Below are 57,286 nucleotides of genomic sequence, written 5' to 3' on the forward strand. Positions count from 1 at the left end.
CCCGGGAACCCCGGCGGACCACTATGTCCGATTCCCCTGTGGGCCCCGTCACCCTGGAGTATGTTGTCGAGAACAACATTCGCTCCAGCTCGACCGCCCGTAGGCGGTGGTTCCACGAAAGGCCCACGCTCATGCGTCAGGGAATCTTCGGCATCGCGGCCGTCTCGATCGCACTTCTCACCACGCTCACCGCCTGCGGCGACGACACTTCCAACTCGGGGGGCAGCGGCGCTGAGATCGGCGTCATCCTGCCCGACAGCAAGACCTCGGCGCGGTGGGAGACGGCCGACCGCAAGTACCTCCAGCAGGCGTTCGACGCCGCGGGGATCAAGGCCGACATCCAGAATGCCCAGGGCGACAAGAACTCCTTTCAAACGATCGCCGATCAGATGATCACCAACGGCGCCTCGGTGCTGATGATCACCAACCTCGACAGCGGCACCGGCAAGGCGGTCATCCAGAAGGCCAAGGCCCAGGGCGTGACCGTGATCGACTACGACCGGCTGACCCTCGGCGGCGGCGCGCCGTACTACGTGTCGTTCGACAACGTGAAAGTCGGCGAGCTGATGGGCAACGGCCTGGCGAAGTGCCTGGCCGACAAGCAGGCGGCGAAGCCGGTCGTGGCCTACCTCAACGGCGGACCGACCGATAACAACGCCGCCCTGTTCAAGAGCGGGTACGACGGTGCGCTGAAGCCGAAGTTCGCTGCTGGCGAGTACCTGAAGGGTCCGGATCAGGCCGTCCCGGAATGGGATAACACCAAGGCGGGCACCATCTTCGAGCAGATGCTCACCGGTACGCCGAACCTCGGCGGCACCGTCGCGGCCAACGACGGTCTGGCCAACGCGGCCATCGCGGTGCTGAAGAAGCAGAAGCTGAACGGGCAGATTCCGGTGACCGGTCAGGATGCCACGGTCCAGGGGCTGCAGAACGTCCTGGCGGGCGATCAGTGCATGACCGTGTACAAGGCGATCAAGCTCGAGGCCGCCGCGGGCGCGAAGCTGGCGATCGCGCTGGCCAGGGGCGAGAAGGGGGAGGCGCCGAGCACCGTCGACGATCCTGAGGCCAAGACGAAGGTGCCCGCTGTGCTGCTCGAGCCGAAGGCGATCTTCAAGAACAACGTCAACGACGTCGTCGCGGACGGTTTCGTCGACAAGGCCGAGCTGTGCACCGGTGAGTTCACCAAGCTCTGCGCGGATAACGGCGTCCGCTGATGACCGATACCCCGCTCATCGAACTGCGCGGTCTAGCGAAGAGTTTCGGCCCCGTCCATGTTCTGCACGATATCGATTTCTCCGCCTACCGCGGTGAGGTGACGGCCCTGGTCGGCGATAACGGCGCGGGCAAGTCGACCCTCGTCAAATGCATCGGCGGCACCCACGCGATCGATGCCGGTGAAGTGCTGTTCGACGGCGTGCCGGTGCAGATCGGCACGCCGCGGGATGCGGCCGCGCTGGGGATCGAGATCGTCTATCAGGATCTGGCGCTCTGCGACAACCTCGACATCGTGCAGAACATGTTCCTCGGTCGCGAGAAGAAGCACGGCATCGTGCTCGACGAATACGGCATGGAGGAGCTCGCGGGCACGACCCTGGCCGGCCTGTCGGTGCGGACGGTGACGTCCGTGCGGCAGAAGGTGGCGAGCCTGTCGGGCGGACAACGCCAGACCGTCGCCATCGCCAAGGCCGTGCTGTGGAACAGCAAGGTGGTGATTCTGGACGAGCCGACCGCGGCGCTCGGTGTCGCGCAGACCCAGCAGGTCCTCGAACTGGTGCGCCGCCTAGCCGACAAAGGTCTCGCGGTGGTGCTGATCTCGCACAATATGAACGATGTCTTCGCGGTGTCGGATCGAATCGCGGCGCTGTACCTGGGCCGGATGGCCGCACAGGTGCGGACCGCCGATGTGACGCATTCGCAGGTCGTCGAACTGATCACCGCCGGCCGCAGCGGGAGTCTCGGAATCGGGGTGCGGGCATGAGCACGGTTGTCACGGACAAGGCCGCGGCGCCGGCCGCACCGGTGACCGAGTTGGTCACCGGCTATGTCGCGCGGATTCGCAGCGGCAATATGGGTGCGCTGCCCTCGGTCATCGCGCTGGTCGTGCTGTCGGTCGTCTTCTGGATCGCGCGACCGGTGTTCATGACCCAGGGCAATATCGCGAATCTGCTCACCCAGGGCGCCGCCATCGCGGTGATCGCCATGGGGTTGATCTTCGTGCTGCTGCTCGGGGAGATCGATCTGTCGGCCGGCTTCACCAGTGGCGTGTGCGCCGCGGTGCTCGCGGTGCTGCTCACCGACAAGGGCTGGCCCTGGTATGCGGCGGTGCTCGTCTCGCTGCTCACCGGCGTCGTGATCGGGCTCGGCATCGGTGCGATCGTGGTGAAGATCGGGGTGCCGTCGTTCGTGGTGACGCTGGCCGCGTTCCTTGCCCTGCAGGGCGTGGCGCTGAAGATCATGGATAACGGCCGCAATATCTCGATTCATGACGAGACGATCCTGGCCATCGCGAACAAGAATGTGCCGCCGCTGCTGGGCTGGGTCATGTATCTGGTGCTGGTGGGCGGGTTCTCGTTCGTGCAGTACCGAAAGTTGCGGGCGCGCAACACACTCGGGCTGACCGGCGAGACGGCGCCGGTGGTCGCGTTGCGGATCGCCGCCGTGGCGCTTGTCGCGGGGATAGCGGTGCTGGTGCTCAATGACGAGCGCAGTCGCAATCCGGAGGTCAATTCGCTGCGGGGTATGCCGATCGTGGTGCCGATCATCATCGCGCTGTTGCTGTTGTGGACGTTCGTGCTCAATCGGACCTCGTTCGGTAGGCATATCTACGCGGTCGGCGGCAGCGTGGAAGCGGCACGGCGCGCGGGCATTCCGGTCGATCGGATCAAGATCAGCGCTTTCGTGTTGTGCTCGACGATGGCCGCGGTCGGTGGCTTGATCGCGGCTTCGCGCGCCAACTCGGTCGATCCGAATACCGGCGGTTCCGATGTCCTGCTCACCGCTGTCGGTGCGGCGGTGATCGGTGGAACCAGTTTGTTCGGTGGTCGTGGCCGGATGCTCGACGCGGTACTCGGGGCCGCGGTGGTCGCGGTGATCAACAACGGCATGGGCCTGATGGGCTACAGCGCGGGCACGAAATTCGTTGTGACAGGATTTGTCCTGCTGCTCGCGGCGGGGGTGGACGCGCTCTCCCGTCGGCGTTCGCTGCCAGGAAGTTGACCATCGACCGGGAAGGCTGGGCCGGATGAGGGCTGCACCCGCCCCGGACGAGATCCGAACGCGCAATCTCGCCGTCTTGCTGCGCCACGTCCATCTGAGTGGCCCGGTCTCCCGGGCGGAGCTGGCCGAGCGAATGAGCTTGAACCGCAGCACAATTCTGGCGCTGACCACCGATCTGGCCGCTGCCGGGCTGGTGAGTGAGGAACTGCCACGACAGACGGGTAGGGCCGGACGCCCCTCGCTGGTGGTGCGGCCGGAATCGGAGCGGGTGTTCGTGCTCGCGTTGGACGTCGGCGCGGACCGGCTCGCGGTGGCGCGGGTCGGTCTGGGCGGTGTGATCCTCGACCAGCGCGAAACACCGCGTGACAGTGCGGCATTCGATCCCGACGAGGTAGTCGAGTCCTTGGCGGTGCTGGCGGAGACGATGATCGGCGCGGCGGGACCCGATAGTGTCTGTGTGGGTGTCGGTCTCGCGTTCTGCGGCATGGTCCGGCAGGGCGACGGCGTGGTGCGGTACGGGCCGAACATCGGCTGGGTGGATGTGCCGGTGGGCGCGAAACTGTCGGAGCGGCTCGGTGTGCGGGTGGTGGTCGGCAACAACGCCAATCTGGGCGCGCTCGCCGAGCGTGAGCGCGGTGTCGGTGCGGGAGTGTCGGATCTGATCTACCTGCACGGTGAGGTCGGCATCGGTGGTGGCGTCATCATGGGCGGCGAACTGCTCGGTGGTGAGGGCGGCTACGGCGGGGAGGTCGGGCACATGATCGTCAATCCGGGCGGGCGGGCGTGCCGGTGTGGTTCGCGCGGTTGCCTGGAGGCGGAGGCGGGGGAGCTGGCACTGATCGCGGTGACGGGCCGGGCCGATCTCACCGGCCGGGCGGCGGTCGAGGCGATCGTCGACGCCGCCGCCCGCGGTGACGCGACCGCCCGCGACGCGCTGCACCAGGTCGGCGACTGGCTCGGGTTCGGGGTGGCCAACCTGGTCAATATCTTCAACCCGACGATGGTCGTGTTCGGTGGGGTACTGCGCGAGATCTACCTCGCCTCGGCCGCGCAGGTGCGCAGCCGGTTGGCCGTGAACGGGCTGTTGGCGGTCCGTGAGCGCGTCCGGCTGCGAACCTCCGCGCTGGCCGACGACGCCCCGCTGATCGGGGCCGCGGAACTGGCATTCGGCGACGTGCTGACCGACCCACTGCAGACACTGGCACGCGCCTACGGCAGATGATCGATCGGCGCTGGTCTCGCGGCTATCGTGAAGGAATGGCGACCACAAGGATCGGCACGCAGATCAACGCGCCGCGCTCGACTGTCTACCGCCTGATGTTGGACGCTGTCGCGATCGCGACCTGGATGCCTCCGCCGGGCGCGACGGCCGCGGTGCATCGGTTCGAGCCGAAGGAGGGCGGATCGTTCTCGGTCACCCTCAGCTATGACGAGCCGACCGAAACAGGTGAGACGCCGGTGCTGCACCACGAAGCCTTGTTCGGGAAGTTCCGCACGCTCGTGCCGAATGAGCAGGTCGTCGAGGTGCTGGAGTTCGTCACCGAGACCCCGGGGATGACAGGTGCGCAAACGGTGACCTTCACCCTGACCGATGCCGACGGCGGCACCCACCTCGACACGGTGCACGAGGGAGTTCCGGAGGGACTGAGCTCGGCTCTCAACGAGAAAACCTGGCACGACGCGTTGACGAAACTGAAGGCGCTGGCCGAGCGGGAATCGCGCGGCTGACCTTCGGCCTGCGTCGGGTTCCACCGTTCGAGCCGCTTGCGGCGCTGTTGTGCGGCATCGATATCGAGCGACCCGCTCGCCCGGACTTCGCCACAGCACGCAGTGCGAATGTGGAGTCGGGCCTTTCGAATCAGGGAAACCTTAATGGTGTTCGGGGGCGATCACGGTTGCTTGAATTCGTTCATGCACCGACCGAACACCTTTCGACCCGGCCTGCGTGGCCGCGCCACCGCCGCACTTCTCGCGATGGCAACCGTTGCGACGCTCGGCCTGACCGGCTGCGCGCGAGGCAACGACGCACCGGTCGGCACTCCAGACGCGCCACTGCCCACCGAGGTTCCACCGGGGACCACGCTCGTCGTCGCCGATCAGTCGGAACGTCTGCAGTCGGCGCTGCGACTGTCCGGAGAACTGGACAAGCTGCCGTTCAAGATCGAGTTCGCGAACTTCGTCGGCGGCCCGGCCATCCTCGAGGCCTTCCGGGCGGGCGCGGCCGACGTCGGTCAGGTCGGCGATGTGCCGCCGATCCACGCGCTGGCCGCGGGCCAGGACGTGCCGATCATCGGTTCCTATCAGACCAACCCGCAGGCCCTGAAACTCGCTGTGGCGCCGGGCCGTTCGATCAGCAAGCTCACGGATCTGAAGGGCAAGAAGATCGCCTACGCCGAGGGCACCGCCCAGCAGGCGGCGGTGTTGAAGGCGCTCACCAAGGCGGGTCTGAAGCCCACCGATGTGGAGCTGGTCCGGCTGCAGCTGGCCGAGTTCCCTGACGCGGTCCGCACCGCTCAGGTCGACGTCGCGCCACTGATCGAACCCAACGTGACCCGGTTCCTCCGCACCGAGGGCGCCTCGCTGATCCCGGACTCGGAGACCACGGGCATCTACAGCGGGCTCGCCTACCTGTACGCGCGCCGGGCGGTGGTCCAGGATCCGGCGAAGGCCGCCGCGACCCGTGCTCTGGTCGGCGCGTTCGTGCGGGCCTGGCAGTGGACCAACACCCATCGCGAGGAATGGGCCACCCGCTACTACGTCGGCAGCCAGAAGGTCAGCGCCGACGATGCCAAGCGGATCGTCGAATCGCTGGGCACATACACGTTCCCGCACCTCGACCAGCAGTTGATCGCCCGCCAGCAGACCACGATCGACGCGATCGACGCCGTGGGCGAGCTGCCGAAGAAGATCAAGGCCGTGGACGGTTTCGACCTGCGCTTCGACGCCGCGGTCACCGAGGCCGTCACTGCCAGCGGAGCCGCGTTCGCACCGGCGGTGAGCTGATGGCCACCATCGACGCGGGGGCGCTGCGCAAGCTCAGGGCCAGCACGGCCCCGGTCGAAGCACTCGCCCCGCGTGGGCGGAGTCGGCGCAAACTGGGGCCGGGCAAGCCGATCCCGTTCGGCTTCGCCCTCGGCCCGGCCCTGCTCATCGGTACCTGGGTGGTCGGGTCCGCGATCGGCGCCATCGATCCGGAGACACTGCCCGCGCCGTGGACGGTCGCGCAGACCGCGGGCGAGCTGATCGCCGACGGTCGGTTGCAGTCCAACCTGCTGACCTCGTTGCAGCGGGCCGTGATCGGCCTCGTTCTCGGCGTGACGATCGGCGTGGTGCTCGCGCTCATCGCGGGTCTGAGCCGCATCGGTGAGGCCGTGGTCGACGGTCCGGTGCAGATCAAGCGGGCGATTCCGACGCTGGCGCTGATCCCGCTGTTCATCGTCTGGTTCGGTATCGGCGAGCAGATGAAGCTGATCGTGATCACCACCAGCGTGCTCATCCCGATCTACATCAACACCCATGCCTACCTGCGCAGCGTCGACGCGCGCTATGTGGAACTCGCCGAGACGGTGGGGCTGTCGCGGTGGGGTTTCCTGCGGCGGATCGCGCTGCCGGGTTCGCTTCCGGGCTTCTTCCTCGGGCTGCGGCTGGCGGTGACCATCTCCTGGCTGGCGCTGGTGGTGGTCGAGCAGGTCAACGCGACCAGCGGCATCGGCTACCTGATGACGCAGGCACGCACGTACGGGCAGATCGACGTGATCGTCGTCGGCCTGGTGATCTACGGACTGCTCGGACTGTTCGGCGACCTCGCCGTGCGGGCAACGGAACGAAAGGCGCTGGCGTGGCGACAGACACTGGGCGACTGAGCTCCGAGGAGCGGGTCGTCGTACGCACCCGCGCGCTGACTCGCGGCTTCGGCACGCGAATCGTGTTGAACGGCATCGATGTCGAGATCCGGCGCGGTGAGTTCGTCGCGCTGCTCGGGCGCAGCGGTTCCGGCAAGAGCACTCTGCTGCGGGCACTGGCCGAACTGGATTCGGAGGTACCCGGTTCCGGTGAGCTGACGGTGCCGACGCAGCGCGCGGTGGTGTTCCAGGATTCGCGGCTGCTGCCGTGGGCGCGCGTACTCGACAATGTGGTGCTCGGGTTGACCGGGCGCGACGCGCAGCAGCGTGGCCGGTCCGCGCTGGCCGAGGTCGGGCTGGCCGGTCGGGAAAAAGCTTGGCCGCGTCAGCTTTCCGGCGGTGAGCAGCAGCGGGTAGCGCTGGCCAGGTCGCTGGTGCGTGAGCCGGAATTGCTCTTGGCCGACGAACCGTTCGGGGCCCTGGACGCGCTCACCCGGATTCGGATGCACGCCCTGTTGCAGGCGCTGTGCGAGCGGCACCGGCCCGCCGTCTTGCTGGTCACCCACGATGTGGACGAGGCCGTGCTGCTCGCCGATCGGGTGCTGGTCCTCGACGAGGGCCGGATCACGATCGACCAGCGCGTCGAGACTCCGCGCCCGCGCAGGCACGCGCATCCGGAGTTCGTCCGGCTGCGCGACACGCTGCTGGCGGGGCTCGGCGTCGACACCACAGATTCAGAGAAAGTGAAACAGGCATCATGAGCGCACCACGTCAACTGAGTCTGAACGCGTTCATCTACCCGTCCGGACACCACGAGGCGGCCTGGCGCCATCCCGACAGCAGGCCCGACCGCATCTACGACGTCTCCTATTACCAGGAGATCGGGCGTACCGCGGAGGCGGCCAAGCTCGACGCGGTGTTCTTCGCCGACGGTCCCGCCCTGCGCACCGATGTGCGCCACAATGCCGCGCCCGGCCTCGAGCCGATCACACTGCTGACCGCGATCGCCGCGGCGACAACACATCTGGGCCTGATCGCGACCGCGTCGACCACCTACTACGAGCCCTACAACCTGGCGCGGCTGTTCTCCTCGCTCGACCACATCTCCGGTGGCCGCGCGGGCTGGAACATCGTCACCACCGGAACAGATCTGGCCGCGGCCAATTTCGGGCTGGAACGGCATCCCGATCACGCCGCGCGCTATGCCCGCGCACGAGAATTCGTCGACGCGGTGGTGGGGCTGTGGGACAGCTGGGAAGACGACGCGATCGTGCTCGACCGCGCCGCCGGTGTGTACGCCGATCCGGACAAGATCCATCCGATCGATTTCGTCGGCGAACACCTCAGTGTGCGTGGGCCTTTCAACTCCGCGCGGACACCGCAGGGACGTCCGGTACTGGTGCAGGCGGGCGCCTCGAACGAGGGCCGTGCCTTCGCCGGAAAATACGCGGAGGCCATCTTCACCGCGCACCAACGGCTTTCGGACGCGCAGTCGTTCTACGCCGACATCAAGTCCAAGGCCGCCGAGTTCGGGCGCTCCGCCGACGAGGTGAAGATCCTGCCCGGCATCAGCCCGTTCATCGCCGACACCGAGGCCGCCGCGTTGCGGTTGGAGCGTGAGTTCAACGAGTTGACGGTGCCCGAATACGGGATCAAGCAGCTGGAATCGATCACCGGTACATCGCTGCGCGGGCTCGCGCTCGACGAGCCGGTGCCCGCGGAGGTGTTCGCGGGGGCGGGCGATGTCACCGACAACGCGCGCAGCAGATTGCAGGTGGTGGCGGGGATCGTCGAGCGGGAACGGCCGACGCTGCGTGGGTTGCTGCACCGGCTGGCCGGTGCGCGCGGGCACCGCGTGTTCGCGGGAACCCCCGAGCAGGTGGCCGACACCATCGAGGAATGGTTCACCCAGGGCGCGGCGGACGGCTTCAACGTGATGCCGCCGTACTACCCGGGTGGGCTCGAGGTCTTCGCCGAGACGGTGGTGCCGATCCTGCAGGAGCGCGGCCTGTTCCGCACCGAATACACCGGGACCACGTTGCGCGAGCACTTCGGCCTCGCGCGGCCGGAGAGCAAGTTCGCCCGCAGCGCCGCGCTGGCCGGATGACGGTGGGCTGTTGTAGCCGACACGGCGCGTGCCGCTCGGTGGTGGCGCGGTGACTCGACTGCGATCCATGGCGTTGGCGGTCTTCGTTCCCTCCGCCATCTATGGAATCGGTTCGGGCGCGGCGGCTCCCATGCTGCCGCTGCGTGCGCTCGAACTCGGCGCGTCGGTCGGCACCGCGGGCGTGGTCGTCGCCATGATGGGCTTCGGGCTCATTCTCGGCGATCTGCCCGCGGGCTGGCTCGTGGCCCGTACCGGGGAGCGCAAGGCCATCGCGCTCGGCTCGTTCAGTTGCGCATTCGGGCTGCTCGTGGCCATTCTCGCGCCGAATATCGCCGTGTTCGCGGTCGGGCTGCTGATCAACGGCGCCTCGGGTGCGGTGTGGGGGCTGGCCAGACAGACCTACATCGTGGCCGTGGTGCCGAGTGCTGATCGGGGACGGGCCTTTTCGACGTTGGCAGGCTGGATGCGGTTCGGGTTCTTCGCCGGACCGTTCCTCGGCGCGGCCGCGGTGCATTGGCTCGGGCCGATCGGCGGACTGTGGATCCAGCTCATCGCCATGCTCGTGGCGGGCGCGCTGGTGTTCGCCATACCCGAGACCGACGGTTCGCCGACGGTGGTCAGCGACAACACGATTCGCGGGGTAGTGGTCGAGCATCGCAGGCTGCTCAGCACCCTTGGACTCGGCGCGTTGCTCATGGGAGCGGCGCGCGCGGCCCGGCAATCGCTGCTGCCGCTGTGGGCGGTGCACATCGGCGCCGACGCGGCGACCACCAGCATCGTGTTCGGCATCGCGGGCGCGGTGGATGTGCTGATGTCCTATCCGGCCGGGATCTGGCTGGATCGGTACGGCCGCAAGGCGATCGGCGTTCCCGCCATGATCGCCTTCGCCGCCGGGTATGCCACGTTGCCGTTCGCGGGGTCGGTGGTCGGACTCACCGCCGTGGCCGTGCTGCTCGGCTTCGCCAACGGGCTGAGCAACGGTGTGATCATGACCGTCGGCGCCGATGTGGCGCCGCCCGGCCAGCGCGCGGAGTTCCTCGGCGCCTGGCGGCTCACCCACGACATCGGGATGTTCGCCGGCCCGATCGCGGTCGGCGCGATCAGCGCGGTGACGGTACTCGGCGTGGCGGCGGGGGCGCTGGCGGTGGCGGGGCTCGGCGGGGCGGCCGCGATGTATCGGTGGTTCCCCGGACGTCCGGTCGTGGCCGTGGTGGCGCAGCGAGCCCCGAGTCCGAAGGAGACCAGGGAGTCGGTGGAGAGCAACTGAGCAGCGACGGCCGGAAGCGTTCCGATTCGACTGCCCCTACAGTGGAATTATGTCGTCATTCGATCGGCATCCGTCCACCGTCGCGGACTTCGACGATGCGCGTCGGCGGAATCGGTTGCGTGAAACCCGGCTCGGACACTCCTGGAGCGGTTGGCGCCGGACCAGGCTGGTGCTGCTGCGAATTCTAGGGTTCCTGCTGGTCGCGTTGATCGTGTTCGGGCAGTACTGGATTCACGATGTGGTTCCCGAACGCGAGCGGCTGGCACAGACCTCACCGGAGTTGCTGCCCGCGAATCTGCCCGCCGACGCCCGGGATTGGGACACCGCCGTCGTCGATCTGGTCGGGCTGGGGGGAGTCAACGCGACGCCGACCGCCAAGGCACTGCCCGCGCTCAGCCGGCTCGGGGTGGTGTGGGCGGTGCGCTACGACAACGCGGGTATCGACACCAAGGTCATCGCCGACATGATCGTGCGGGCCGCGCGGTACGGCAATGTGCGCAATATCGTGCTGGTCGGGCACAGCATGGGCGGGATCATCGCGCTGGAGGTGGCGCGCCATATCCACCAGAGCAGCGACCGGCGATTGGTGGCCGTAGTACTCGACTGCACGCCGATGGATCTGGACGCGGTGCGCCCCGAGAGTCGTAGTCGCGGCGCCGATCTGGTGCGGTGGCTGGGCTGGCTACCCGGCGCGAGGGAGAGCCGGATCCTGCGCTTCGCGGTCGAGATGTCGGCTCGGCGTGAACGTTTCGCGCAGCGCGACGGGCTGTTCTTCGAGATCGACTGGCGCGCGCTGCGCGAAACGTCGGCGCAGGTGTTGCGCGACAAGATCTTCTCCGACGACGCCGCGAGCAACGGGTTGATCGAGGCGCAGTTCCTGGCGATCGTCGCCGGCGGCGGCACGGCGGATCTGCGGGCGCTCGGTAAACCGAATCCGGACAAGCGAAACCCGGCGATCGTGTTCATCCGGCCGCGCGAGGCGTCGCGCGACGAGGTGGTGGACGTGGAGTATTCGCACCGGGTGCTGATCGAGAACTCCGGCGGCGTGAACGGCACCCTGTCGGTGGTGCGGCCGAGTGGGACCGAGCACGCGAATCCGATTCAGCGACCCGCCGAGTACAACGCGGTCATCGAGGCGCAGGTACTGCCGTTCGTGCGCCGCTATCAGGAAGCCAATCGCCACGACCCGCCCTGATCGTCAGCGCACGCGGGTCCCGAGGACCGCCCGCACGCCCGCGATGAACAGCTGCAAGCCGAAGTCGAATCGCGCGGTCGGGTCGGGAGTGTCGAGCAACGGTGTGTTGTCCTCGGGCAGGGCGCCGACGGAGTCCATCTGCATGCGTGACTGCTCGTCGACGGTCTGGCCGAGCACGTAGTAGAGCAGGGTGTAGGCCGTGAGATCGGCTTCCTCCCTGGTCATCCCGGCTCGGATGACGATGCCGGCCAGGCGTTCACGCGCCTTGCTGGTGGTCAGACGCGAGGCGTAGGTGGCCGAGACCAGTTCGGCGCCGTCGCGATAGGCGAGCAGGCAGTCGCGCAGTCGGTGCGCCAGTTCGGTGAGCTGCGCGGGCCATTCGGTGGCGGCGATCGGCTCGTCCATCGGGGCGAGAATCCGGTCGGCTACCGCGCCGAGCAGGGTCTGCTTGTCTTTGACGTGCCAGTACAACGCCCCTGGCTGCACCTGCAGCGAGCCCGCGAGCCGGCGCATCGTCAGGTCGGCGAGCCCGTACTGATCGAGAATCGTGACGGCGGCATCGACCACATCCGTCTTCCGCAGTTGCACGCGCGTCCTTCCGACGATTTTGCGACCCGAGTGTCGTGGTTCACTCGTAGCCGCTACCCTATCCTGAACACCGTTCAAGTCGTACGGCCACGCCGGGTGGATCACACCCACGGCACGTGCGCGCACCCGTCGAAGGGACATCACGTCGTGACGCAGGCACCCGTCCAGACCGATATTCTGGCTATCGCCCGTGAGCAGGTGCTCGAGCGCGGCGAGGGCCTCACCGAGCAGCAGGCCGTCGAGGTGCTGCGCCTGGGCGACGACCGCCTGGAAGCGCTGCTCGAGCTGGCCCACGATGTGCGGATGAAGTGGTGCGGCCCCGAGGTGGAGGTCGAGGGCATCATCAGTCTCAAGACCGGCGGTTGCCCCGAGGACTGCCACTTCTGCTCGCAGTCGGGCCTGTTCCAGTCGCCTGTGCGCGCGGCCTGGCTCGACATTCCCAGCCTGGTCGAGGCGGCCAAGCAGACCGCGAAGACCGGCGCCACCGAGTTCTGCATCGTCGCCGCGGTGCGCGGCCCCGACGAGCGCCTGATGGCGCAGGTCGCCGCCGGTGTGGAGGCCATCCGCAACGAGGTGGACATCCAGGTCGCGTGCTCGCTGGGCATGCTCAACCAGGAACAGGTCGACCAGCTCGCCGCGATGGGCGTGCACCGCTACAACCACAACCTCGAGACCGCCAAGTCGCACTTCCCCAAGGTGGTCACCACCCACTCCTACGAGGAGCGCTTCGAAACCCTGCGGATGGTGCGCGAAGCGGGCATGGAGGTGTGCTGCGGCGGCATCCTCGGCATGGGCGAGACCATCGAGCAGCGCGCCGAGTTCGCCGCGCAGCTGGCGTCGCTGAACCCCGACGAGGTTCCGTTGAACTTCCTCAACCCGCGACCCGGCACCCCGTTCGGTGACCTGGAGGTGCTGCCCGCCGCCGACGCGCTGCGCGCGATCGCCACCTTCCGGCTCGCGATGCCGCGCACCATCCTGCGTTTCGCCGGTGGTCGCGAGATCACCCTCGGCGACCTCGGCGCCAAACAGGGCATGCTGGGCGGGATCAACGCCGTCATCGTCGGCAACTACCTCACCACGCTCGGGCGTCCCGCCGAGTCCGACCTCGATCTGCTCGGTGAGCTGAGCATGCCGATCAAGGCGCTCAACGAAACCCTGTAAAACGCTGTGTACGATCGAGTATCGACCCAGGTCGGCAGGGCTGAGGCGACCGCCGAGTCGCACTTCACGGAGGCGGTAACCGCATTGGACGAGCGCTACAACCCGTTCACCGGCAAGCGGATCGTGCCGGGGATCGACGATGTCACGCCCGCGTCGGCCACGCTCGGGCTCGAACCGCCGCGATTCTGTGAGCAGTGCGGGCGCCGGATGATCGTGCAGATCAGTCCTGACGGCTGGTGGGCCAAGTGCTCGCGCCACGGCGTCATCGAATCGGCACAGCTGGAACGCCGGTAGTGCTCGGCCGCGGGGAGCGCCCCGAGCTGTTGCGGCGCGAGGTCATCGGCGTCGGCATCGTCATGGCCGCGGTGCTGGTGGCGAGCGCGGTGGCCGGGGTGGTGTGGGGTCTGCTCGCGCCGACCGAGCGATTGCGGGTGACACAGCCGGGTCGCGCCGCGGTGCTCACCGGGGAGAGCCTGCATCTGTTCGACGCGGTCGGGATGTTCGTGTGTCTCGGCGCGGTGGTCGCGGTGTTGAGCGCGGTCGGGGCCTGGCGGGTGCGGATCACGCGTGGGCCGGCGCTCGTTCTCGGCATGCTGCTCGCCTCGGGGTTGGGTGCGGCGCTGATGATGTGGATCGGGGAATGGGTTGCGGGCGCGCGTCATCCGCGCCCCGTCGATCCGGCGATCGGTCAGCTCATCGCGCTGCCCGCCGAAGTCGGGACCGATCTCGCCCTGCTGATCCAGCCGTTCCTCGCCGGGCTCGTGCTGTTGTTCCTCGCCGCGTTGCACCCGGCCGTCGATCTGAATTCCGGCGCGGACGGGCTGCTCGGCGACCTACGCCCGGCCGACTCCACCGACGAGTCCGACACCTACCGCCTGCCCTATGGAGCCGAACAGTATCGGCGCAGCGGCGATTTCGATCCGAGTTCGCAACCGCGCGGACGATCGGCGATCTAGCGATACCATTTCCCTATAACAGCAGGTTGATACCATGCTGGTGCGGGAGAGGAGCGGTCGTGGGATTCATCGGTAGTGGTCCGGTCGTCGAGGAACTGGACGCGAAATTCTGGCGGCTCACCGAACCGCTCACCTATCAGGGTGCGGTCGAGACCTTCACGGTGCCTGCCGGATTCCGCACCGACTTCGCCTCGGTGCCGCGCGCGCTGGTCTGGCTGATCCCGCGCTACGGCGCCTACACCAGGGCGGCGATCCTGCACGACTATCTCTGCCGCACAGACGAAGTCGGCCCCGCCGACGCCGACGGGATCTTCCGGCGCAGCCTGCACGAGGCCGGGGTGTCGGTGCCGCGACGCTGGATGATGTGGACGGCGGTGCGCCTGGGCAGTCGGCTTCGTGGGGCACGCGCGGTCGATGTGCTCGGCTGGTTGCTGATCGCGGCGCCCTCCCTGGTCTTCCTGGCGATTCCGGTGCTGGTGGTGACCGCGGCGCTGCTGGTGTTCTGGGTGGTCGAGCTGGGCTTCTGGGCGTTGGGACGACTCACTCGCCGCACGGTGGCGCCGCCGCCGACGCCACAGATGAAGACCGCCTGATCGCGGATCTCATCCGGAACGGGGGAGGTGGTCCCCGCTTCGCGTGGCTACCGTTCGGCGCATGTCCGAGTCGAGCGCCGAAACCGCACCTCCGGTCGAATGGTCGATTCCGCGCGGTCTGATCGTGCTGCTGTCGCTCGGGGCGGCAGTGGTGACCATCGGGGGTCTGAAGGCCTTCTCCGGCATCGTCGGACCGGTGTTCCTCGCGCTCATGCTGACCATCGCGGTGCAACCGATCCAGACCTGGGTGCGCCGCAAAGGGTGGCCCGCGTGGCTCGGCATGGCCGCGGCACTGGTAGCGGTGATCGCGATTCTGTTCGGAATCGGTGGAGCCCTGGCGCTGTCGGCGGTCCAGTTGGCCTCGCTGCTGCCCGAATACGGCGACAAGCTCAACGAGTTGCTCGACCACGGGCGCGACTGGTTGTCGAGTGTCGGAGTGAGCTCCGACCAGATCCACAAGGCGCTCAGCGGCATCGATATGGGCAAGGCCGTCGGCATCATCGAGGAGTTGGTCGGTGGTGTGCTCGGGGTCTTCTCGAATCTGTTCTTCGTGGTGGCCCTGCTGCTGTTCATGGCCGTCGACGGGATGACGATGGACCATCGACTATCGATCGTGGCCCGCGAGCGACCCGCGATCGCACAGGCGCTCGAGGGGTTCGTCCACGGGACACGCAAATACCTCATCGTGTCCACCGTGTTCGGCGCCATCGTCGCCGTGATCGACGGTGGCGCACTGTGGTTGATGGGGGTGCCGCTGCCGATCCTGTGGGCGTTGCTGTCGTTCATCACCAACTACATCCCGAACATCGGGTTCGTCATCGGCGTCATCCCGCCCGCGCTGCTGGCCCTGCTCGACAGTGGACCCGTGCTGATGATCTGGGTGATCGTGGTCTATTCGGTGATCAACTTCGTGATCCAGTCGATCATTCAGCCCAAGTTCGTCGGCGACGCCGTCGGCCTCGGGGTCACCATCACCTTCCTGTCACTGGTGTTCTGGGCGTGGGTGATCGGTGCGCTCGGTGCGCTGCTGGCGATTCCGCTGACGTTGCTGGTGAAGGCGCTGCTGTTCGACGTGGACCCGACAACGCGCTGGGCGGATGTGTTGATCGGCGCGCCGATCGACCAGAAACCCGCACCGCGGAAGGAATCGGGCAAGCACGCGGCGGCTGATACGGCGATGGACAAGGAATAGCGCGCGCCACGGGTCGGTTCACCGGAAAACCAGTGGAATGTGGTCGGACCCGCTTCCTATCCTGGCGGCATCGTATTTTCGGGGGAGGACCTTGACCATGAAGACCACAGCCGGGCAATCCACTGAGCCGCCCGCCGAGCGACCCGATCTGGTCGCCTGGCGCCGCCGCCACGCCCTGCGCAGCTCGTCCGCTGCCACCGCGGTGCCCAGCGGGCGAACCTACCGGCGTTCGCCGAAGCACCGCGATCGCCGCCAGGACGGCTGAACAGGACTCGTCAGGAATCGGTGGAATACCGACGAATCGCGATGGGGACCGCGACCGCGAACAATGCGATCATCCAGGCGGTCGCCGCCGCGACGGGATGTTGCATCGGCCATGCGCTGCCGGCCGGGTCGGGCAGGCCGGCGCCGAGTAGCTCGCGCAGCGCCGCCACGAGACTGCTCACCGGATTCCATTCGGCGATCGCCGCGATCACCGTCGGCATCGACGACGTCGGTACGAAGACATTCGAGAACATCAAGGTGCCGAAGATCAACGGCGCGGTCTGTTGCAGCATCTGCTCGTCGCGGACTGCCGCGCCGAGCGCGATGCCGAGCCAGGACAGCGCGCAGCGGAATGCGAGCAGTAGCACCAGCGCCGCCACGATCTCGCTCGGCGTCGCATCGATCCGCCAGCCCATCAGATAGCCGGCTCCCGCCATGAGTGCGATTGCCAAGGTGCCGACGACGGTCTCGGCCAGCGCGAATCCTGCCGGTGCCGCCGCGGCCGACAACGGCAGGGCTCGGATCCGATCGGTGAATCCGCTGTGCAGGTCGGCATTCGCGGTCATCGCGGTCGATGTCAGGCCCATGGCCGCGACCAGGACGAGCACCCCCGGCACCAGGTAGGAACGGTATTCGCTCGCATCGCCGCCGCCGGCCAGCGCACCGCCGAAGACGAAGCCGAACAGGAGCATCATGCCCAGTGGCGCGGCCAGCGTGATCGCGAACAGACCAGGGGAATTGCGGTAATTCGTCAGAACCCGCCGAAACAGCACCCACGCGCCCGTGAACAGGGACACCGCACGAGTGTCGGTGGCGCTCATGCCGTGATCCGATCACGACCGGTGAGCGCGAGGAATGCGTCGTCGAGCGTGGTGACGCGGGCACCGATATCGCGGACGGCGATGCCCGCGGCGTCGAGCGCGCGCAGGACCGGCAGCAGGCCGGGAGCTTCGCCGGAGAACATGAACGACAATCCGATCGGCGAATGCTGTTGGTCCGGTCGGGGATCCGTCGGTGAGCCGCCGAATCCGTCGAGCACCGACAGCACTTCGTGGTATCGGAGTGGATCGTCGATCACGACGTCGAGACCGGCGGGTACGGTCGCCAGAATCTGTTCCGGTGTGCCGGCCGCGATCACCCGACCCGATTGCAGGATGGTGATGGCGTCAGCCAGGCGCTGCGCCTCGTCGAGATACTGGGTGGTGAGCAGCACCGTGGTGCCTTCGGCGACGAAATCCCGGACGTAGCCGTAGATCTCGTTGCGGCTGTGCGGGTCGAGACCGGTTGTGGGCTCGTCCAGAAACAGGACCGCGGGACGCACGATCATGCCCGCGATGATGTCGAGCCTGCGGCGCATGCCGCCGGAATAGGTGCTGACCACGCGATCGGCTGCCTCGGCCAGTTCGAATCGGTCGAGCAGCTCGTTCGCGTGCTTGCGCGCCTTCGCGGCGTGGAAGCCGTTGAGGCGGGCGAGCATCACGAGATTCTGACGTCCGGTCAGGCGCGGGTCGACGGCGTGGAACTGGCCGACCAAGCCGAGTTGTCGCTTCGCGTCGTTCGCTTGACGGACGGTGTCGAATCCCCGGATCGCGGCGCGGCCCGAGGTGGGGCTCGACAGGGTCGCCAGCATGCGCACAGTGGTGGTCTTGCCCGAGCCGTTCGGGCCGAGCAGCGCGTGTACCTGGCCGGGGGGTACCTGCAGGTCTACGTGGTCGACGACGGTGTTCTTGCCGTAGGTCTTGGTCAGTGCGGCCGATTCGATGGCGTGCACGGCGATCTCCCTCCATTGGGAACAGTGTTCGCAATGGAGGATACGCATCTGCTAACAGTGTTCGCAACTATTGTTCTGCGGCATGCTGGCAGGTATGACGAAGACCGGAGCCTCGCTGTGGTCGCGCGCCGCGGCGCCACGGCCGGGACCGCGCCCGGCGTACACGCTCGATCAGCTCGCCGACGCCTGTGTGCGGCGGGCCGATGCCGGCGGATTGCGCGCGGTCTCGATGCGCGGCGTGGCCGACGAACTCGGCACCGCCGCCGCGTCGTTGTATCGCTACGTCGACGGGAAGGACGACCTGATCGCGCTGATGGTGGACCGTGTCGCCGGCGAGTACGACTACCCGGAGCCGACCGGTGATGTGCGCACCGACGTGCTCACGCTGGCCGGACAATCCCGCACGCTGAACCGCCGGCACTCCTGGCTGGTGCAGGCCAAGCCGTCCGCCATGGGCCCGAACTCGGTGCGTTACCTCGATCGGATGGTCGGCGCGCTCGCACCGGCGGGGCTCGATGCGGGTGCGACCATGATGGGCGTGGCGATGCTGTCGGGCTGGGGTGCGAATTTCGGCGCGCAGGAAGCGGCGGGGCTGACGACCGGTGGCCTCGGTGCCGATCTCGCGTCGATGACCGGCGACTACCCGAATCTGCTCGCGCTGTTCGGTGCGGCGCCGACCGGGGAAGCACCGCCTGACAACGACGCGGTGTTCGCCGCGGGTATCGACGCGCTGCTGCTCGGAATTCTGCCTCGCGCGTGAAGGGTGAGCCGTGGGCGGTCTAGCTCGGCGAGGTAGTTCTCGTCAGCACCACCAGCGGTAGCGGCTTGTCGACCTTGGCCTGGTATTCGGCCAGCAAGGAGTTCTCCGCCAGTGCCCATGCCGCGAACTCGACGTAGCGCTCGCCGGTGAGTACGTCGGCCGTCGCCGCGAACTTCTCGCCGCCCAGTTCGATCGTCACCCGGGGGTCGGCCTTGGCATTGTGATACCAGGCCGGGTACCGATCCTCGATGAACGAGCTCACGTACATCAGGTCACCGCGATACAGCGCGCCGAGTGGAACCACATGCGGCTTACCGCTTTTGGCGCCCGTCGTCGTCAGCAACAGCAGGGTGGCACCCGCGTAGTCGCCCCCGACGCGACCCTGGTTCTCCCGGAACTCCGTGATCACCCCGTCGTTCCAGCCCGCCATCTCCTCCTCGGAGAACTCCTTGTTCCAGGGAGCATCCGGGTCGTCGTAGGAGGTGGTCTGCTTCGCGCCCGTCGCGTCGTTGTCCATGCTCGCAGTGTGGCACCGGCCACCGACAACTTTCGGCCGTCGACCGACTGTCACCGCTACGTGGTCTGTACGGTGATCCGGCGCGGTGTGTGCACTTCGGTCAGGTCGGGGGACGGAAGGCGGCGAACTCGTCGGTTACTCGCAGGCCTGAGTCGGTGAAGCGGTAGAGCGCCGCGGGACGGCCGCCTGCCCGGCCGGACGGGGCGGTGTCGCCGGTGGGGGTGATCACCTTGCGGCGGGTGAGGACTCGCTGGAGATTGGTGGTGTCCACGTCATATCCGAGTGCGGCGCAATAGATTTCGCGCAGGGTCGACATGGTGAAAGTGTCGGGGGCCAGGGCGTAGGCGATGTTGGTGTAGGAGAGTTTGGCGGCCAGGCGGGTGCGGGCGTGGTCGACGACGGTGCGATGGTCGAAGGACATGTCGGGCAGGTTCGAGACCGGGTGCCAGGTGGTGTCGGGCGGGAGTTCGGGTTCGGTGGTGAGGGGGACCAGGCCGAGATAGGCCGAGGCGATGCGGCGCGGGGCGGGGACGCGGTCGGGATCGCTGAACACCGACACCTGCTCGAGGTGGTGCAGATCGCGCACGTCGACCTTCTCGGCGAGTTGGCGCCGGGCGGAGGTGTCGAGGTCCTCACCGTCGCGCAGGCGGCCGCCGGGTAGTGACCAGGTGCCTTTCTGCGGATCGAGCGCGCGTTCCCACAGCAGAACCGCCAATTCCGGGTGCTTGGCGCCTCTACCTGCGGAAATGCTCGAGGGGAAGCGGCGAACCTGGAACACCGCGGTGAGCGATTCGTGGATGGTGTTACTATGGGGCACGTTTTCGATTGTAAGTCGAAAACCTGGTTTGGTGCGAATCGCGGCGATGGAGCCGCTCGCACGATGAAGGGAGCCACCATGGCGACGACGACTGCACAGCGGACGCTGATGGATTCGGTCTTCGACGGACCCACCGGTTACGCGGGTGTCGAGGCGACGCCGGAATGGGCGCAGGAGGTGCGCCGGCTGGCGCGCGAACGCAATGCGACCATCCTCGCGCACAACTATCAGCTGCCCGAGATCCAGGACGTGGCCGACCACGTCGGCGACTCGCTGGCACTGTCGCGCATCGCGGCCGAGGCCGAAGAAGGCACCATCGTGTTCTGCGGCGTGCACTTCATGGCGGAGACGGCCAAGATCCTCAGCCCGGCCAAGACCGTCCTCATTCCCGACCAGCGCGCCGGCTGCTCGCTGGCCGACTCGATCTCCGCCGACGAACTGCGCGCCTGGAAGGCCGAGCACCCCGGCGCGATGGTGGTGTCGTATGTGAACACCACCGCCGAGGTGAAGGCGCTCACCGACATCTGCTGCACCTCCTCCAACGCCGTCGACGTGGTCGAATCGATCGATCCCGACCGCGAGGTGCTGTTCCTGCCGGACCAGTTCCTCGGCGCGCACGTCAAGCGGGAGACCGGGCGCGAGAACATGCACATCTGGGCGGGCGAGTGCCACGTCCACGCGGGCATCAACGGCGACGAGCTCACCGAGCAGGCCCGCACCCACCCCGACGCCGAATTGTTCGTGCACCCGGAGTGCGGTTGCGCCACCTCGGCGCTGTATCTGGCGGGCGAGGGCGCGTTCCCGGCCGAGCGTGTGCACATCCTGTCGACCGGCGGGATGATCGACGCGGCCAAGGCGTCGCACTCCAACCAGGTACTGGTGGCGACCGAGATCGGTATGCTGCACCAGCTGCGCAAGGCGGCGCCCGGGATCGATTTCCAGGCCGTCAACGATCGCGCGTCGTGCAAGTACATGAAGATGATCACCCCGGCCGCGCTGCTGCGCTGCCTGGTCGAAGGCGCCGACGAGGTGCACGTCGACCTGGCGATGGCCGAGGCCGGTCGCGCCTCCGTGCAGCGGATGATCGCCATCGGTAACTCCGGCGGTGGCGAGTGACCGGCACCGTGCGACCGAATCGGTAACGACGATGACGGTTCCTGTTTCCTGGGAGGCCGAGGTCGACCTGGTCGTCATCGGCGGTGGCGTCGCCGGACTCACGGCGGCTCGCACGGCCTCGTTGCGTGGGCTGCGGGTGCTCATCCTCAGCAAGGGCGGTCCGACCGATACGTCGACCCAGTATGCGCAGGGCGGCATCGCGGTCGTCGCACCGCTCGGTGATTCGGTCGACTCGCACGTGCACGACACGGTCGAAGCGGGCGCGGGGTTGTGCGAGGTCGACGCGGTGCGGTCGATCGTCGAGGGTGGACAGGCGGCGGTAGCAGCGCTGACCGACCTCGGCGCCGTGTTCGACCTCGGCCGGGACGGGCAGATCTCGCGTACCCGCGAGGGCGGGCACAGCACGCGTCGCATCATCCACGCCGGTGGGGACGCGACGGGCGCCGAGGTGCAGCGCGCGCTCAACGCGGCGGGGTTGCCCGTATTGTTCGGCGCCGCCGCGCTGCGCGTGGTGACCGGCGCCGAGGGTGTGCGGGGTGTGATCGCGGTGTCGGACAACGGGTTCGGCGTGGTGCACACACCCGCTGTGCTGTTGGCGACCGGTGGTCTCGGGCAGCTCTACGCGCTGAGTACGAATCCGCCGGGGGCGACCGGGGACGGCGTGGCGCTGGCGTTGTGGGCCGGTGCCGCGGTGGCCGATCTCGAATTCGTGCAGTTCCATCCGACGGTGTTGTACACCCCCGGCGGGGTCGGCAGGCGACCGTTGATCAGCGAGGCGGTGCGCGGCGAAGGCGCGATCCTCGTCGACTCCGAGGGGACCTCGGTGACGGCGGGGCACCCACGTGGTGACCTGGCGCCTCGTGATGTGGTGTCGCGGGCGATCGCGGAGCGGATGCGCGCGCTGGGAACCGACCATGTCTTCCTCGACGCGCGCGCCATCGAAGGGTTCGCCCAGCGGTTCCCCACGATCACCGCCTCGTGCCTGGCCGCGGGCATCGATCCCGCGGCACAGCTGATTCCGGTCGCGCCCGCCGCGCACTACCAGTGCGGTGGTGTTCTCACCGACACGCACGGGCGGACCGGTGTCGCCGGGCTCTACGCGGCGGGCGAGGTCGCCAGGACCGGGCTGCACGGCGCCAATCGCTTGGCGTCCAACAGCTTGCTCGAAGGGCTCGTGGTCGGGGAGCGGGCCGGGGCGGCGGCTGCCGAGCGGGTCGGGGTTCGCGCTCGGGTCGAGGAGATCCCCTCGTGGACAGTGGAATTCGCGGAGCGATCGGTGGTGCAGCAGGCGATGACCGCGCACGCCTCCGTCGTGCGAGACGGCGCCGGACTCGCGACGGCGCGCAGGCGGATCGACGGGGCGATGTCGGCGGTGTCGTTGCTCGACTCGGCGACCGCCGACGCACCCGCCGCGGCGCGGCATTTGCGGCGCATCGAGGACGCGTCGCTCACGCTGACCGCGCGGGCGCTACTCGGCGCGGCGTCGGCGCGGACCGAGAGCCGCGGTTGTCACACGCGTTCGGAGTCGCCGGGCGTGATCGAGGACCAGCGGCACAGTACGGCGGTTCGGCTCCGGCCCGACGGCGCCCTCGAACTGTCCGCCCTGCCCGCGCGGTGCGCGGTGCCCCTCGGCGTGCGTTGACCGGCGACCTTCCCCGCCGAGCTCGCGCACGCGGGGCCGGTCGCACCCGGAAATCGCAGTAGCAATGCCGGTGGAGCGGTGACCCGCTCCATCGAATCGACCACGGCGCACTGTGCGCCCGAGAACAAGGAGTGCGGTGATGGCACTTGACGCCACCCTGGACCGTGATGAACTACTGACGCTGATCCGCAACGCCCTCGACGAGGACCTGCGCTACGGGCCCGACGTCACCACGATCGCCACGGTGGCCGAAGACGCGGTGAGCAAAGCATCGATCGTCTCCCGCCAGCACGGCACCCTCGCCGGACTGGACGTGGGGCTGCTCGTGCTCGACGAGGTGCTCGGCGCGGGCACCTACGAGATCACCGCGCGGGTCGCCGACGGCGCCCGGGTGGAGCCGGGGACCTCGGTGCTGAGCATCGTCGCCCCCACCCGCGGCCTGCTCACGGCCGAACGGACCATGCTCAACCTGGTCTGCCACCTGTCCGGTATCGCCACCGCCACCGCCGCCTGGGTCGACGCCGTCGCGGGCACCGGGTGCGAGATCCGCGACAGCCGCAAGACGCTGCCCGGCCTGCGCGCCCTGCAGAAGTACGCGGTCCGCGTCGGCGGCGGCGTCAACCACCGCATGGGCCTCGGCGATGCCGCCCTCATCAAGGACAACCACGTCGTGGCCGCGGGGTCGGTCGTGAACGCCCTGCGCGCCGTCCGCGCGCTGGCACCGGACATCGCCTGTGAGGTCGAGGTCGACAGCCTCGAACAACTCGACGCGGTCCTGGCCGAGAACGTCGAGCTCGTCCTGCTGGACAACTTCCCGCTCTGGCAGACCCAGGCCGCCGTCCAACGCCGCGCCGCGACGGCCCCCGCCACGAAACTCGAGTCCTCCGGTGGACTGTCCCTCGAACAGGCCGCCGAATACGCGAGCACCGGCGTCGACTACCTCGCCATCGGCGCGCTCACCCATTCGGTCCGCGTACTCGATCTGGGCCTGGACATGTGAGGTCGGGTGGCAGGGACCCGGAGATCGGAGACATGCGCGAAGCCCGCACGCCGAGGATGAGGGCTCGGCATGCGGGCTTCGTGGTGAGGATTCCTCAGAGACCCAGGTTGATGGCGACACTCAAGAAGTCGCCGCCGAATGCGTAGAAGTTGTTGAACAGCTGAGTGAATCCTTCGAGCATGATGGGTGATCCTGTCGTTCGGTGTTCCGGTGGAGATGCGCTCCGTTCGGCGCAACACAACAGTGGCATCCCCGGTCCATCCGGTGTCTGTTCCGAATCAGCATTTCAGCAGCTAGATGGCCGAAAATCGACCTTCCGTTCCGGACGGATCACGGCTCGCAGGCGCTGGTGAACTCGGTGTTCCACTGCGGAATTTCGGCATCGATCTCGGTCCCGCGGCTCGCGGTGCAGACCCGCTCGGCCGCCGCGGCGGCGTCGGTGTGCCACCACCGCAGCACCGCGTCCTCGCCGCCCGCGCCGAGCATGCCCCTCGGGTTGAAGGCCACCCGCCAGCGCACGATCCCGGGCGGGGCGAGGGAGCCGCCGACGGCCTGGGGCGCGCGGGGATTCTCGACCGACCAGAGCCGGACAGCCTGATCGTCGGAGCCGGTGGCCAACAGGTGCGAGGTCGGATCGAAACTCACCGAGCGAATGGTGCTCGCGTGCCCACCGATCTCGGCCATGGCGTCGAGATGGTCCCCGGAGACGCGCAGGATGCGCACGATCTGGTCGTCGCCCGCGGTGGCCAGCAGGGCGCCGTCGGCGCTGATCGACAGCGCGTTCACCGAGCCGCCGTTCTCGGCGACCACGGTCGATCGGGTGGCGCCGTCGAGATCCCATCGGTGGACGCGGCGGTCGGCCGATGCCGCGTACACCGTCGACCCGTCGGGGGCGAACAGCGCCGCGTTCACCCAGCCCCCCGGTCCGGTCAACGGCGCGGGGCGGGGGATCGGGGCGGCGCGATCGGCCAGGTCCCACACCTGCATGCTGACGTCGTCGTAGGCGGTGACCAGCAGCCGTGAGTTCGGTGCGAAGGCCAGTTCGTGGGCGTAGCGGGCGCGGGGAATCGGCAACGTGGTCAGGCGGCGCGGCGCGGCGGGGTCGCTCGTGTCGAACAGGGCGACGTCACCGGTGTCGAGGAAGGTCACCGCGAGGGTCCGGCCGTCCGGTGCGAGCGCGACGTTCTCGACCCGCACATCGTCGGCGAGCGGCAGTACCGTCGACAGCGGTCGTGGGGTCGCGCCGGTGGTGTCCCACAGCAACACCTGGCCATCCCACGATCCGGTGGCCATCAGCTGTCCGGACGCGTCATAGCTCGGCGCCTGGACCAGGCGGGTATGCCCGGTGACCACGGCCGACGACAACGTCCAGACCTGGAGATTGCCCGCCTGACCACCGGTGAGGACGGTCGAATCGTCGAGGAAGGTCACCGTGGCGAGCGCACCGCGACTGCCGTTCATCGGCTGCCCGACCTGAACGGGATCGCGCGGATCGGTGACGCTCCACAGTTCGGCGGTCCCGTCGCGGGCCGCGGTGGCCAGGGTCCGGCCATCGAGGGAGAAGGCCAGCGACCACACCGCGGCGGCATGCGCCGAGATCGGCGCGCTCGTCGCGACGATGTGGTCGCGATCGCGCAGTGACCACAGCTGAAAGGTCTGGTCGTCGCTGCCGGTGGCCAGGGTCGACCCGTCCGGGCTGAAGGCAACGGCGTGCACGGTGAGCGCCTGGTCGGCCAGTGGCGCGCCGAGCATGCTCGCGCGGTCGGGATCGGTGACGTCCCACACGCGGGCGGTGCGGTCATCGCTACCGCTGACCAGGGTGTTCCCATCCGGTGCGAAGGCCACGGTGCGCACCGGGCCGCCATGGCCGGTCAGCGTTCGCGTCGTTCCGGTGACCAGATCATGCAGCCGGACCGTCCGGTCGTCGCCCGCCGTCGCGAGCCACCGGCCGTCCGGACGGACGGCGACCGCGTAGACAGTGCCCCGATGACCGAGGTCGATATCGGGGCCGGCCACCGGACGCTCGGCATCGGCCACATCCCAGCGATACACCAGACCGGCGCCGCCGCCCGCGTACACGGTCCGGCCGTCAGGGGAGAAGGCGACCGACGCGACCCATGATCCGGTGCTCAGCGGTGCGCCGACCGGGACGAGGCCGTGCTCGGCGCTACGCCGCCACAACCGGACGGTGTTGTCGTAACCCGCCGAGGCCACCAATCCGGTGCTCGAGCGCGCCGACCCGTAGATCGCGCCCTGATGCGCGGACACCGTCGCGGCCAGCGGGGACGACTGGGAGGCCAGCAGCAGTCCGCGGGCGCGCGGATCGCCCGGTCGTTCGACCTGTGACACCACCGCGAGCTGAGCCGATTCGGTCGAATCCGTGGCCTGGTCGCGTTCGGATGCCGCGAGCAGCGCGGCGTACTGCGCGTCGGCGCGTTCGCGCTCGGCCCGTTGACTCTGGCGCATCGACACCACCGCCAGCGCCGATGTCACCAGCGCCGCGAAGACCAGCACCAACACCAGCACGCGTTTGGCGGCCGTTTGCCGCCGCCGGACGGCCGTAGCCGCGTCGAGGAATTCGTTGCCATCCGCCGAGAGAGCGTGCGGTGTTCGGGCACGCAATTCCCGCGCCACCGTCAGCCGGCTGCCCCGGTAGAGCAGCGACCGGTCCCGGCCGGAGCCCGTCCATTCCTCGACATCGGTGTGCAGCCGATGCCGGATGATCGCGTCCTCGCGGTCCTCGTCGATCCATTCGGCCAGCCGCGGCCATGCCCCGATCACCGCGTCGTGCGCCAGCGACGTGCCGTAGGCATCGTGGGTGATGATCCTGGCCTCGGCCAGCGCGGCCAGTACCCGCCCGGCCGACGACGGATCGGCGCATCGGCGGACGAGGGCGTCGCGATCGACGTGGCGTCCTACCGCCGTCCCGTCCGGCACCGGCGTGACCAGGTGCAACAGGATGGTGCGCGCGGTCTCGCGCTCCTGCGGATCGAAGGACTCCCACTGCTGTTCGGCGCTGGCGGCGATGGCGCCGCGTACCCCGCCCGCCTGTTCGTAGGCGCGGACCGACAGCACATTGCCGTCGCGGAACTGCCAGGTACTGCGCAGCGCGTGGGCGAGTAAGGGGAAGGTACCGGCGCGGATCGCGGTGTCGTGGCCGCGGACGCCGAGGTCGGCCAGCATCAACTCCACGAGTCCGTCGCCGACGCCGAGCCCCTCTTTCTCCGCGGGTTCCACGATGGCCGCGGTCAGGGCCTGTGCCGTCGGCGGGCCGAGCACCATCTGATGGGTCTCCAGCAGGGTCGCCAGTGCCGGATGCCGGGACGCGTGAGTGTAGAAGTCGGCGCGCAGGGACATGACCACGCCCGCGCACCGACCCGGCCGCGCCGGTCCCGCGACGGTCAGCGTGCGCAGAATCTCCAGGTAGCGATCGGCGCCCGCGTCGTCGAAGGGCGGCAGGAACAGTTCCTCACACTGGTCGACGACCAGCACATACGGTTTCTCGGCGGCCCGATCGTGTGCCCAGGATTCGAGTTCGTCGGCGGGCACCGAGGCCGGTGTCACCAACAGCACGTCGAATTCGTCCCGGATCCGGGCGGCGAACCCGGCCTGCAGCAGCGAGGACTTCCCGACCCCGGAGTCGCCGACGAGGATCAGCGGCTCGCCGGTTCCTAGGTTCTGGGTGAACCACGCTCGCATCGCCTCGACCTGTTTGTCGCGCCCCGCGAAATACTCCGAATCGGCGATGGTCAGCGCGGCCAGACCCGGATAGGGACAGACCGTCGAGTTCGCCGTCCGGTTGCCGGTGGGTTCCTGTTGCGCGCGTGACCACAGTTTCCGCCAGGCGGTCGCCGAGTAGAGGCCGGGTAGTTCGGGCTCGGGCCGGTTCGCGCGGGCGGCGGGAACGAGCACGCTCAGCACCGCGGACAGGCCGTCGAACTTCGCGGGCACGCTCTTTCCGAGCCGCCAGTCCGAGATCCGCTGGGCGCTGACCTCGCGGGCGCGCGGATTGCGGGCGCGGATCTCCCGGGTCGCGCGGGCGCTGACAGCCTTCAACGGCGGCGCTCCGGCGGCGGTGTAGAGCAGCTCGAGCCGATGCGCCAGGTCGGCGCGGATGGTACTCACCGCTGCTCACTCCCGTTGGACACGCCATGACATCACCTCGATGCTACGGATTTGCTGGAGCGCGCGGTATGTCGTGGCTGTCACAATCGCCGGTGTGCCGCAACGGCGGGATACGGCCGAAATAATGGCGGTCAGGCGGTGAGTTCGCGTTGGAGCGGGGTTCGGAATCGGGGGATGGCTCGGATGTCGCCGAACCAGGTTGTGGTGCGATCTATTTCGATGTCGATCAGCCTGCGGGTGTCGGCGTCCACGTCCTCGAGCAGGCGGGTGACCACTTCGCCGTCGGGGCGTTGAGCCCAGCCGCCCACGATGCGGCCGTCGGCCCAGATGGATGGGCCGATATTGCCGTTGGTGTCGAAGAGGGCGGGGGTGTGGGGGCCGAGGAACCAGCCTCGGGATTGCCAGCCCATGGGGGTGGGGTCGAGGGCCGGGAGCAGCGCTGCCCAGGGTTCGGGGGTGGGGACAGGGGCGAGGTCGTCGGCGAGGACCAGGCCGGGGGTGCCGTCGAGGTCCACCTCGACGGTGTCCAGCTCGGCCAGTGCCTTCCTGACGTCGCCGAGGGTCCAGCCGGTCCACCACTTCAGGTCCGTGATCGGGGCGGGGCCGAAGGCGTACAACCACTGACGCACCAGTTCGGTGCGCGCCTCGGCGGTCGGCAGTGGTGAAAACCCCTGGGGGAGCCAAGTTTCCACGGGGGACCAGGTGTACTGGCTGCTGGTCCAGCTGCCGTTCGGACGGCCGCGCACTATTCGGCCCTCCGCGCCGAGCACCACCAGCACCCAGGTGGTGATGCTGGTCGGCTTGGAATAGGACTTTCCGGGGGCGGCGTCGATCTGGGTGCGCAGACGCGGCACATCCTTGCTCAGCTGGACTCCGGTTGCCGCGCCGCGAGTCAGCAGCGCCGCGTGGGTCTCGGCTTCGACGTCGGCAAGCCACGTCGCGACGTCGCCCTCGACGACGCCCGCCTGCTCGATATAGCGACCGTACGTGCGGCGTTGCTTATGGGCCAGCGCATCGCAGGTGGATGCCTGCAGCACGGGGAGTAACCCGGTCGGCGCGACGAACATCGTGCGGCGCATGGCCAGCATGCGAACCAGGGCCCGGTCGTCGTACAGCGCCTTCTCGACATCGGCGGGCGTGAGATCGATGCCGCGTGCGCCGACCGACAGGTACACCGTCGCCGGGTCGGTGGCGTGCAGCACCACCATCGAACGGGCGATGTCCACGGGGTCGTTCGAACGGGCCGACGGCGCGAGCCGATGCCTGGTCGCCAGCCGGGCGCGACGCTGCGCGGTATCGATCGAGAGCATGAGCGGATCGTAGGCGGGGGCTCCGACAATCACGGCGTACGCCCGAGTCGAGCTACATCGGCGGTAGTGGGCGGGCGAGACCGTCGAGGAACGCGGCAGCGGCGCGATGAGAACCCAGACGGACGAAGGTGAGATGCCGATATGCCGGGTCATGCTGCGCCGCGAGGTAGTTCGCCCGGTTCCTCGCGTGGGTCGTCCAAGCCCACACGATCACCGATCGTGCCGGGTCGAGCGAGATCACTTCGCGCCAGTGCTCCCGGTTGCCGTTCCACAGCTCGCGCCCGGTCAGCGCGCGGGCGACGGTGCGGCGGACGATCTGGCGCATCACCAGTGACCGGGGTAGGTCGAAATAGGCCACCGCATCGGCGCGTCGCCACACCAGATCACCGAGTTTGCCCCGGTAGTTGCCGTCGACCACCCAGGCGTCCCCGGCGATCCGCTCGGCCACCGCGGCCCGGAATTCGGGCGCGGCCATCGGTGTCCAGTTCGCCTGATGATGGATCGCGTCGAGTTCGATGTGCGGGATGTCGAGCCGCCGCGAGATCTGCCGGGCCAGCGTGCTCTTGCCCGACCCCGAAGTCCCCATCACCACGATTCGTCGCATCACAGCCACCATGGCATTATCCACGGTAGTTCGGCCTGGCTCGCGGATTCGCCTCGGCGGCAACGTATTCGCGGCTGCGGACCGCACGGTTGTCGATTTCGTCACCGGGCGTGAATCTCGTTGCTATCGTCCGCTCATGAACGCAGCGCCACCGGTTGCCACTGCGGCGGATTTGGGGGTGGACGACGAGGAGCGGCCCGCTCGGGTGCTCTCCGGATTCCCGGGTCGGCTGGTCGGTGTCGTCGCGCTCGGACTCGCGCTGCTGTCGGTGTGGCAGGTGTTTCGGCCCTTGGCGCAGGGCAGCCAGTACTACCTGGTCATCTTCCTGGCTGTCGCGCTGCCGCTGGTGTACCTGAGCTATCGGTCGTGGTGGGGTCCGCTCGATCGGGCCGACGGGCCATCGGTGCTCGACTGGGTGCTGGCCGTGATCACCCTGGTGGTCTGCCTGTATCCGGTGCTGCCGATGCGAATCGGTGACGCGGGTGGTGGATACGACGCGTTTCTCGATCGGCAGGGGATGCTCGCGCCGCTCGACGTCGTGATGGGCGGGTTGCTGTTGGTACTCGTGCTGGAGGCGTGCAGGCGCACCACCGGGGTGATCCTGCCGGTGGTGTGTCTGGTGTTCCTCGGGTACGGGTACTACGGCGGTCTGCTGCCACAGGATTGGTCGATCGCGCACGCCGGCCTCGACGTCGATCAGATCGTCGACGCGCTGTACAACTCCGGCAGCGGCTTCTACGGCACCCCGTTGGATGTGGCCGCCAGCTACATCGTGTTGTTCACGCTGTACGGAGCGGTACTCGAATTCTCCGGTGCGGCAAGGTTCTTCGTCGATCTGTCGGTGTCGCTGTTCCGTCGCTCGCACAGCGCGGCGGGGCGCACGGCGGTGGCGTCGGGGTTTCTGCTCGGGACCGTTTCGGGGTCGGGGACCGCGACCGCGGTGAGCACCGGCGCGGTGACCTGGCCGATTCTGCGCAAGGCGGGCTACCGGCCCGAGCAGGCGGGTGGGATGCTCGCGGCGGCGGGCGTCGGTGCGATTCTGTCGCCGCCGACGCTGGGCGTCGCGGCCTTCATCGTCGCCGAGTACCTCGACGTGTCGTACGTGACGGTGCTCGGGTGGGCGCTGATCCCGACGCTGCTGTACTACCTGGGCATTTTGCTGTCGGTCGAGATCGATGCCCGCCGGATCCACGCGGACGGGCGGGCGCTCGCGGATCCGGCCGACGGTCGGCTGCCGACACCGTGGTGGAAGTTGCTGGGGCGCTTCGGGTATCACTTCTCGTCGCTGATCGTGATCGTCGTGCTCCTGCTGGTCGGCGTGAGCGCGACCCGTGCGGTTGTGTACGCGACGGTGCTCGCCTTGCTGCTCGCGATCCCGGACCGGATGCTGCGCGGTGCCGCGGCGACCGATGCGGCGTCGGCTGCGGCCGCCGACCGCACGACGACGCCCGCTGGACAGCGCGTGACGGAGTCAGCCGAGGCAGGCCCGGCCACCGCGGATCGGCGTCGCTGGTCAGGCGAGAGCGCGCTGCGGTTCGTGATCGAGGCCCTGCGCTCGCTGTCGTACGGGATGCGCGCGGCGCTGCCGGTGGTCGCGGTGTGCGCGGCGGCGGGCGTGATCACCGCGATGACCACCAAGACCGGCCTCGGCGCGCAGGTGGCCGCGCTCCTGGTCAAGGCCGGATCGGCGCTGTCCGACGATCCCGCCGTCGTCTTGGCCGGCACCGCGGTGCTGGCGGCGATCGCGTTGTCGCTGCTGGGTCTCGCGGTTCCGGTGACGGCGTCGTTCGTCATCGGGTGGGTGATCATCGGGCCCGCGCTGCTCGACCTCGACGTCGCCGCACCCGCCGCCGCCATGTTCGTCTTCTACTTCTCGGTGCTCTCGGAGGTGACGCCGCCGACCGCGCTGGCCGCTGTCGGCGCGGCCGCGGTGACCGGGGCGAAGGCCATGCCGACGATGTGGCACGCACTGCGGTACGCGCTGCCCGCGTTCCTGGTGCCGCTGATGTTCGTGCTCACCGATTCCGGGCAGCACCTGCTCGGGCGTGGTGCGGTGCTCGACGTGCTGTGGGTGAGCGCGGCCGCCTGCGTCGGCGTCGCGGCGCTGGCGGCGGCGACCGGCGGGTGGCTGTTCGGAATCGGCGCGATCGGTCCGATCGTGCGCGGCATCGCTGCCGTGGCAGGCCTGATCCTGCTGTATCCGGATCCGGTCGCCACCGGGATCGGGCTCGGCGTGCTGGTCGTCGCGGTGGCGGCGGGCCTGCTCGGCCGGGCGCACAGAACATCCACGGACACAGCGTGATCCGCGGGAATCGACAGGCGGCCCGGCCGTCGACGGAAGGGGACCTCATGGTCAGAACAATGGTCGCCGTGGTCGCGGCCGCCGCGTTGCTCACCGGCTGCGGCGGTCGACAGGACGCCCCGACCGCCGACGCGGGCGGCGAGGTGACCTGCGCGGTGCAGCAGGACACCAGGATCGGCATCGCCACCGGCAACGCGACCGGCGTGTACTTCGCGCTCGGCAACGCCTACGCCGAGCAGATCTCGGCCGTTACCGGCGGCACGGTGAAGGCCACCGCGGCCGAGACCGGCGCCTCGGTGCAGAACATCCAGCAGGTGGTCGGCGGCACCTATCAGGTGGGCTTCTCGCTCGCCGACTCCGCGGCCGACGCGGTCGCGGGCACGGGCAGCTTCACCAGCGCGCAGCCGATCCGCGCGCTGGCCAGGCTCTACGACAACTACACCCAGGTCATCGTGCGCACCGACGCCGGCATCAACTCCCTCGCCGACCTGCGCGGCAAGCGGGTCTCCACCGGCTCGCCCAAATCAGGTACCGAGGTGATCGCCCAGCGCGTGCTGCAAGCCGCGGGTCTGAACCCCGACAGCGATGTCGCCGCTCAGCGCCTCGACCTCACCAAGACCGTCGACGGGCTGAAGGAAGGTTCCATCGACGCGATGTTCTGGTCCGGTGGCTTGCCCACACCGGGCATCACCGACCTGTTCACCACCGCTGGGGACAAGGTCGGTTTCCTCGACATCACCGGCGTGCTGCCGAAACTGAAGGAGATCAACCCCGTCTACGAGCGGGGCTCGATCCCGGCCGCCACCTACGGGCTGCCCGCCGACGCGCCGACCATAGTGGTGCCCAACCTGCTCGTGGTGCGCGAGGACCTCGACGCGAACCTGGCTTGCGTGCTCACCGAGACCTTGATGGATCGCAAACCCCAACTGGAACAGGCCAATCCGGCCGCCAAGGGGATCGATGCCGACACCGCGAGCAAGACGGCGCCGGTGCTGTTGCATCGCGGGGCGGAGGTCGCGCTGCGCTGAGGTCACCGCGAACGGATCCATCTTGTTCCGGCTGTCCCGGCGGCCCCGCACCGTGGGGGCTGCGGGGCCGTGTCTGTCGGAGAGGGAACGCGCGACAATGTGCTGGACCCCGGTCCGCGGGTGACGGACAATCGCGACATGAAGCGGGTCGGGGTCGTCGTGGCGGTGTGCGCGTTGCTGGTCGCGATGTCGGCCGTGGTCGGACCCGCCGTGCGCGCGCAACCACCGTGCGCACCGGGCGTGGACCTGCGCCAGGTCGCGATCACCGTGGACGGCGAGCGGGCGACCGGACGCGTGTACGAGCCGTACCGCTGTGTCCCCGGCGACAGCCCGGCCACGAAACTCGTGGTCGCGGTGCACGGGCACGGGGGATCGTCGGCCGACTTCGCCCCGTATATGGCCGCGCTCGCGCGCACCGGCGGGTCGCCGATTCTGCTCATGGACCTGCGCAGCGCCGACGGACCGTGGCGCACCGGCGACTGGAATCTCTGGGCGGGCTGGCACGACCTGGTGGCGGCGACGCAGTGGTATCGCGGTGAGCATCCCGATATCGCGTCCACCGTGCTGTGGGGGTGGAGTCAGGGCGGGATCACCAGCGGGCTCGCGGTGGCACACGGGCCGCCCGGGCTGTTCGACTACTGGGTCGACAACTACGGCCCCTCCGACGATTTCACCATGTGGGCGGCCGCGGGCTCGGTGGATCCCGCGCTGCCGCGCCAGATCGAACGCGACGCGGGCGGCTGCGTGCCGATGATCTGCCCGCTCGCCTACATCGAGCGCTCGCCCGCGCTGCTCGCCGACCGGTTGACCATGCGCAGGGCCTTCCTGATCCACGGCACCGCCGACGCCATCGTGCCCTTCGCCACCAGTGTGGAACTGCGCGCGGCGCTGACCGCGGCGGGCAAACCGTTCTCCTTCTACACCGTGGTCAGCGGGCGCGACCTGACCGGCGCGATCGTCGCGGGTGATCACTCTGTCGGACCCGCGCTGTTCGAGGGCGGATGTGTGGTGTTGCGCCTGCTCGCGGGCGCCGAGCCGCTCGCGCCGCAGGTCAGCGACTATGTCGTCGATGTCGAGCGCGGCGTGGTCACCGCGCCGCCCGCGCCCGAGGGTGCCAAGTGCGCTGCCTGAGCGCGGTGGGAACAAAGGTTCGATGAGCCACGGTTGTGCGAGGGACACCGACCGGAAACGAGGACGCGATGACCGATGATCACGGCTGGCAGGGCGACGAGCTGGATCTCGACGCCTATCTGTCCAGGATCGGCTACGACGGGCCGCGCACGGCATCGGTCGACACCCTGCGCGCCCTGGTGCGCGCGCATACGACCACCATCCCGTTCGAGAACCTGGAGATCATCCTCGGTCGCGACATCCCGCTGGATCTGAAAGCCTTGCAGGACAAGCTTATCCGTCGCCGTCGTGGCGGCTACTGCTACGAGAATGTGGGGATCTTCGCCGCCGCGCTCGAACGGTTCGGATTCAGTGTCGCGGGACTCAGCGGGCGGGTCACCTACGGCGTGGCCGACACCGGCGCACTGCGGCCGGCGACCCACGCGCTACTGCGCGTGACCACACCCGATGACGACCGGGTCTGGGTCTGCGATGTCGGTTTCGGATTCGGACCGCTCGCACCGTTCGAGCTGGTCGAGGGCGGCGGCGAATTCCTGATCGGCGACTGGCGCTACCGGCTGGAGCACAGAGCCGATGAGCTGTGGGTGCTGTTCCAGTTCAGCCGCGACGGCTGGATCGACCGCTACACCTTCACCGAGAACCCGCAGTTCCGCATCGACTACGCGGTCGGCAACCACTTCGTGTCGACCTCGCCACGGTCACCGTTCACCACCCGCCCCTTCCTCCAGCGATTCCTGCCCGATGTCCACCACGTGCTCGACGACCTGACGCTGAGCGCGGAATATCCCGACGGTACGGCCACCTCGCGTGATCTCGATCCCACGGAGCTGCCCGAAGTGCTGGCGAAGGTGTTCGACATCGACCTCGACGAATCCGATGCCACCACCCTGACGACCACGCCCTGGCGAATCGGATAACACCCTCCCCACACGGCACGGCGGTTTGCTTCCTGGGTGGCGCTACGGCAAATTGATGGTTACTTGCCGGGAAACAATTCCTTTGTGGGGGCCGATTCTGTGGGGTCGTTGGTGCCGAACGTTCGGACCGCATCGCCGGTTGTGGCGGGTGCGACGGTCGAGGGCACCGTGGAACGGCGTCGGGATCTGGACGGATTGCGCGGGGTAGCGATCGCGTTGGTGGTGGCGTTCCACGTGTGGGCGGGCCGCGTATCCGGCGGTGTCGATGTCTTTCTCGTGCTGTCGGGTTTCTTCTTCACCGGCGCGGTGGTGCGCGGGGTGGAGCGGCGCGGCGGGGCGTCCGCGGCGGACACGGCGCGACGGACGCTGCGCAGGTTGATGCCGTCGTTGGTCGTGGTGTTAGCCGCGATTCTGGTCGCCACGGTGGTGTTGCGGCCGTATACCCAACTCGGTGCGGCCGCCGCGCAGACGCTGGCGTCGATGTTCTACGGCCAGAACTGGTATCTGGCCACCGCCGAACTGGACTATCTCTCACCCGATCCCTCGGTGAGTCCGCTGCAGCACCTGTGGTCGATGTCGGTGCAGGGGCAGTTCTACCTGGCGATTCTCGCGCTGCTGGCGGGCTGGGCCTGGCTGCGCCGGCGCGGTTCGGCCGGGCGGCTCACCCTGCTGACCGTGCTGGCCGGGCTGGCGGCGCTGTCGTTCTGGTACGCGGCGTCGGGCACCGCGCAGCACCAGGCCTGGACCTACTACGACAGCATCGCGCGCGGTTGGGAGCTGCTGGCCGGTGCGATGCTGGCCGTCGCGGCGCCCTGGCTGCGGATCCCGAACCGGCTGCGTGGGCTCGCCGCCGCGATCGGGCTGGCCATGGTGCTGGCGTGCGGTCCGCTGTTCGACGGCGCCAATCAGTTCCCCGGCGTGGCCGCCCTCTGGCCGGTGGCGGCCGCCTGCCTGGTGATCGTCTCGGGGATCGGCGTGGCCGCGCGGGCATGGCCCAACCGGCTGCTGGCCGGACGGTTCTGCACCGAACTCGGCGCGCTGGCCTATCCGCTGTACCTGTGGCACTGGCCGATCCTGATCTTCTACCTCGGTGAGACCGGGCGGGCGAACGCGGGCGTCGTCGACGGTGTGGTGGTGATCGGCGCCTCGCTGGTCCTGGCCTACGCGACCACCCGGCTGATCGAGACGCCACTGCGCATGCCGCCGCGGGGTCGGCAGGTCGAGAGCCCCACGATGACCGGCGCCCTCGTCACCGCCACCGCGGTCGCGGTCCTGATCGCCTCGCTCGGCTGGCAGGTGGTGCTCGTGGCCAACCCGGCCGTGCCGCCGCAGGCACTGGACACCCACCGCTATCCGGGCGCCGCCGCGCTGCTCACCGGCGCCGACTACTCGCCGGAACCCATGCGGCCCACCGTCTTCGAAGGACAGGCCGACACCCCGTCGCCGACCACCGACGGCTGTATCACGCCCAACCGGGAAGTCCGCGTCTGCACCTACGGTGACCCGACCGCCGCCCGCTCGATCGCGCTGGTCGGCGGGTCGCACTCCGAGCATTGGCTGCCCGCGCTGGAACCGCTCGCCCGCGAACACGGGTTCCGGGTGGTGTCCTATCTCAAGGAGGGCTGTCCGGTCGTTCTCGCCGATCAGCCGTCCTACGCCGAGTGGCCGTTCCCCGAATGCCACGAGTGGTCGGTCGAGGTGCTCGACCGGCTGGCCGCCGACCCCCCGAACTGGGTGCTGACGCTGTCCACCCGCTACCGCCAGAACGGCACCGGCGACGAGGTGCCCAACGAATACCTCGAGGTGTGGACGGCCCTGCAGGACCGCGGCCTCAACGTGCTCGCCCTGCGGGACACGCCGCGGTTGCGTCGCGACGGTGTCCTCTACCGCGCCACCGATTGTCTGGCCCACCGCGGTGACCCCGACAGCTGCGGGCTCGATCGCACCGACGTTCTCGATCCGCACGATCCCGCCGAGGAACCGGCGGCCGGCTACCCGAATGTCCATCGGCTCGACCTGTCCGACGCGGTCTGTCGACCGCAGCGCTGCCGGGTGGTCGAGGGAAATGTGCTCATCTATCGCGACGAACACCACCTGACCGCCAGCTACGCTCGCTCGCTCGCGCCCGAACTCGGCCGCCAGATCGGGGCGATCACCGGCTGGTGGTAGCGGATGGGCCCGTCACAGCAGAAACGACAACCCCACCGGTACCACGGATCGGGCTAGTCTCGGACCCGTGCGCACACCACGGAAGGCATCGGTCCTGCTCGTCGCGCTCGCCGCGCTGCCCCTGGCTTGCTCCTCCGGTCCCGACCAGCCGCAGACGGTCGCCGAATCCTTCGCCGCCGCGCTCACCAGCGGCGACGCGTCCGCCGCCGCGGCACTCACCGACGCACCGGAGCAGGCCCGCCCGGTCCTGACCGCGCTGTTCGACAACCTCGGCAAGAACGACACGGTGCGGGTGTCGTCGACCGACGACAAGTCCTTCACCCTGGAATCCACCTGGAAATTCGGCCCCGACGGCGCAAACGTGTGGACCTACGCGAGCGCGGGCACCACCACCGGCGACGACGAGTGGAAGATCGCCTGGCAGCCGAGCACCGTCGCGCCCGGCCTCGACCTCGGCGCGCTCAGCTACAGCCCGGTCGCGGCGAAACCGGCCCGCGTACTCGATGCCTCCGGCGGTGACCTGATGACCCAGCAGGTGGTGACGTTGGTGAACGTCGCACCCGACGCCGACCTGCCCGCCGTCGCCGCGCTGCTCGCGCCGCAGGGCGTCACCGAGACCACGCTGCGGACAGATCTCGGTGCGGCGCAGGGCAAACCGATCACCGCCGTCGCCCTGCGCGAGAGCGACATCGCGCCGGTGCGGCAGACGCTGACAGGTGTGCGCGGGGTAACGCTCGCGCCGCAGACCCGGTTGCTCGCCGTCGACAAGACCCTCGCCGGACCGAGCCTCGGGGGACTGGCCGAGATCTGGCAGGAGCAGGCCGACGCCGCCGCGGGCTGGGCGATCCGCGCGCAGACCGCCGAAGGCACCCAGCGCATCGCCGGACCCGACGCGTTGCCCACCGCCGACATCCCCAGCACCCTCGACATCGACCTCCAGCACGCCGCCGAGGACGCGCTCACCCCGATCGCCACACCGGCCGCCATCGTCGCGTTACGCCCCTCGACCGGCGAGGTGCTCGCCGTCGCCCAGAACGCGCCCGCCGACGCTGCGGGCCCGATCGCGCTCACCGGGCTCTACCCGCCGGGCTCGACGTTCAAGACCGTCACCGTCTCTGCGGCACTGCAGGCCGGCGGCCTCACACCCGACTCCGTACTGCCCTGCCCCGGCCGTGCCACCATCGAGGGCCGCACGATTCCCAACGACAACGGCTTCGACCTGGGTATGGTGCCCCTGCACACCGCGTTCGCACGCTCGTGCAACACCACGATGGCCGAGTTGGGAGTGAGATTGCCTGCCGACGGACTCACCGCGGCCGCCCAGCAGCTGGGTCTCGGGGTGGATTATGTGACACCCGGCTTGACGACTGTCACCGGGAAAGTCCCCGCCGCCGAAAGTCCGGCGCAGCGGGTCGAATCGAGCATCGGACAGGGCACGGTGACGGCGTCGCCGTTCGGCATGGCGCTGGTCGCGGCCTCCCTCGCGCACGGATCCGCCCCGGCTCCGAGCATCATCCGGGGTCGTCCCGGTACCGCCGATCGACCGTCGGCGCCGGTGCCCGCGACGGTGATGTCGCAGCTGGAGACCATGATGGGCGAGACGGTGAGTGCCGGAACGGCCACCGCGCTGCGGGATATCCCCGGTCTGCTCGGCAAGACCGGTACCGCCGAGTACCTCGACGACACCCACGCCCACGGCTGGTTCGTCGGCATCGACGGTGACCTGGCGTTCGCGGTGTTCGTCGCCGACGCCGGGAGCTCCGGACCGGCGGTCGAGGCAGCGGGACGGATGCTACGTGTGACACCATGAGTCGTCTTTCCCCCCGCAGGCGAGCAATCCCCCCGCTGCCGCACGCGGTCATCACACAGCCAGCTACAATCGGCGGCGGACCATACCCATGGTCAATACGCGGGATGTCACAATTTCGAGAAGGTTCGGAGTAGGCGCCATCGATACCGGTCAGAAGATCGCGGAGCATTACCGCCTGGTCGAGCGTATTGGTAGCGGCGGCACAGGCGTTGTATGGCGTGCTGTCGACGAACGCCTCCAACGCTCCGTGGCAGTGAAGCAGATCCACATCAAACCCAGCTTGCCCGAGGGCGAGCGGGATGTGTTGCGCCAGCGCGCGATTCGGGAGGCCCGCAACGCGGCGCGCTTCCAGCATCCCAATGCCATCGTGGTGTTCGACATCACCGAGCACAACGGTGACCCGTGCCTGGTGATGGAGTACCTCAAGTCGGTCAGCCTCGCGGGTGAGCTGGGCCAGAAGGGCCCGCTGCCGCTGCTCGAGGTCGCCCGCATCGGTGAGAAGGTCGCCTCCTCGCTGATCGCCGCGCACCAGGCGGGGCTGGTGCACCGCGACGTGAAACCGGGCAATATCCTGCTCGGCGACCACGGTGAGGTGAAGATCACCGACTTCGGCATCTCCCGCGCGGCGGGCGACGTGACGCTCACCGAGACCGGGCTGATCTGCGGTACCGCCGCCTACCTGGCGCCCGAGGTCGCGCGTGGTGCCGATCCGACCCCCGCCGCCGACGTATTCGCCCTCGGCGCAACGCTTTTCCACGCGCTGGAAGGCGAACCGCCCTACGGCGCCAATGCCAATCCGCTCGCGGTGCTCTACGCCGCCGCGAACGGACAGGTGCGCGAGCCCCACAACGCGGGCCCGGCCACCGACTTCCTGCTCGACCTGCTCAGCCCGGACCCCCTCGACCGTCCGACGATGACCGAGGCCAGGGACGCGCTGGCGGCGTTCGCCGACGACGACAACGCGGTGCCCGCCGGATTCATCCCCGCCAGTGAGGCTTTCAACCGCCGCAACAACGCGGCGACCACGCAGGTGATCCGGCAGTCCGGTGGTCGAGCCTCGCACGCGGGCGCGTCCACCGCCACGACCCGCCAGATCCGCTCGAACCCGCGCCCGCAGGTCCGTCACGACACCGCCGCGCACCCGCACACCCAGGCCCATCCCATGCCCGCCCCTCCGCGTAAGCAGGCAGGCAAGGGGCGCGCGGTGCTGATCGGGTCCGCGGTGGGTGCGGTGGTCGCGGCGGTCGCCATCGCGTTCAGCGCGATGAACAGCTCGGACTCGGATGCGCCGCCGGTGCAGGCCGGTCCGGCGACCTCGGTGCAGTCCTCGGCGGCGCCCAAGCCCAGCGCGGCGGTTCCGCAGCTCGGGCAGGCGAGCAATGTCGGCACCGTCGACATCGGGTCGGCGGGTTTGCTGGTGGAGGACTTCTTCAGCAACCCGTCCGGTTCGTGGTCGCTGCTCACCCCCGCCGCGCAGCAGGTCTACGGCAGTGAGGCCGCGTTCCGTGAGTACTGGAACGCCCGCACCGTCGACACCTTCGCCAGCATCACCGCGGTCAGCGGCAACAACGCCGATGGTTCCACGAATATGCGTCTGGCCAGCATCACCATCAACGGCTCGACCAAGGCGATGGTCATGCGTGTGGTGAGCGCGGGCGGCAGTCTGCGCATCGACGGAGACACCCGCTAGTCGGTGTTCGCGACGGATCCGCCGGTCGGGTCCGTCGCCTCGGCGGGATGTGGGTGGAAAAGCGATGGCTGCCGACCACTAGGCTGGTAGCTGACCTGAGCCCCAGCACAGAACAGGACCGACCCCGATATGACTTCCCGCATCGAGCTCGCCCGCGTCGATTTGCGCGGTCGTACTCCCTCCGCTGCCGAGCTGCGCACCGCGCTGCCGCGCGGAGGGGTCGACGTGGACTCGGTGCTGCATCATGTGCGGCCGGTCGTCGCCGATATTCGTGACCGGGGTGCCGAGGCGGCGCTGGACTACAGCGAGAAGTTCGACGGTGTGCGCCCCACTGTCGTGCGGGTGCCGGTCGGTGAGCTGACCAAAGCCCTGGCCGAGCTGGACCCGGCGGTGCGCGCCGCACTCGAGGTGGCGATCGAACGGACCAGGAAGGTGCACGCCGATCAGCGGCGCACCGACACGGTGACCGAGGTCGTGCCCGGCGGCACCGTCACCGAGAAGTGGCTGCCGGTGGAGCGGGTGGGGCTGTATGTGCCCGGCGGCAATGCCGTGTATCCGTCCTCGGTCGTGATGAACGTGGTGCCGGCACAGGCCGCCGGCGTCGAGTCGCTGGTGGTGGCCTCGCCGCCGCAGGCGCAGTTCGGTGGGCTGCCGCACCCGACGATCCTGGCGGCCGCCGCGCTGCTCGGCGTCGACGAGGTGTGGGCGGTCGGCGGTGCGCAGGCGGTGGCGTTGCTGTCCTACGGCGGTGTCGATACCGATGGTGGGGCGCTGGAACCGGTCGATCTGATCACCGGACCGGGCAATATCTACGTCACCGCGGCCAAGCGGCTGTGCCGTGGGCTGGTGGGCATCGATGCCGAGGCCGGCCCCACCGAGATCGCGGTACTGGCGGACGCCACGGCCGATCCGGTGCACGTGGCCGCCGACCTGATCAGCCAGGCCGAGCACGATGTGCTCGCCGCCAGTGTGCTGGTCACCGATTCGCCCGCGCTGGCCGACGCGGTCGACGCCGCGGTGAACGCTCAGCTCGCCGTGGTCAAGCACCACGATCGGGTGCGAGAAGCGTTGCGCGGCAAGCAGTCCGGCATCGTGCTCGTCGACGACATCGCGCAGGGCCTGCGAGTGGTCGACGCCTATGCCGCCGAGCACCTCGAGATCCAGACCGTCGACGCGGCCGCGGTCGCGGCGCGGGTGCGCAGCGCGGGTGCGATCTTCGTCGGCCCGTGGGCGCCCGTCAGCCTGGGCGACTACTGCGCCGGTTCGAACCACGTGCTGCCGACCGCGGGATGCGCGCGGCACTCCTCGGGACTGAGCGTGCAGACGTTCCTGCGCGGCATCCACATCGTGGAGTACACCGAGGCGGCGTTGAAGGATGTCGCCGGACACGTCGTCGCCCTGGCCGACGCGGAGGATCTGCCCGCCCACGGCCAGGCCGTGCAGGCGCGTTTCGAGGCGCTGTCGTGAGTACTCCCACCGTCCCCGGCGCCTCGGCGACCCTGGACCAGCTACCGCTGCGCGACAACCTGCGGGGCAAGTCTCCTTACGGCGCACCGCAATTGACGGTGCCCGTGCAGCTCAATACCAACGAGAACCCGCACCCGCCGAGCACGGCGCTGATCGACGATGTCGCCGAGTCGGTGCGCGCCGCCGCGGCCGATCTGCACCGGTACCCCGATCGCGACGCCGTCGCGCTGCGCCACGACCTCGCCGAGTACCTGACCCGGCAGACCGGCATCGCGGTCGACACCGCGAATGTGTGGGCGGCCAACGGCTCCAACGAGATCCTGCAGCAGCTGTTGCAGGCGTTCGGCGGACCGGGCCGCAGCGCACTGGGTTTCGTGCCCTCGTACTCGATGCACCCGATCATCTCCGAAGGCATCGACACCGAGTGGGTCGAGGCGAAGCGCAGCGGCGACTTCTCCCTCGACATCGACTACGCGGTGGCGCAGATCGCCGAACGCCGACCCGACGTGGTGTTCGTGACGAGCCCGAACAATCCGACCGGGCACAGCATCGCGATCGACGAGCTCGAGCGGATTCTCGAGGTCGCGACCGGCATCGTCGTGGTGGACGAGGCGTACGGCGAGTTCTCGGCGGTACCCAGCGCGATCACGGTGATCGACCGGTTCCCGACCAAGCTGGTGGTCACCCGCACCATGAGCAAGGCCTTCGCCTTCGCGGGTGGGCGCCTGGGCTACCTGGCCGCCTCGCCGGCGGTGATCGACGCGATTCTGCTGGTGCGCTTGCCGTACCACCTGTCGGTGGTCACCCAGGCCGCCGCGCGCGCGGCGTTGCGTCACGCTGACGAAACGCTCGGCAGCGTCGCGGAATTGGCGGCCCAGCGCGACCGGGTCGCCGCCGCATTGGCCGCGCTCGGGTTCGAGGTGATCCCCAGCGATGCCAACTTCGTGTTGTTCGGCCGGTTCACCGACGCGAGCGCCGCGTGGCAGCACTACCTCGACGCGGGTGTACTGATCCGCGATGTCGGCATCCCCGGGTACCTGCGCGCCACCATCGGTCTCGCCGCCGAGAACGACGAATTCCTGCGCGTGAGCCGCGATATCGCGGGCACCGACCTTACTCACTGAATCCACCTGTGGAGGAACACATCATGAGCAGAACAGCGCGGGTGGAACGCGTCACCAAGGAGTCCTCGATTCTGGTGGAGCTGAACCTCGACGGCACCGGGCAGACCGAGATCTCCACCGGGGTGCCGTTCTACGACCACATGCTGACCGCGCTCGGCGCGCACGCCGGGTTCGATCTGGTCGTGCGGGCCGAAGGGGACATCGAGATCGAAGCGCACCACACGGTCGAGGACACCGCCATCGTGTTGGGCCAGGCGCTCGGACAGGCACTGGGGGACAAGAAGGGGATCCGCCGCTTCGGCGACGCGTTCATCCCGATGGACGAAACCCTCGCGCACGCCGCCGTCGATGTGTCCGGCCGGCCGTACTGCGTGTTCACCGGTGAGCCCGAACACCTCGTACACACCATCATCCCGAGCGCGGGCCCCGGCGCTTCGTACTCGACGGTGCTCAACAAGCACGTCTTCGAGTCGATCGCGCAGAACGCCCGCATCGCGCTGCACGTGCGGGTGCTCTACGGCCGCGACCAGCACCACATCACCGAGGCCGAGTTCAAGGCTGTCGCACGGGCGTTGCGCGTCGCCGTGGAAATCGATCCCAGGGTCACCGGTGTGCCGTCCACGAAGGGTGTGCTGTGAAATCGGTGGTGCTGCTGGACTACGGCTCCGGCAATCTGCACTCCGCCGAACGCGCGCTGGTGCGTGCCGGTGCGCAGGTGCAAGTGACGGCCGATCCCACCGCCGCGCTGGCCGCGGACGGGCTCGTCGTCCCCGGCGTCGGCGCGTACGCGGCCTGCATGGCCGGGCTGCTGTCGGTGCGCGGTGATCGCATGATCGGTCAGCGCCTCGCCGGTGGACGTCCCGTGCTCGGCATCTGCGTCGGCATGCAGATCATGTTCGACCGCGGCGTCGAGTTCGGTGTCGAGACCGAGGGCTGCGGCGAATGGCCCGGCACCGTCGCGGGACTGGACGCTCCGGTCCTGCCACACATGGGCTGGAACACGGTGAAGGCGCCCGCCGACAGCACCCTGTTCGCCGGTATGGACGCCGACACCCGCTTCTATTTCGTCCACTCCTACGCGGCCCAACAGTGGGAACTGCCCGACAACGAGCACATCGCGCCGCCGAAGCTCACCTGGGCCGAACACGGCGTCCCCTTCCTGGCCGCCGTCGAGAACGGACCGTTGTCGGCCACCCAGTTCCACCCGGAGAAGTCCGGCGACGCGGGCGCGCACCTGCTGCGCAACTGGATCGGGTCGCTGTAGTCGGTTTGTCCGCCGTAAGGAGTCTGCAAGCGGCCCCTGCGATCGTTCACGCGTCCTCCTCTCGGAGGTGCGTGGACGGTAGGAGAGATTGTGGGCGAAACGGTCGGTGGCGGCGGTAGTGATCCGTTCTGGTCGGGGCAGCGGTTCCTCAACGCGGTGACGGTGGTGACCCTGGTAGCGCTGGTGTTCGCGCAGTACTGGTGGTGGCGCGATCATGGGCGCCCGTTCTCGTGGGTCCTGCTGCTCGCCACACCGGCGCTGGCGTTCCTGCCCGCGGGGATCGTCGTGAAGGCCATGCGCAAGCGGTGGACCGCGCGATGGGCCGATGAGCACGGTTTCGACTATCAGCGCGCGGCCGCCTGGCCGGTGCCCGAGTGGGACTTCCCGCCGTTCACTATCGGCCGGGCACGGCGCTTTCGGGTCCGCGACGCGATGCGAGGCAGGATCGGCAGGTACCCCGCCGGCTTCTTCCACCTGACGTGGCTCAACAACAACAAGATCAACATCAGCACCCACTACCGCAACGTCTTCGTCGTGGACCTGCCCGCGGCGCTACCCCGATTGACTGTGGGGCTGACATCGGACCTCACCACCGGTGACCGGGTGGAGTTCGAATCCGCGGACTTCAACGAGCGCTTCTTCGTGCATTCGTCGAATCCGGCGTTCGCCCACGCCATCTTCACACCGCGCACGATCGAGGGGCTGGTGCACCTCGGGCTGCGCAGTCCGGCGGCGAGCGCGACCAAGTTCGAGATCGTGGGCAACCAACTGGTCGGGGTCACCATTCTCGGCAATCGACCCCACGAGATCACCACGGTGTTCGAGGCGATGCGGATAGTGGCCGACGGCATCCCCGGGTTCGTCTGGACCGACTACGCGACCCCGCTCACCCGGTCGGCGCGGGTCGGCTCCGACGCTGTCACAGAAGGGAATATCGCGTGAGTACCGCTGTCATCATCACCGTTGTCGTCGTGGGGCTGATCGTGGTTCTGTGGTACTTCGCCGCCTACAACGACTTCGTGCGGCTCCGGAACCTGGTCGCCGAAGCATGGAAACAGATCGACGTCGAGCTGCAGCGCCGCCACGACCTGGTACCGAATGTGGTGGCCACCGTCGAGCGGGCCGCGGCCTTCGAGCGCGGCACCCTGGAAGCGGTGATCGAGGCTCGACACCGTGCGCGCGCACTCACCGGCACCGCGTCTCCGACCCGGATCGGCACCGAGCCGGGGGCCGACGTGGCGTCGGTCGCCACCGCCGAGAACGCCCTGACCACGGCATTGGGCCGCCTGCAAGCCCTCGCCGAGGGGTATCCCGAGCTGGGAGCCGTGCGTAACTACGCGGCACTGCAGCGCGAGCTGGGCGACATCGAGGACCGGATCGCGGCGGCCCGACGCCTGTACAACGCGAATGTGCGTGCCTTGAATACCAAGGTCGAATCCGTGCCCGCCAGGCTGGTCGCCTCGCTGCACCACGTGTCCGGGGCCGAGTACTTCGAACTCAGCGGTCCGCAGCCGCGGACCGTGACCGACCTGGACCAGCTGTTCCGCGATCGGACGAACCGATAGCCGGGTGATCAGCGGTTGTCGAGATGGGCTCGGTCGGCGGCGTCGGTGCCCGCGGTCCAGCCTTCGGCGCTGCGGATGGTGATGCCTCGGGTACGGGCGGTGGGGAAGTAGGTGGCGAAGGCGTCGTCCACGCGCTGTCGGTGGCCGGCCAGGGCCGGGAGCAGGTGGGCGGGGTCGGCGGCGTCGGCGATGGTCGCTTCGGCGGTCGCGGTAAGGCGTTCGCCGACTCGCGTGGCGTAGGCGGTGAGGTAGGCCTTGCGGTAGTGGCGGGAGCGGGATTCCTCGGTGGTGGCGTTGTCGATCATGGTGCGGGTGGCTTGGACGAGCAGGGAGGTGGACAGGATCTCGACGGCGTCGAGGTCGGGGTCGTCGCCGACTATCGTGACGAAACCCCAGTCGGCCACGAAGATCGCGCGGGCCCGATTGGCCCGGGCGACCATGTCGATGAGCAGGGCCTTGGCGTCGGTGTAGGGGGTTTCCAGCCAGATTCGGCGAGCGGCGGGGAGATCGGGATCGGTGCGTTCGGCATCGAGCAGGGCACGGTCGATCGCGTATTTGGTCATGAGTTCCTGCGCCTTGGCGGACAGGGTTTCGGCCTCCTCGGCGAAGGAAGTCGACTCGGCCTTGGCGAGCAGGCCGCGTACCCGGCCGAGGGTCCTGGCGTCGACATGGTGGTGGGCGGTGGTCTGCCTGCTGGTCCCGGGCAGCGCGACGATCTGCTCGAGTTTCGGGAGTCCGATGAGCAGGGCGAGCGCGGTCATGGCCGTGGTGAGCGCCTCGTCGCGAGTGAGCAGCGCGCGGTCGGCCCACTGGTCGAAGTGGGGGCGCTCGGCGGTCCACCAGCGGGTGGCGCGCAGCTCGTCCAGGTGCGATTGCCAGATCTCGTCGACGGAGTCGGCGGGGAAATCGGAGCGGTGCTCAGCCATCAGATCGGTCAGATAGCGCACCGCGAACTCGTCGACCCGCCTGCGCGCGGCCTCGTGTACGTCACGGGGTAGCCAGCCGAACTCGAAGGCGCGCAAGATGATTCGTGCCGCGGCGAGGTCCACTCCGGTGCCCAGGTCGGCGTCCGCGACGCCGTCGACGAATCGCCGGATCGTGTTCGCCTCGCCCTGGGCGGCGAGGAAGGCGACGGTCGCGATCGCGTCGGCCATCCGCGACCGGTCGCCCGACAACGCGGCATCGATCGGAAGTTCGGGAGCGGCTGCCGGTTTACGGCCTGTCCGGCGCCGACGGTTCTGCTTGGCCAAGGGGGTCGCGTCGATCCTGTTCGTGGAGGTGCCACCGTCGAAACGAGGGTGGGTGGTGTTCGCGGCGTCCATTCTCGCGCATCGGTCCCGGGCGGGTTCGTCGTCATCGGGCCCGGTGTCGAACGCCTCGCGCCGGGCCGGGTGAGTCTTCCGGATGTGCGCTCGTAATCGTCACTCGCCCAAGGGAACTGCGCGAAGGGGGTGTTGGAAGTCGGCCGGTGACCTTAGGCTGGCGCCATGAATTATCGGGGGATGGTGCTCGACGAACGAGCCGAACTGGTCGAACTGCTGCGGGGGTTGAGCGAGCAGGAATGGGAGACGCCGTCGCTGTGCGCGGGGTGGCGGGTTCGCGATGTCGTCGCGCACCTGCTGCAGGACACGCTGAGCCCGCTGGGCTACGCCGGGCTCGTGGTGAAGAGCCGAGGCTCGATCAACCGCACCAACAACGCGCTCGCGACCATGTTCTCGGCGCTGACGACCGAGCAGTTGGTGGACAAGCTCGCCGCCGAGTCGGGTCGCCTGGCGAGGTTCTCGCCCCGGCTCATGCTCTCCGACCTCGTCGTCCATCAGCAGGACATCCGCCGTCCCCTCGGTCGTCCACGCACGATCCCCGCCGACCGTCTCATCGCGGTCCTGAACTACCCCGACCCCTTCGCCGTCCCGGCCAGATATGCCAAGGGCCTGCGTTTTCTCGCCACCGATGTCGTCTGGTCCGGCGGCGACGGACCGGAAGTACGCGGCCCCGGCGAGGCCATCGCGCTGGCGATGGTCGGCCGCACCGCCGCGCTCGACGACCTCACCGGCGGCGGACTCCCCGAACTCCGCCGCCGCCTCGGCTGAACTACTACAGCATCGGGGAATCGAGTTCCCGCACGAGCCAACGGCCCCACACATTGGTCAGTTCGACGTTGATGGCCAAGTTCAGGCGCTGGGGTTCGGGCGAGTTCGCGTTGGTACGGATCTGCGTCAACGTCACCAGAATGTTGGCGTTGAGCAGATCGCCGCTCACCGCGCCGCAGGTGATGTTCTCGGCGGTCGAGCGAACCTCCGCTTGACGCATGGCCGCCGCCAGCGCGTCCCTGGACTGGGTGAACTCGGCGTGGAATGTGCCCGTGCTGCGGTCGAGGACACGCTGGAAGTAGCCGTCCAGGTCGTGCGCGTGGTCGTAGGTCGAAACCTCACGGCCGAAATCGCAGCCCGCGAGCCGCGCCGTGTCCGGGGGGCCCGCTGCCGCGTTCGGCGCCACGATCACCGCCGCCACGGCGATCGAACCCAGCAAACTACCCAGTACACCTGTACGGAACACGATTTTCCTTCGATCGAAAAAGGGTTTTCGCGGATCTCCCGCGCCGGAACGAACTGTATCCAGCACCGCCGACATGACCTGTAATCGACCGCCGTTCACCAGGATTCGGCTCCAATGACGTCGTGGCGAAGGTCGGCCAGGTCGACGTCACAGGGTGGCCGCGGTAGCCGTCCTCGACGGTGCGGCGGGGTCGCCGACGACAGCGGAGTCCGGTGACCGAGCTGTCGTCGACGCGGACCCGCGAAGACCGTGTCGATGACGTCCATGCCGCACAGGCAGTGCCTGACGTGCGCGCCGCACCACGTCTGTGCGCGGGGTGCGGGTGACACGGACCTCATCGGCGGCGGACCGTTGCGGGAACGGCGACACAGACCCACTAGTCTGAATGCGTGAGTCTTGTGCTGTTGCCCGCTGTCGATGTCGCCAATGGTGAGGCCGTGCGCCTCGTGCAAGGGGAGGCCGGTAGCGAAACGAGCTATGGGTCGCCTCGGGACGCGGCATTGGCATGGCAGCAGGCGGGGGCCGAGTGGGTGCATCTGGTGGACCTCGACGCGGCCTTCGGTAAGGGCAGCAATCGCGAACTGATCGCCCAGGTCGTCGGCGAGCTCGACGTGTCGGTCGAACTGTCCGGTGGGATCCGCGACGACGATTCGCTGAAGGCGGCGCTGGCCACCGGATGCGCGCGGGTCAATATCGGCACCGCGGCGATCGAGAACCCGCAGTGGTGCGCACGAGTACTCGGCGAGTACGGCGACCGGATCGCGGTGGGGCTCGACGTCAAGCAGATCGACGGGCAGTGGCGGCTGCGCGGTCGAGGCTGGGTGACCGACGGCGGCGACCTGTGGGAGGTGCTCGAACGCCTCGAGCGCGACGGTTGCTCGCGCTATGTGGTCACCGACGTCTCCAAGGACGGCACACTGACCGGCCCCAACCTCGGGTTGCTGAGCGAGGTCGCCAACGCCGCCGAGGCGCCGGTGGTCGCCTCCGGCGGCATCTCGGTACTCGACGACCTCGTCGCGATCGCCGGCCTGGCCGACGACGGCGTGGAGGGCGCGATCATCGGCAAGGCGTTGTACGCGGGCCGCTTCACGCTGCCCGAAGCCCTGGCCGCGGTGCGCTGACAACACTGATGACCGCCGCGCTGAGCACCGCCGAACTGACCGACCTGCTGACCGTCGCCACCCAGATCCTCGACGGCGTGGTCCCGCGTTTCGTCGAAGGACTCGGTGCGCCGAGCGCGGTGACCAAGGGCCGCAACGACTTCGCCACCGAACTCGATCTCGAACTGGAACGGACCATCTCCGCCGATCTCCAGCAGCGGACCGGCATCGCGGTGCACGGCGAGGAGTTCGGCGGGCCCGCGCTCACGTCGGGCACGGCCTGGGTGCTCGATCCGATCGACGGCACCTTCAACTACTCCTCCGGTCACCCGATGTCGGGCACCCTGCTGGCGCTGGTACACGAAGGCGAGCCGGTGATCGGCCTCACCTGGCTGCCCACGCTCGGTCGCCGCTACACCGCGGTGAGCGGTGGTCCGGTGTACCTCGACGGCGAGGCGTTGCCGCCGTTGGCCCCGGCCGAACTCGCCGACTCGATGATCGGTTTCGGCGCCTTCAACCTCGACTCGGCCGGTCGGATCCCCGGCCAGTTCCGATTCGACCTGCTCGGTGCGCTGAGCCGGTTGTCCTCCCGGGTCCGCATGCACGGTGCGACCGGTATCGACCTGGCGTTCACCGCGTCGGGGGCGCTCGGCGGCGCGGTCGTGTTCGGCCACCACCCGTGGGACAACGCGGCCGGAGTCGCCCTGGTGCGCGCCGCGGGAGGTGTGGTCACCGACCTGGCCGGCGCGCCGTGGACGATCACCTCCGGCTCGGTGCTGGCCGCCGCGCCGGGCGTGCACAAAGAACTGCTGGACATGATCTGCACCGTCAGCGAAGAAGAACGAGGGTGAACCCGATGACACCGCGCACCGACGAACGAGCGGGCACCACCGCGCCGAGTACCCTGGCGGTTCGCGTGATCCCGTGCCTCGATGTCGACGCGGGCCGCGTGGTCAAGGGCGTCAACTTCCAGAACCTGCGCGATGCGGGTGATCCGGTGGAACTGGCCGCGACCTACGACGCCCAGGGCGCCGACGAACTGACCTTCCTCGACGTCACCGCCTCCACCGGCGACCGGGGCACCATGCTCGACGTGGTGACCCGCACCGCCGAACAGATCTTCATCCCGCTCACCGTCGGCGGCGGGGTACGCACGGTCGAAGACGTCGACCGGCTGCTGCGCGCGGGCGCGGACAAGGTGTCGGTGAACACCGCCGCCATCGCGCGCCCCGAGGTGCTGTTCGAGATGTCGCAGCGCTTCGGCGCGCAGTGCATCGTGCTCTCGGTCGACGCCCGCACCGTGCCCGACGGGCAGCCCGACACCCCGTCCGGCTGGGAGGTCACCACCCACGGCGGCAAGCGCGGTACCGGCATCGACGCTGTCGAATGGGCTATCCGCGGCGCCGAACTCGGGGTGGGCGAGATCCTGCTGAACTCGATGGACGCCGATGGCACCAAGGCCGGTTTCGACCTGACGATGATCGCCGCGGTGCGCGCCGCGGTGCGAGTACCGGTGATCGCCAGCGGCGGTGCGGGTGCGGTGGGACACTTCCCGCCCGCCGTCCACGCCGGTGCCGACGCGGTACTCGCCGCGAGCGTCTTCCACTTCGGCGACCTCACCATCGGCCAGGTGAAGGACGCGATGCGCGCGGACGGCATCACCGTCCGCTGACCCGAACTCGGTCGCGCCCGAATTCGCACCACGCTGATTCCACGGCCGCGCGGGCGATGGAATCAGCGTGCGCCGATCGCTATGACAGCGGTGATCGACAGCGTTGTCACGGGGATGAGCATCGGAATCGCGTTGTCCCCGTTCAGTACCGACCCTGCCGCCAACAGTGTGGACACGGCCATCGACCAGGCGAGGGCGGCCGCCGCGGCCGGACTGAGCTCGGTGTGGTCGGGCCAGGCTTTCAACAGTGATTCGATCCTGTTGACGGCCTTGATCGGTCGGGCGGTGCCCGGGATCGAAGTGGGCACCTCGGTGGTGCCGGTGCCGGGCAGACATCCGCTGCTGGTGGCGGGCCAGGCGCAGACCGCGCAGGCGGCGACCGGCGGACGGTTCGTGCTCGGGCTGGGGCTCGGCGCCCGCTCGCTGTCCGAACGCGCGTTCGGCGGGCAGTTCGACCGGCCGGCCCTGCGGCTGCGCGAATTCCTCACCGCGCTGCGGTCGATTCTCGACACGGGTGAGGTCGACTTCCGCGGTGAGACGCTGACGGCCGCCAATCCGATGCCAACGGCGGTGGCGGGCGCCGACCCGACGGTGCCGGTCCTGGTCGCGGCCATGGGGCCGCAGGCACTGCGGGCCACCGGCGAACTGGCCGACGGCACGCTGCCCTTCCTGGTGGGCCCCGACGCGCTGGCCGAGCACATCGTCGCCCCGTTGACCGCCGCCGCGACGGCCGCGGGCAGGCCGCACCCCCGCATCGTGGCCATGGTGCCCGGCGTCGTGACCGCCGATGTCGGCGCGGCGCGCGAGATCGCCGAGGCGAAAACCGCCTTCTACGACACGATTCCGTCGTATCAGCGCGTGGTCGCGCTGTCGGGTGCCCAGCGGGCCGCCGAACTCGTGGTGATCGGCGACGAGGAGACGGTCGCCGCCCGCGTGGCCGACTACTTCGCCGCGGGCGCCACCGATGTGGTGTTCACCCAGACCGACCTGACCACGCCCGAGGACCAGCAGCGCACCTGGCGCCTGCTCGGCGAGCTCGCACGAGCCCGCTGAGCAGGCGTCACAACCCCATCTCGGCGGCGATGACCGTGCGCAGGACCTCGCTGGTGCCGCCCACGATGCGATCTATGCGGTGGTCGGCGTAGAGGCGAGCGATGGGGGAGTCCGCGAGATAGCCGACCCCGCCGTGCAATTGGAGGCAGCGGTCGATCACCCGGCCCGCCGACTCGGTGCAGAACAGCTTCGCTGAGGCGGCGTCGGCCGGGGTCAGGTCGCCGCGATCGTGGGCGGCGAGCGCGCGATCGACGACCGCCTCGATGGCGTCGACCTCGGCGCGGCACGCGGCGAGCTCGAACTTGGTGTTCTGGAAGCTCGCCACCGAATGCGTGAACGCGGTGCGCTCGGCGGTGAAGCGTCGCGCGAAACGCAGCGCAGCCCTGGCCTGCGCGTGCGCGCCGACGGCGATGGTGAGCCGTTCCCTGGGCAGCTGGGCGGTGAGATGGTCGTCGCCGCGGTGTGGTTCACCGAGTCGATCGGTCACCGGCACCCGCACATCGGTGAACGTGAGTTCGGCGGTGTCGGAGACCTTTCGGCCGAGCGTGTCGAGGGCGCGTCCGACCCGATAGCCGGGGGTCGCGCTGTCGACGACCAGCAGGGACAGGCCGTAGGTGGGGTCGTCGGCGCTCGGCGGCGCGGTGCGCGCGCACACGATGACCCGGTCGGCGTGCACTCCGCCGGTGACGTAGGTCTTCGAACCGTTGAGCAGGTATTCGCCGCCGTCCAGCGACAACGGCGCGGTGGTGCGCATACCCGCCGGTTCCGTGCCGGTGCCCGGCTCGGCGACCGCGAGCGCGAACATCGTTTCGCCGGTGACGAATCCGGGCAGCCAGCGCCGCCGCTGCTCGGGGGTCGCCAGGTCGTTGATCAGCGGCAGACAGCGCGACACATGAGCGCTGGAACCGCCGAAAGATACTGCCGCGCGGGCGATCTCCTCGGCGAGCACCGCCCGGTACCGGAACGAGTCGAGGCCACGACCGCCGTGTTCGACGGGCACCTCCATGCCGAGTACTCCGAGTTCGCCCAGCCGGTAATAGAATTCGCGCGGCACCAGTCCCTCGTCGTACCACTTCCCGAAACTCGGGACGACCTCGGCGTCGATGAACGCGCGCATCGTCGCGCGGAAGGCGCGGTGCTCGGCATCGAAGACTGTTCTGCGCATGGGGATTTCCTTACCGGCCGGCAACGGCCACGAGCCGGCCCGCCCGACGAGGTGGTCGGGCGGGCCGGCGAGAACGGCGGTGGTGGTCTACTTCGGCGGTGTGGGAACCGCGGGGTCCTTGCAGTACGCCCCGAGATCGGCCGGGCACGGCGCGAGAATCGTCGAGAAGTACTGGTAGGCCGAGAAGACGGCCAGCGGCCCGCCGACGGTGACCAGGCCCAGCATCGTGCCGACCGCGCCGAGCGTGGCCGCGCCGAGCACACAACCGGCCACCGTGGCACCGACCCACGGCACCAGCAGCACGATCACCGGGCTGGCGATGGCCGCACCCGCGGCGCCGCCGACCAGACAGCCGACGCCGCCGCCGACCACCGCGCCGACGATGGCCGCTACGGCGCCGCCGACGCCGAGGCGCTGGCTGAGCACGCCGAGCGCGGCTTGATCACGCGGGGTGAAGGACTCGGCGATCTGGCGAGCGGCCGCGTCCTGGGTGATCACGTTCGTGGCCGCGGCCACCGGGGCGCCGCCCTCCCTGGACGGGGTCAGGGTCGCGGTGCCGCCGTCGATGGTGGCCGCGATCGGGAACACCTTGTCGTCCATGCGGTAGGTCAGCGGCAGCGCGGCGACCGGGGTGTCGGCGCCGGTGGTGAGCAGCAGCTGACCGTCGACGACCTGCAGTTTGCCGTCGGTGGACAGCACCGCGGAGTCACCCTGCCTGCTCACCTCGTAGCGGACCTCGGTCTGCGGTGCCGGATCGGCGGTGCCGGTCCCGGTGCTGACGCACAGCGCCAGCGCGGTCGTCATGGCCGCCGTGGCCAGAGTGGTTGACAACTTCATATTCGGATCCTCATCGTTCGGATATTTCGTACTGCCGCGCGTGCTGGGCTGCGCTGCGCGACGTCTGGGGCGACTACTTGCCGGTGGTGTCGATCAGGCCGCCGTCGGTGAGCGACCAGTGCTCGCCGACGAAGGTCTGGATCCCGACGGCCTGGAGTGGATAGCCGTCGTCGGCACCGGTTTTCATCGAGATGCCCGGCAGCATCAGGTCGGCGGAGACGTTGTCGAGCGAGCGCATCGCGTCACGCAGGCCCTCTCGCGTCGGGCACTTCGCCGCCTCCATGGTCTTGCGGAAGCTCTCGGCCATCGTCCATCCGGCCATCGCGTGCTGGTTCTCCGGATCGGCGCCGGGGGCGTACTGGGTGAGCTTGGATCGGTAGGTCCGCATGCCCGCGTCGGTGGCCCAGCGCGGGTCGGCGGCGTCCTTGAGGAAGGCCGCGGTCACCGTGCCCTGGACGTTGGCCAGCCCCACCGGTCGCAGGGTGGCCATGGTGTTGGAGACCACGGCGAGCACGTGCAACGGATTCCAGTCGGCGTTGCGCACATCGGCGGCCAGTGCCTGCGAGGCGAATTTCGGCGTCGAGAAGTTCAGCAGCACATCGGCTTTGGAGTTGGCGAGGTTGCGCACCTGGGCGTCGACGGTGGGGTCGGTGACCTCGAAGCTCTGCTCGGCGATCACCTTCACCCCGCTGCCCGCGACTCCCTCGGTGAACGCCGCCAGCAGGTCCTTGCCGAAGTCGTCGTTCTGGTAGAGCACCGCCACGGTCGCGTTCGGCTTCTGCGCCTTCACGTACTGCGCGTAGGCCAGACCCTCGGTGCGGTAGCTGGGCTGCCAGCCGATGGTCCACGGGTGCTCGGTGCCCGCCCCGAATTTGTTCGCGCCGGTGGCGACGAAGACCTGGGGCACCTTGCGCTGGTTGAGGTAGTCGGCGACTGCCGAAGACGTTGCCGTGCCGAGGGTTTGGAAGACGGCGAACACCTGGTCCTGTTCGACCAGGCGGCGGGTCTCCTCCACGGTCTTCGGCGGCTGGTAGCCGTCGTCGCGGACGATGTATTCGACCTTGCGTCCGTTGATGCCGCCCTGTTCGGCGTTGATGTAGTCGAAGTAGGCCTTGGCGCCCTTGGGGACCTCGCTGTAGGCCGAGGCCGGACCCGACAGCGGGTACGCTCCGCCGAGTTTGATGGTGCTGTCGGTGATGCCGATGGTCTGCTGGCCCTGGCAGTCGCCTTGACCGACGGAGCCGGTCTCCTCGCCACGACCACCACACGCGGTGAGGGTCGCGAGCAGCGCGGCCGTCACACCGATGGAGCGAATTGCCCTAGTGCGCATGATTTTTCCCTTTCCGGACACGATGTCCGAGCCATTGCGTCCACTGGGTGGCCAGGCCGGCCAAACCCTTCGGCGCGAGGTACATGACCGCGATGATCAGCAGTCCGAAGATGACGCCCGGTGCGGCCTGATTGACGTCCTGGGCGAAACTGGGCACGAACATCACGAACAGTCCGCCCAGCAGCGGGCCCCAGGTGGTGCCGAGGCCGCCCACCACCAGCCCGGCCAGCAGGGTGATCGACAACGTCAGCGCGAACGAGTCGGGCGAGACGAACGCGATCACCCAGGTGTAGACCGAGCCGGCCACCCCGGCCAGCAGCGCGCTCCACGCGAAGGCGAGCGTCTTGTAGTGCGCCAGGTTCACCCCGAGCACCTCGGCGGCGATCTCGTTGTCGCGCATCGCGTGCAGCGCGCGGCCGACTCGGGAGCGCAGCATCCCGGCGACCAGTACGAAGCTCAGCACGGTGGTGGCCAGCGCCAGGAAGTACAGCCACTGGTCCTCGGCGAGGCCGGTCCACGCGGGCGGCACCGGCTTGTCGACGACCAGTCCCATCGAGCCGCCGGTCAGGCTGTCGAACCGCTTGAGCAGGGGGACCAGGAAGATCGCGATGGCCAGGGTGACCAGTGCCAGGTACAGCCCACGCAGTCGCAGCGCCGGGACGCCGAGTGCGAAACCGAGGACGAAGGTGATGGCCGCGGCGATCGGGATGGTCGCGAAATACGGTGTGTCCCAGTGCTCCATCGCGATCGCGGCGGTATAGGCACCGACCGCGAAGAACGCGCCGTGGCCGAGCGAGATCTGGCCGGTGTGACCGACCAGCAGGTTCAGCCCGAGCAGGGTGACCGCGTAGATCATCGCCATGGCCAGCTGGAAGGTGTGGAAGGGCGCCAGCTCGAAGGGCGCGACGCAGGCCACCAGGAGAACTGCGGCCGTCGCGATGATCGGCAGGCGCAGCGTAGTCAGCCGGCGCGGTTTCGGGTCGGGTTTCGCGACCGGCGCCGCCGTAGGCGTGGCCGCGATGTTCACTTCGCTCATACTCTTTCCACCGCCGCGTGTCCGAAC

The 57,286-nt window shown here is 68.9% G+C and carries 54 protein-coding genes (1 of these 54 cut by a window edge); 39 read left to right on the plus strand and 15 right to left on the minus strand.

Going from position 1 to position 57,286, the window contains the following annotated elements:
• Positions 1–131: 131 nt before the first annotated feature.
• The 11 genes from NA12_RS30450 to NA12_RS30500 all read left to right on the plus strand — a co-directional run bounded on the left by NA12_RS30450 (position 132) and on the right by NA12_RS30500 (position 11,627).
• Positions 132–1,214, plus strand: a complete 1,083-nt coding sequence (locus NA12_RS30450) for a sugar ABC transporter substrate-binding protein (protein WP_067459373.1) — start codon at positions 132–134, stop codon at positions 1,212–1,214.
• Positions 1,214–1,978, plus strand: coding sequence for an ATP-binding cassette domain-containing protein (locus tag NA12_RS30455; protein ID WP_067459376.1), 765 nt, complete (start codon positions 1,214–1,216; stop codon positions 1,976–1,978). Before NA12_RS30450 ends, NA12_RS30455 begins: the two co-directional genes overlap by 1 nt.
• Entirely contained in the window at positions 1,975–3,216 is a 1,242-nt protein-coding gene (locus tag NA12_RS30460) for a sugar ABC transporter permease (protein WP_067459379.1), read from the plus strand. Before NA12_RS30455 ends, NA12_RS30460 begins: the two co-directional genes overlap by 4 nt.
• Before the next feature lie 25 nt (positions 3,217–3,241).
• Entirely contained in the window at positions 3,242–4,438 is a 1,197-nt protein-coding gene (locus NA12_RS30465; RefSeq protein WP_067459382.1) for an ROK family transcriptional regulator, read from the plus strand.
• A gap of 35 nt (positions 4,439–4,473) precedes the next feature.
• On the plus strand, positions 4,474–4,944 hold the full coding sequence (locus NA12_RS30470; protein ID WP_067459385.1) for an SRPBCC domain-containing protein: 471 nt from the start codon (positions 4,474–4,476) through the stop codon (positions 4,942–4,944).
• Between the two features lie 183 nt (positions 4,945–5,127).
• Entirely contained in the window at positions 5,128–6,219 is a 1,092-nt protein-coding gene (locus NA12_RS30475) for an ABC transporter substrate-binding protein (RefSeq protein ID WP_067459552.1), read from the plus strand.
• Positions 6,219–7,079: an ABC transporter permease gene (locus NA12_RS30480; protein WP_067459388.1), complete on the plus strand. Its 861-nt coding sequence runs from the start codon at positions 6,219–6,221 to the stop codon at positions 7,077–7,079. Before NA12_RS30475 ends, NA12_RS30480 begins: the two co-directional genes overlap by 1 nt.
• Positions 7,055–7,819 carry an ABC transporter ATP-binding protein gene (locus NA12_RS30485; protein WP_067459391.1) on the plus strand — a complete coding sequence of 255 codons (765 nt, stop codon included), beginning with the start codon at positions 7,055–7,057 and terminating at the stop codon, positions 7,817–7,819. Before NA12_RS30480 ends, NA12_RS30485 begins: the two co-directional genes overlap by 25 nt.
• A complete protein-coding gene (locus NA12_RS30490) occupies positions 7,816–9,165 on the plus strand; it encodes an LLM class flavin-dependent oxidoreductase (RefSeq protein ID WP_067459394.1) in 1,350 nt (449 codons plus the stop codon). Before NA12_RS30485 ends, NA12_RS30490 begins: the two co-directional genes overlap by 4 nt.
• Positions 9,166–9,214: 49 nt before the next feature.
• Positions 9,215–10,432: an MFS transporter gene (locus tag NA12_RS30495; protein ID WP_243655125.1), complete on the plus strand. Its 1,218-nt coding sequence runs from the start codon at positions 9,215–9,217 to the stop codon at positions 10,430–10,432.
• Positions 10,433–10,481: 49 nt separating this feature from the next.
• Entirely contained in the window at positions 10,482–11,627 is a 1,146-nt protein-coding gene (locus NA12_RS30500) for an alpha/beta fold hydrolase (protein WP_067459400.1), read from the plus strand.
• A gap of 3 nt (positions 11,628–11,630) precedes the next feature.
• Here the strand turns inward: NA12_RS30500 and NA12_RS30505 are convergent, their stop codons facing one another.
• A complete protein-coding gene (locus NA12_RS30505; RefSeq protein ID WP_067459403.1) occupies positions 11,631–12,215 on the minus strand; it encodes a TetR/AcrR family transcriptional regulator C-terminal domain-containing protein in 585 nt (194 codons plus the stop codon).
• Between the two features lie 147 nt (positions 12,216–12,362).
• Here NA12_RS30505 and bioB point away from each other — a divergent pair, with 147 nt between their 5' ends.
• The 6 genes from bioB (at position 12,363) to NA12_RS34270 (ending at position 16,382) form a co-directional block, all read left to right on the plus strand.
• A complete protein-coding gene (bioB, locus tag NA12_RS30510) occupies positions 12,363–13,376 on the plus strand; it encodes a biotin synthase BioB (RefSeq protein WP_067459406.1) in 1,014 nt (337 codons plus the stop codon).
• Positions 13,377–13,460: 84 nt separating this feature from the next.
• Entirely contained in the window at positions 13,461–13,670 is a 210-nt protein-coding gene (gene bsaP, locus NA12_RS30515) for a biotin synthase auxiliary protein BsaP (protein WP_067459555.1), read from the plus strand.
• Positions 13,670–14,332 carry a DUF2567 domain-containing protein gene (locus tag NA12_RS30520; protein WP_067459409.1) on the plus strand — a complete coding sequence of 221 codons (663 nt, stop codon included), beginning with the start codon at positions 13,670–13,672 and terminating at the stop codon, positions 14,330–14,332. Before bsaP ends, NA12_RS30520 begins: the two co-directional genes overlap by 1 nt.
• Positions 14,333–14,391: 59 nt before the next feature.
• Positions 14,392–14,925, plus strand: a complete 534-nt coding sequence (locus tag NA12_RS30525) for a DUF1353 domain-containing protein (protein ID WP_067459411.1) — start codon at positions 14,392–14,394, stop codon at positions 14,923–14,925.
• A 61-nt stretch (positions 14,926–14,986) separates the two neighbouring features.
• Positions 14,987–16,117 carry an AI-2E family transporter gene (locus NA12_RS30530; RefSeq protein ID WP_067459414.1) on the plus strand — a complete coding sequence of 377 codons (1,131 nt, stop codon included), beginning with the start codon at positions 14,987–14,989 and terminating at the stop codon, positions 16,115–16,117.
• A gap of 97 nt (positions 16,118–16,214) precedes the next feature.
• The gene (locus tag NA12_RS34270) at positions 16,215–16,382 is read left to right on the plus strand and encodes a hypothetical protein (RefSeq protein ID WP_165914874.1); all 168 of its coding nucleotides are present in this window, start codon (positions 16,215–16,217) and stop codon (positions 16,380–16,382) included.
• A 10-nt stretch (positions 16,383–16,392) separates the two neighbouring features.
• Here the strand turns inward: NA12_RS34270 and NA12_RS30535 are convergent, their stop codons facing one another.
• Together NA12_RS30535 and NA12_RS30540 are read right to left on the minus strand one after the other, a co-directional pair.
• Positions 16,393–17,202 (minus strand): ABC transporter permease, encoded by an 810-nt coding sequence (locus tag NA12_RS30535; protein WP_067459417.1) that lies wholly within the window; start codon positions 17,200–17,202, stop codon positions 16,393–16,395.
• Positions 17,199–18,152 carry an ATP-binding cassette domain-containing protein gene (locus NA12_RS30540; RefSeq protein ID WP_243655124.1) on the minus strand — a complete coding sequence of 318 codons (954 nt, stop codon included), beginning with the start codon at positions 18,150–18,152 and terminating at the stop codon, positions 17,199–17,201. The genes NA12_RS30535 and NA12_RS30540 overlap by 4 nt, the downstream gene beginning before the upstream one ends.
• 94 nt (positions 18,153–18,246) lie before the next feature.
• On the opposite strand from NA12_RS30540, the gene NA12_RS30545 reads away from it, so the two are divergent.
• Complete coding sequence (locus NA12_RS30545) at positions 18,247–18,912, plus strand: TetR/AcrR family transcriptional regulator (protein WP_067459423.1); 666 nt, start codon at positions 18,247–18,249, stop codon at positions 18,910–18,912.
• Positions 18,913–18,931: 19 nt separating this feature from the next.
• Here the strand turns inward: NA12_RS30545 and NA12_RS30550 are convergent, their stop codons facing one another.
• Both NA12_RS30550 and NA12_RS30555 read right to left on the minus strand, forming a co-directional pair.
• Entirely contained in the window at positions 18,932–19,429 is a 498-nt protein-coding gene (locus NA12_RS30550; RefSeq protein WP_067459426.1) for a nitroreductase/quinone reductase family protein, read from the minus strand.
• A 100-nt stretch (positions 19,430–19,529) separates the two neighbouring features.
• Complete coding sequence (locus NA12_RS30555) at positions 19,530–20,246, minus strand: NUDIX hydrolase (protein WP_067459429.1); 717 nt, start codon at positions 20,244–20,246, stop codon at positions 19,530–19,532.
• 78 nt (positions 20,247–20,324) lie between these two features.
• On the opposite strand from NA12_RS30555, the gene nadA reads away from it, so the two are divergent.
• The 3 genes from nadA to nadC all read left to right on the plus strand — a co-directional run bounded on the left by nadA (position 20,325) and on the right by nadC (position 24,004).
• Positions 20,325–21,362: a quinolinate synthase NadA gene (gene nadA / locus NA12_RS30560; protein ID WP_067459558.1), complete on the plus strand. Its 1,038-nt coding sequence runs from the start codon at positions 20,325–20,327 to the stop codon at positions 21,360–21,362.
• Positions 21,363–21,393: 31 nt separating this feature from the next.
• On the plus strand, positions 21,394–23,004 hold the full coding sequence (locus NA12_RS30565) for an L-aspartate oxidase (RefSeq protein ID WP_067459561.1): 1,611 nt from the start codon (positions 21,394–21,396) through the stop codon (positions 23,002–23,004).
• Between the two features lie 139 nt (positions 23,005–23,143).
• A complete protein-coding gene (gene nadC / locus NA12_RS30570) occupies positions 23,144–24,004 on the plus strand; it encodes a carboxylating nicotinate-nucleotide diphosphorylase (RefSeq protein WP_067459432.1) in 861 nt (286 codons plus the stop codon).
• A gap of 330 nt (positions 24,005–24,334) precedes the next feature.
• Here nadC and NA12_RS30575 read toward each other — a convergent pair whose 3' ends face one another.
• From NA12_RS30575 to NA12_RS30585, 3 genes are all read right to left on the minus strand, one after another.
• Entirely contained in the window at positions 24,335–28,129 is a 3,795-nt protein-coding gene (locus NA12_RS30575) for an nSTAND1 domain-containing NTPase (RefSeq protein WP_067459435.1), read from the minus strand.
• Between the two features lie 131 nt (positions 28,130–28,260).
• On the minus strand, positions 28,261–29,439 hold the full coding sequence (locus tag NA12_RS30580; RefSeq protein WP_067459564.1) for a winged helix DNA-binding domain-containing protein: 1,179 nt from the start codon (positions 29,437–29,439) through the stop codon (positions 28,261–28,263).
• 52 nt (positions 29,440–29,491) lie between these two features.
• Positions 29,492–30,043 carry a P-loop NTPase family protein gene (locus NA12_RS30585; protein ID WP_207905663.1) on the minus strand — a complete coding sequence of 184 codons (552 nt, stop codon included), beginning with the start codon at positions 30,041–30,043 and terminating at the stop codon, positions 29,492–29,494.
• Between the two features lie 136 nt (positions 30,044–30,179).
• Between NA12_RS30585 and NA12_RS30590 the strand changes: the two genes are divergently transcribed.
• The 13 genes from NA12_RS30590 (at position 30,180) to NA12_RS30650 (ending at position 46,510) form a co-directional block, all read left to right on the plus strand.
• A complete protein-coding gene (locus NA12_RS30590; RefSeq protein ID WP_067459440.1) occupies positions 30,180–32,345 on the plus strand; it encodes a TRAP transporter permease in 2,166 nt (721 codons plus the stop codon).
• Positions 32,346–32,392: 47 nt separating this feature from the next.
• The gene (locus tag NA12_RS30595; RefSeq protein ID WP_067459445.1) at positions 32,393–33,373 is read left to right on the plus strand and encodes a TAXI family TRAP transporter solute-binding subunit; all 981 of its coding nucleotides are present in this window, start codon (positions 32,393–32,395) and stop codon (positions 33,371–33,373) included.
• Between the two features lie 138 nt (positions 33,374–33,511).
• Entirely contained in the window at positions 33,512–34,504 is a 993-nt protein-coding gene (locus NA12_RS30600; RefSeq protein ID WP_067459567.1) for an alpha/beta hydrolase family protein, read from the plus strand.
• A gap of 68 nt (positions 34,505–34,572) precedes the next feature.
• Positions 34,573–35,421 (plus strand): arylamine N-acetyltransferase family protein, encoded by an 849-nt coding sequence (locus NA12_RS30605; RefSeq protein ID WP_067459570.1) that lies wholly within the window; start codon positions 34,573–34,575, stop codon positions 35,419–35,421.
• A gap of 108 nt (positions 35,422–35,529) precedes the next feature.
• Positions 35,530–37,590, plus strand: a complete 2,061-nt coding sequence (locus NA12_RS30610) for an acyltransferase family protein (protein WP_371856038.1) — start codon at positions 35,530–35,532, stop codon at positions 37,588–37,590.
• Positions 37,591–37,657: 67 nt separating this feature from the next.
• Positions 37,658–39,400, plus strand: a complete 1,743-nt coding sequence (locus NA12_RS30615) for a penicillin-binding transpeptidase domain-containing protein (protein ID WP_067459450.1) — start codon at positions 37,658–37,660, stop codon at positions 39,398–39,400.
• A gap of 88 nt (positions 39,401–39,488) precedes the next feature.
• Positions 39,489–41,090 carry a serine/threonine-protein kinase gene (locus NA12_RS30620; RefSeq protein WP_084473245.1) on the plus strand — a complete coding sequence of 534 codons (1,602 nt, stop codon included), beginning with the start codon at positions 39,489–39,491 and terminating at the stop codon, positions 41,088–41,090.
• A 129-nt stretch (positions 41,091–41,219) separates the two neighbouring features.
• The gene (gene hisD, locus NA12_RS30625; protein WP_067459453.1) at positions 41,220–42,557 is read left to right on the plus strand and encodes a histidinol dehydrogenase; all 1,338 of its coding nucleotides are present in this window, start codon (positions 41,220–41,222) and stop codon (positions 42,555–42,557) included.
• Complete coding sequence (locus tag NA12_RS30630) at positions 42,554–43,681, plus strand: histidinol-phosphate transaminase (RefSeq protein ID WP_067459456.1); 1,128 nt, start codon at positions 42,554–42,556, stop codon at positions 43,679–43,681. The genes hisD and NA12_RS30630 overlap by 4 nt, the downstream gene beginning before the upstream one ends.
• Before the next feature lie 20 nt (positions 43,682–43,701).
• Entirely contained in the window at positions 43,702–44,319 is a 618-nt protein-coding gene (hisB, locus tag NA12_RS30635; protein WP_132370284.1) for an imidazoleglycerol-phosphate dehydratase HisB, read from the plus strand.
• Positions 44,316–44,945 carry an imidazole glycerol phosphate synthase subunit HisH gene (gene hisH, locus NA12_RS30640; RefSeq protein WP_067459459.1) on the plus strand — a complete coding sequence of 210 codons (630 nt, stop codon included), beginning with the start codon at positions 44,316–44,318 and terminating at the stop codon, positions 44,943–44,945. The genes hisB and hisH overlap by 4 nt, the downstream gene beginning before the upstream one ends.
• A gap of 90 nt (positions 44,946–45,035) precedes the next feature.
• A complete protein-coding gene (locus NA12_RS30645; protein ID WP_243655122.1) occupies positions 45,036–45,887 on the plus strand; it encodes a DUF3137 domain-containing protein in 852 nt (283 codons plus the stop codon).
• Positions 45,884–46,510, plus strand: a complete 627-nt coding sequence (locus NA12_RS30650; RefSeq protein ID WP_067459465.1) for a LemA family protein — start codon at positions 45,884–45,886, stop codon at positions 46,508–46,510. Before NA12_RS30645 ends, NA12_RS30650 begins: the two co-directional genes overlap by 4 nt.
• Before the next feature lie 8 nt (positions 46,511–46,518).
• On the opposite strand, the gene NA12_RS30655 is transcribed toward NA12_RS30650, so the two are convergent.
• The gene (locus NA12_RS30655; protein ID WP_243655121.1) at positions 46,519–47,832 is read right to left on the minus strand and encodes a DUF2786 domain-containing protein; all 1,314 of its coding nucleotides are present in this window, start codon (positions 47,830–47,832) and stop codon (positions 46,519–46,521) included.
• Between the two features lie 165 nt (positions 47,833–47,997).
• Between NA12_RS30655 and NA12_RS30660 the strand changes: the two genes are divergently transcribed.
• Positions 47,998–48,600, plus strand: coding sequence for a maleylpyruvate isomerase family mycothiol-dependent enzyme (locus NA12_RS30660; protein WP_067459468.1), 603 nt, complete (start codon positions 47,998–48,000; stop codon positions 48,598–48,600).
• 4 nt (positions 48,601–48,604) lie between these two features.
• On the opposite strand, the gene NA12_RS30665 is transcribed toward NA12_RS30660, so the two are convergent.
• Positions 48,605–49,066: a hypothetical protein gene (locus tag NA12_RS30665; protein ID WP_067459471.1), complete on the minus strand. Its 462-nt coding sequence runs from the start codon at positions 49,064–49,066 to the stop codon at positions 48,605–48,607.
• Positions 49,067–49,455: 389 nt separating this feature from the next.
• Between NA12_RS30665 and priA the strand changes: the two genes are divergently transcribed.
• From priA to NA12_RS30685, 4 genes are all read left to right on the plus strand, one after another.
• Positions 49,456–50,187, plus strand: a complete 732-nt coding sequence (gene priA / locus NA12_RS30670) for a bifunctional 1-(5-phosphoribosyl)-5-((5-phosphoribosylamino)methylideneamino)imidazole-4-carboxamide isomerase/phosphoribosylanthranilate isomerase PriA (RefSeq protein ID WP_067459474.1) — start codon at positions 49,456–49,458, stop codon at positions 50,185–50,187.
• A gap of 8 nt (positions 50,188–50,195) precedes the next feature.
• Positions 50,196–51,017: an inositol monophosphatase family protein gene (locus NA12_RS30675; RefSeq protein WP_067459477.1), complete on the plus strand. Its 822-nt coding sequence runs from the start codon at positions 50,196–50,198 to the stop codon at positions 51,015–51,017.
• Between the two features lie 5 nt (positions 51,018–51,022).
• Complete coding sequence (gene hisF, locus NA12_RS30680) at positions 51,023–51,838, plus strand: imidazole glycerol phosphate synthase subunit HisF (RefSeq protein ID WP_067459593.1); 816 nt, start codon at positions 51,023–51,025, stop codon at positions 51,836–51,838.
• A gap of 114 nt (positions 51,839–51,952) precedes the next feature.
• Positions 51,953–52,891, plus strand: a complete 939-nt coding sequence (locus NA12_RS30685; RefSeq protein ID WP_084473249.1) for a TIGR03564 family F420-dependent LLM class oxidoreductase — start codon at positions 51,953–51,955, stop codon at positions 52,889–52,891.
• Between the two features lie 7 nt (positions 52,892–52,898).
• Here NA12_RS30685 and NA12_RS30690 read toward each other — a convergent pair whose 3' ends face one another.
• From NA12_RS30690 to NA12_RS30710, 5 genes are all read right to left on the minus strand, one after another.
• Positions 52,899–54,056, minus strand: a complete 1,158-nt coding sequence (locus NA12_RS30690; protein ID WP_067459484.1) for an acyl-CoA dehydrogenase family protein — start codon at positions 54,054–54,056, stop codon at positions 52,899–52,901.
• A gap of 87 nt (positions 54,057–54,143) precedes the next feature.
• Complete coding sequence (locus NA12_RS30695; RefSeq protein WP_067459486.1) at positions 54,144–54,893, minus strand: DUF8020 domain-containing protein; 750 nt, start codon at positions 54,891–54,893, stop codon at positions 54,144–54,146.
• A 73-nt stretch (positions 54,894–54,966) separates the two neighbouring features.
• Positions 54,967–56,223, minus strand: coding sequence for an ABC transporter substrate-binding protein (locus NA12_RS30700; protein ID WP_067459489.1), 1,257 nt, complete (start codon positions 56,221–56,223; stop codon positions 54,967–54,969).
• On the minus strand, positions 56,213–57,259 hold the full coding sequence (locus tag NA12_RS30705; RefSeq protein ID WP_067459492.1) for a branched-chain amino acid ABC transporter permease: 1,047 nt from the start codon (positions 57,257–57,259) through the stop codon (positions 56,213–56,215). Before NA12_RS30705 ends, NA12_RS30700 begins: the two co-directional genes overlap by 11 nt.
• Positions 57,256–57,286, minus strand: partial view of a branched-chain amino acid ABC transporter permease gene (locus NA12_RS30710; RefSeq protein ID WP_067459495.1) — the 3' end only. It continues 848 nt past the right edge of the window; only the last 31 of its 879 coding nucleotides appear in the window; its start codon lies off the right edge, out of view — the gene reads right to left on this strand; its stop codon occupies positions 57,256–57,258. The genes NA12_RS30705 and NA12_RS30710 overlap by 4 nt, the downstream gene beginning before the upstream one ends.

It is taken from the genome of Nocardia alba NBRC 108234, from assembly GCF_001612665.1.
GTDB lineage: Bacteria > Actinomycetota > Actinomycetes > Mycobacteriales > Mycobacteriaceae > Nocardia > Nocardia alba.

Excerpts from the sequence above, each read along its gene's own strand:
- NA12_RS30450 (WP_067459373.1), top strand. The coding sequence starts at position 132 with ATGCGTCAGGGAATCTTCGGCATCGCGGCCGTCTCGATCGCACTTCTC.
- NA12_RS30455 (WP_067459376.1), top strand. The coding sequence starts at position 1,214 with ATGACCGATACCCCGCTCATCGAACTGCGCGGTCTAGCGAAGAGTTTC.
- NA12_RS30460 (WP_067459379.1), top strand. The coding sequence starts at position 1,975 with ATGAGCACGGTTGTCACGGACAAGGCCGCGGCGCCGGCCGCACCGGTG.
- NA12_RS30465 (WP_067459382.1), top strand. The coding sequence starts at position 3,242 with ATGAGGGCTGCACCCGCCCCGGACGAGATCCGAACGCGCAATCTCGCC.
- NA12_RS30470 (WP_067459385.1), top strand. The coding sequence starts at position 4,474 with ATGGCGACCACAAGGATCGGCACGCAGATCAACGCGCCGCGCTCGACT.
- NA12_RS30475 (WP_067459552.1), top strand. The coding sequence starts at position 5,128 with ATGCACCGACCGAACACCTTTCGACCCGGCCTGCGTGGCCGCGCCACC.
- NA12_RS30480 (WP_067459388.1), top strand. The coding sequence starts at position 6,219 with ATGGCCACCATCGACGCGGGGGCGCTGCGCAAGCTCAGGGCCAGCACG.
- NA12_RS30490 (WP_067459394.1), top strand. The coding sequence starts at position 7,816 with ATGAGCGCACCACGTCAACTGAGTCTGAACGCGTTCATCTACCCGTCC.
- NA12_RS30500 (WP_067459400.1), top strand. The coding sequence starts at position 10,482 with ATGTCGTCATTCGATCGGCATCCGTCCACCGTCGCGGACTTCGACGAT.
- NA12_RS30530 (WP_067459414.1), top strand. The coding sequence starts at position 14,987 with ATGTCCGAGTCGAGCGCCGAAACCGCACCTCCGGTCGAATGGTCGATT.
- NA12_RS34270 (WP_165914874.1), top strand. The coding sequence starts at position 16,215 with ATGAAGACCACAGCCGGGCAATCCACTGAGCCGCCCGCCGAGCGACCC.
- NA12_RS30535 (WP_067459417.1), bottom strand. The coding sequence starts at position 17,202 with ATGAGCGCCACCGACACTCGTGCGGTGTCCCTGTTCACGGGCGCGTGG.
- NA12_RS30545 (WP_067459423.1), top strand. The coding sequence starts at position 18,247 with ATGACGAAGACCGGAGCCTCGCTGTGGTCGCGCGCCGCGGCGCCACGG.
- NA12_RS30550 (WP_067459426.1), bottom strand. The coding sequence starts at position 19,429 with ATGGACAACGACGCGACGGGCGCGAAGCAGACCACCTCCTACGACGAC.
- nadA (WP_067459558.1), top strand. The coding sequence starts at position 20,325 with ATGGCGACGACGACTGCACAGCGGACGCTGATGGATTCGGTCTTCGAC.
- NA12_RS30565 (WP_067459561.1), top strand. The coding sequence starts at position 21,394 with ATGACGGTTCCTGTTTCCTGGGAGGCCGAGGTCGACCTGGTCGTCATC.
- nadC (WP_067459432.1), top strand. The coding sequence starts at position 23,144 with ATGGCACTTGACGCCACCCTGGACCGTGATGAACTACTGACGCTGATC.
- NA12_RS30580 (WP_067459564.1), bottom strand. The coding sequence starts at position 29,439 with ATGCTCTCGATCGATACCGCGCAGCGTCGCGCCCGGCTGGCGACCAGG.
- NA12_RS30585 (WP_207905663.1), bottom strand. The coding sequence starts at position 30,043 with ATGCGACGAATCGTGGTGATGGGGACTTCGGGGTCGGGCAAGAGCACG.
- NA12_RS30590 (WP_067459440.1), top strand. The coding sequence starts at position 30,180 with ATGAACGCAGCGCCACCGGTTGCCACTGCGGCGGATTTGGGGGTGGAC.
- NA12_RS30595 (WP_067459445.1), top strand. The coding sequence starts at position 32,393 with ATGGTCAGAACAATGGTCGCCGTGGTCGCGGCCGCCGCGTTGCTCACC.
- NA12_RS30600 (WP_067459567.1), top strand. The coding sequence starts at position 33,512 with ATGAAGCGGGTCGGGGTCGTCGTGGCGGTGTGCGCGTTGCTGGTCGCG.
- NA12_RS30605 (WP_067459570.1), top strand. The coding sequence starts at position 34,573 with ATGACCGATGATCACGGCTGGCAGGGCGACGAGCTGGATCTCGACGCC.
- NA12_RS30620 (WP_084473245.1), top strand. The coding sequence starts at position 39,489 with ATGGTCAATACGCGGGATGTCACAATTTCGAGAAGGTTCGGAGTAGGC.
- hisD (WP_067459453.1), top strand. The coding sequence starts at position 41,220 with ATGACTTCCCGCATCGAGCTCGCCCGCGTCGATTTGCGCGGTCGTACT.
- NA12_RS30655 (WP_243655121.1), bottom strand. The coding sequence starts at position 47,832 with ATGGACGCCGCGAACACCACCCACCCTCGTTTCGACGGTGGCACCTCC.
- NA12_RS30660 (WP_067459468.1), top strand. The coding sequence starts at position 47,998 with ATGAATTATCGGGGGATGGTGCTCGACGAACGAGCCGAACTGGTCGAA.
- NA12_RS30675 (WP_067459477.1), top strand. The coding sequence starts at position 50,196 with ATGACCGCCGCGCTGAGCACCGCCGAACTGACCGACCTGCTGACCGTC.
- hisF (WP_067459593.1), top strand. The coding sequence starts at position 51,023 with ATGACACCGCGCACCGACGAACGAGCGGGCACCACCGCGCCGAGTACC.
- NA12_RS30685 (WP_084473249.1), top strand. The coding sequence starts at position 51,953 with ATGAGCATCGGAATCGCGTTGTCCCCGTTCAGTACCGACCCTGCCGCC.
- NA12_RS30690 (WP_067459484.1), bottom strand. The coding sequence starts at position 54,056 with ATGCGCAGAACAGTCTTCGATGCCGAGCACCGCGCCTTCCGCGCGACG.
- NA12_RS30695 (WP_067459486.1), bottom strand. The coding sequence starts at position 54,893 with ATGAAGTTGTCAACCACTCTGGCCACGGCGGCCATGACGACCGCGCTG.
- NA12_RS30700 (WP_067459489.1), bottom strand. The coding sequence starts at position 56,223 with ATGCGCACTAGGGCAATTCGCTCCATCGGTGTGACGGCCGCGCTGCTC.
- NA12_RS30705 (WP_067459492.1), bottom strand. The coding sequence starts at position 57,259 with ATGAGCGAAGTGAACATCGCGGCCACGCCTACGGCGGCGCCGGTCGCG.